The organism is Chryseobacterium sp. W4I1 (assembly GCF_030816115.1).
Taxonomy (GTDB): Bacteria; Bacteroidota; Bacteroidia; order Flavobacteriales; family Weeksellaceae; genus Chryseobacterium.
In genome coordinates this window covers 3,287,280-3,344,950 of record NZ_JAUSXQ010000001.1, presented here as the reverse complement: position 1 = coordinate 3,344,950, position 57,671 = coordinate 3,287,280, and the positions used below count along the sequence as shown (strand labels likewise).

At 37.1% G+C, this 57,671-nt stretch carries 46 protein-coding genes, 8 tRNA genes and 1 other RNA gene (1 of these 55 only partly in view); 43 read left to right on the top strand and 12 right to left on the bottom strand.

Annotated elements, in window-relative coordinates; genetic code table 11:
- From lpxB to QF044_RS15590, 12 genes are all read left to right on the top strand, one after another.
- A protein-coding gene (gene lpxB, locus QF044_RS15645; protein ID WP_307269201.1) for a lipid-A-disaccharide synthase crosses the window boundary here: on the top strand, positions 1–338 show its 3' portion. 766 nt of this gene lie to the left of the window's left edge; only the last 338 of its 1,104 coding nucleotides appear in the window; its start codon lies beyond the left edge, outside the window; it ends in the stop codon at positions 336–338.
- Positions 339–388: 50 nt separating this feature from the next.
- Entirely contained in the window at positions 389–1,477 is a 1,089-nt protein-coding gene (locus tag QF044_RS15640; protein WP_307269198.1) for a glycoside hydrolase family 99 protein, read from the top strand.
- A 286-nt stretch (positions 1,478–1,763) separates the two neighbouring features.
- The gene (locus QF044_RS15635; RefSeq protein WP_307269195.1) at positions 1,764–3,536 is read left to right on the top strand and encodes a ComEC/Rec2 family competence protein; all 1,773 of its coding nucleotides are present in this window, start codon (positions 1,764–1,766) and stop codon (positions 3,534–3,536) included.
- Between the two features lie 139 nt (positions 3,537–3,675).
- Entirely contained in the window at positions 3,676–4,338 is a 663-nt protein-coding gene (locus tag QF044_RS15630) for a succinate dehydrogenase cytochrome b subunit (RefSeq protein WP_307269193.1), read from the top strand.
- Positions 4,339–4,353: 15 nt separating this feature from the next.
- Entirely contained in the window at positions 4,354–6,366 is a 2,013-nt protein-coding gene (locus QF044_RS15625; protein WP_307269190.1) for a fumarate reductase/succinate dehydrogenase flavoprotein subunit, read from the top strand.
- A 24-nt stretch (positions 6,367–6,390) separates the two neighbouring features.
- Positions 6,391–7,158, top strand: coding sequence for a succinate dehydrogenase/fumarate reductase iron-sulfur subunit (locus QF044_RS15620; protein ID WP_307269189.1), 768 nt, complete (start codon positions 6,391–6,393; stop codon positions 7,156–7,158).
- 320 nt (positions 7,159–7,478) lie between these two features.
- Positions 7,479–9,008, top strand: coding sequence for a TlpA disulfide reductase family protein (locus QF044_RS15615; protein ID WP_307269186.1), 1,530 nt, complete (start codon positions 7,479–7,481; stop codon positions 9,006–9,008).
- Between the two features lie 167 nt (positions 9,009–9,175).
- Positions 9,176–10,582 carry a 23S rRNA (uracil(1939)-C(5))-methyltransferase RlmD gene (rlmD, locus tag QF044_RS15610; RefSeq protein ID WP_307269183.1) on the top strand — a complete coding sequence of 469 codons (1,407 nt, stop codon included), beginning with the start codon at positions 9,176–9,178 and terminating at the stop codon, positions 10,580–10,582.
- Positions 10,583–10,657: 75 nt separating this feature from the next.
- Complete coding sequence (locus QF044_RS15605) at positions 10,658–11,134, top strand: DUF6452 family protein (protein WP_307269182.1); 477 nt, start codon at positions 10,658–10,660, stop codon at positions 11,132–11,134.
- Positions 11,100–11,768, top strand: a complete 669-nt coding sequence (locus QF044_RS15600) for a DUF6048 family protein (RefSeq protein WP_307269180.1) — start codon at positions 11,100–11,102, stop codon at positions 11,766–11,768. Before QF044_RS15605 ends, QF044_RS15600 begins: the two co-directional genes overlap by 35 nt.
- A gap of 225 nt (positions 11,769–11,993) precedes the next feature.
- Positions 11,994–14,924: a reprolysin-like metallopeptidase gene (locus QF044_RS15595; RefSeq protein ID WP_307269177.1), complete on the top strand. Its 2,931-nt coding sequence runs from the start codon at positions 11,994–11,996 to the stop codon at positions 14,922–14,924.
- 168 nt (positions 14,925–15,092) lie between these two features.
- Positions 15,093–19,523, top strand: a complete 4,431-nt coding sequence (locus QF044_RS15590; protein ID WP_307269174.1) for a GEVED domain-containing protein — start codon at positions 15,093–15,095, stop codon at positions 19,521–19,523.
- 260 nt (positions 19,524–19,783) lie between these two features.
- Here QF044_RS15590 and coaE read toward each other — a convergent pair whose 3' ends face one another.
- From coaE to ruvB, 4 genes are read right to left on the bottom strand one after another with little or no spacing between them, the layout of a single operon-like run.
- Positions 19,784–20,416, bottom strand: coding sequence for a dephospho-CoA kinase (coaE, locus tag QF044_RS15585; RefSeq protein ID WP_307269171.1), 633 nt, complete (start codon positions 20,414–20,416; stop codon positions 19,784–19,786).
- A gap of 9 nt (positions 20,417–20,425) precedes the next feature.
- Positions 20,426–21,292 carry an MBL fold metallo-hydrolase gene (locus QF044_RS15580; RefSeq protein WP_307269168.1) on the bottom strand — a complete coding sequence of 289 codons (867 nt, stop codon included), beginning with the start codon at positions 21,290–21,292 and terminating at the stop codon, positions 20,426–20,428.
- Between the two features lie 12 nt (positions 21,293–21,304).
- A complete protein-coding gene (locus QF044_RS15575) occupies positions 21,305–21,916 on the bottom strand; it encodes an FMN-binding negative transcriptional regulator (RefSeq protein WP_307269165.1) in 612 nt (203 codons plus the stop codon).
- Positions 21,917–21,921: 5 nt separating this feature from the next.
- Positions 21,922–22,944, bottom strand: coding sequence for a Holliday junction branch migration DNA helicase RuvB (gene ruvB / locus QF044_RS15570; RefSeq protein WP_307269163.1), 1,023 nt, complete (start codon positions 22,942–22,944; stop codon positions 21,922–21,924).
- Between the two features lie 202 nt (positions 22,945–23,146).
- Between ruvB and hutI the strand changes: the two genes are divergently transcribed.
- From hutI to QF044_RS15545, 5 genes are all read left to right on the top strand, one after another.
- On the top strand, positions 23,147–24,373 hold the full coding sequence (gene hutI / locus QF044_RS15565; protein WP_307269160.1) for an imidazolonepropionase: 1,227 nt from the start codon (positions 23,147–23,149) through the stop codon (positions 24,371–24,373).
- Between the two features lie 2 nt (positions 24,374–24,375).
- A complete protein-coding gene (locus tag QF044_RS15560) occupies positions 24,376–25,470 on the top strand; it encodes a DUF695 domain-containing protein (protein ID WP_307269157.1) in 1,095 nt (364 codons plus the stop codon).
- A gap of 246 nt (positions 25,471–25,716) precedes the next feature.
- Entirely contained in the window at positions 25,717–27,729 is a 2,013-nt protein-coding gene (locus QF044_RS15555) for a BCCT family transporter (protein WP_307269155.1), read from the top strand.
- Between the two features lie 140 nt (positions 27,730–27,869).
- Positions 27,870–28,793 (top strand): formimidoylglutamase, encoded by a 924-nt coding sequence (gene hutG, locus QF044_RS15550; RefSeq protein ID WP_307269152.1) that lies wholly within the window; start codon positions 27,870–27,872, stop codon positions 28,791–28,793.
- A gap of 137 nt (positions 28,794–28,930) precedes the next feature.
- On the top strand, positions 28,931–30,223 hold the full coding sequence (locus QF044_RS15545; RefSeq protein ID WP_307269150.1) for an aldehyde dehydrogenase family protein: 1,293 nt from the start codon (positions 28,931–28,933) through the stop codon (positions 30,221–30,223).
- Positions 30,224–30,360: 137 nt separating this feature from the next.
- Here the strand turns inward: QF044_RS15545 and pyk are convergent, their stop codons facing one another.
- From pyk to QF044_RS15520, 5 genes are read right to left on the bottom strand one after another with little or no spacing between them, the layout of a single operon-like run.
- Positions 30,361–31,806 (bottom strand): pyruvate kinase, encoded by a 1,446-nt coding sequence (gene pyk, locus QF044_RS15540; protein ID WP_307269147.1) that lies wholly within the window; start codon positions 31,804–31,806, stop codon positions 30,361–30,363.
- Positions 31,799–32,272 carry an IPExxxVDY family protein gene (locus tag QF044_RS15535; protein ID WP_307269145.1) on the bottom strand — a complete coding sequence of 158 codons (474 nt, stop codon included), beginning with the start codon at positions 32,270–32,272 and terminating at the stop codon, positions 31,799–31,801. Before QF044_RS15535 ends, pyk begins: the two co-directional genes overlap by 8 nt.
- Positions 32,250–33,011: a ribonuclease III gene (gene rnc / locus QF044_RS15530; protein ID WP_307269144.1), complete on the bottom strand. Its 762-nt coding sequence runs from the start codon at positions 33,009–33,011 to the stop codon at positions 32,250–32,252. The genes QF044_RS15535 and rnc overlap by 23 nt, the downstream gene beginning before the upstream one ends.
- Before the next feature lie 9 nt (positions 33,012–33,020).
- Positions 33,021–34,265: a beta-ketoacyl-ACP synthase II gene (gene fabF, locus QF044_RS15525; RefSeq protein ID WP_307269141.1), complete on the bottom strand. Its 1,245-nt coding sequence runs from the start codon at positions 34,263–34,265 to the stop codon at positions 33,021–33,023.
- A 34-nt stretch (positions 34,266–34,299) separates the two neighbouring features.
- Positions 34,300–34,539 (bottom strand): acyl carrier protein, encoded by a 240-nt coding sequence (locus QF044_RS15520; RefSeq protein ID WP_002976354.1) that lies wholly within the window; start codon positions 34,537–34,539, stop codon positions 34,300–34,302.
- A 405-nt stretch (positions 34,540–34,944) separates the two neighbouring features.
- On the opposite strand from QF044_RS15520, the gene QF044_RS15515 reads away from it, so the two are divergent.
- Both QF044_RS15515 and QF044_RS15510 read left to right on the top strand, forming a co-directional pair.
- Entirely contained in the window at positions 34,945–36,360 is a 1,416-nt protein-coding gene (locus QF044_RS15515) for an aldehyde dehydrogenase family protein (RefSeq protein WP_307269139.1), read from the top strand.
- Positions 36,361–36,431: 71 nt separating this feature from the next.
- Positions 36,432–37,220, top strand: coding sequence for an AraC family transcriptional regulator (locus QF044_RS15510; protein WP_307269136.1), 789 nt, complete (start codon positions 36,432–36,434; stop codon positions 37,218–37,220).
- A gap of 59 nt (positions 37,221–37,279) precedes the next feature.
- Here QF044_RS15510 and QF044_RS15505 read toward each other — a convergent pair whose 3' ends face one another.
- A complete protein-coding gene (locus tag QF044_RS15505; RefSeq protein ID WP_307269134.1) occupies positions 37,280–38,392 on the bottom strand; it encodes a retropepsin-like aspartic protease in 1,113 nt (370 codons plus the stop codon).
- 160 nt (positions 38,393–38,552) lie between these two features.
- Positions 38,553–38,951, bottom strand: a transfer-messenger RNA (tmRNA) gene (ssrA, locus tag QF044_RS15500).
- A gap of 245 nt (positions 38,952–39,196) precedes the next feature.
- Here ssrA and rpsU point away from each other — a divergent pair.
- From rpsU to nusG, 19 genes are all read left to right on the top strand, one after another.
- A complete protein-coding gene (rpsU, locus tag QF044_RS15495; RefSeq protein ID WP_307269131.1) occupies positions 39,197–39,394 on the top strand; it encodes a 30S ribosomal protein S21 in 198 nt (65 codons plus the stop codon).
- A gap of 81 nt (positions 39,395–39,475) precedes the next feature.
- Entirely contained in the window at positions 39,476–40,363 is an 888-nt protein-coding gene (locus QF044_RS15490; RefSeq protein ID WP_307269129.1) for a tyrosine-type recombinase/integrase, read from the top strand.
- Positions 40,360–40,650, top strand: coding sequence for an HPF/RaiA family ribosome-associated protein (locus QF044_RS15485; RefSeq protein WP_307269123.1), 291 nt, complete (start codon positions 40,360–40,362; stop codon positions 40,648–40,650). The genes QF044_RS15490 and QF044_RS15485 overlap by 4 nt, the downstream gene beginning before the upstream one ends.
- Before the next feature lie 109 nt (positions 40,651–40,759).
- Positions 40,760–40,833 (top strand) — tRNA-Thr (locus tag QF044_RS15480).
- 19 nt (positions 40,834–40,852) lie between these two features.
- Positions 40,853–40,933 (top strand) — tRNA-Tyr (locus QF044_RS15475).
- Between the two features lie 86 nt (positions 40,934–41,019).
- A tRNA-Gly gene (locus QF044_RS15470) sits at positions 41,020–41,092 on the top strand.
- Between the two features lie 91 nt (positions 41,093–41,183).
- A tRNA-Thr gene (locus QF044_RS15465) sits at positions 41,184–41,257 on the top strand.
- Positions 41,258–41,277: 20 nt separating this feature from the next.
- Positions 41,278–41,358: transfer RNA gene (locus tag QF044_RS15460), tRNA-Tyr, on the top strand.
- 86 nt (positions 41,359–41,444) lie between these two features.
- A tRNA-Gly gene (locus QF044_RS15455) sits at positions 41,445–41,517 on the top strand.
- Between the two features lie 43 nt (positions 41,518–41,560).
- Positions 41,561–41,632, top strand: a tRNA-Thr gene (locus QF044_RS15450).
- A 253-nt stretch (positions 41,633–41,885) separates the two neighbouring features.
- A complete protein-coding gene (locus tag QF044_RS15445) occupies positions 41,886–42,566 on the top strand; it encodes a response regulator transcription factor (protein WP_307269120.1) in 681 nt (226 codons plus the stop codon).
- Positions 42,567–43,937, top strand: a complete 1,371-nt coding sequence (locus QF044_RS15440; RefSeq protein WP_307269116.1) for an ATP-binding protein — start codon at positions 42,567–42,569, stop codon at positions 43,935–43,937.
- A 194-nt stretch (positions 43,938–44,131) separates the two neighbouring features.
- On the top strand, positions 44,132–45,373 hold the full coding sequence (locus QF044_RS15435) for a TolC family protein (protein ID WP_307269113.1): 1,242 nt from the start codon (positions 44,132–44,134) through the stop codon (positions 45,371–45,373).
- Between the two features lie 3 nt (positions 45,374–45,376).
- On the top strand, positions 45,377–46,462 hold the full coding sequence (locus QF044_RS15430; protein WP_307269111.1) for an efflux RND transporter periplasmic adaptor subunit: 1,086 nt from the start codon (positions 45,377–45,379) through the stop codon (positions 46,460–46,462).
- A gap of 235 nt (positions 46,463–46,697) precedes the next feature.
- The gene (locus QF044_RS15425; RefSeq protein WP_307269109.1) at positions 46,698–49,796 is read left to right on the top strand and encodes an efflux RND transporter permease subunit; all 3,099 of its coding nucleotides are present in this window, start codon (positions 46,698–46,700) and stop codon (positions 49,794–49,796) included.
- Positions 49,797–50,423: 627 nt separating this feature from the next.
- The gene (tuf, locus tag QF044_RS15420) at positions 50,424–51,635 is read left to right on the top strand and encodes an elongation factor Tu (protein WP_034749673.1); all 1,212 of its coding nucleotides are present in this window, start codon (positions 50,424–50,426) and stop codon (positions 51,633–51,635) included.
- Positions 51,636–51,690: 55 nt separating this feature from the next.
- Positions 51,691–51,761, top strand: a tRNA-Trp gene (locus tag QF044_RS15415).
- Positions 51,762–51,773: 12 nt separating this feature from the next.
- Positions 51,774–51,980: a preprotein translocase subunit SecE gene (secE, locus tag QF044_RS15410; protein WP_034702507.1), complete on the top strand. Its 207-nt coding sequence runs from the start codon at positions 51,774–51,776 to the stop codon at positions 51,978–51,980.
- Between the two features lie 17 nt (positions 51,981–51,997).
- On the top strand, positions 51,998–52,540 hold the full coding sequence (gene nusG, locus QF044_RS15405; RefSeq protein ID WP_307269106.1) for a transcription termination/antitermination protein NusG: 543 nt from the start codon (positions 51,998–52,000) through the stop codon (positions 52,538–52,540).
- Between the two features lie 111 nt (positions 52,541–52,651).
- On the opposite strand, the gene QF044_RS15400 is transcribed toward nusG, so the two are convergent.
- Positions 52,652–54,493, bottom strand: coding sequence for a BspA family leucine-rich repeat surface protein (locus QF044_RS15400; protein ID WP_307269104.1), 1,842 nt, complete (start codon positions 54,491–54,493; stop codon positions 52,652–52,654).
- Positions 54,494–54,712: 219 nt separating this feature from the next.
- Between QF044_RS15400 and rplK the strand changes: the two genes are divergently transcribed.
- From rplK to QF044_RS15375, 5 genes are all read left to right on the top strand, one after another.
- On the top strand, positions 54,713–55,156 hold the full coding sequence (rplK, locus tag QF044_RS15395) for a 50S ribosomal protein L11 (RefSeq protein WP_307269101.1): 444 nt from the start codon (positions 54,713–54,715) through the stop codon (positions 55,154–55,156).
- Positions 55,157–55,167: 11 nt separating this feature from the next.
- Positions 55,168–55,860, top strand: coding sequence for a 50S ribosomal protein L1 (rplA, locus tag QF044_RS15390; RefSeq protein ID WP_307269099.1), 693 nt, complete (start codon positions 55,168–55,170; stop codon positions 55,858–55,860).
- A 17-nt stretch (positions 55,861–55,877) separates the two neighbouring features.
- Positions 55,878–56,471 (top strand): 50S ribosomal protein L10, encoded by a 594-nt coding sequence (rplJ, locus tag QF044_RS15385; RefSeq protein WP_307269096.1) that lies wholly within the window; start codon positions 55,878–55,880, stop codon positions 56,469–56,471.
- A 45-nt stretch (positions 56,472–56,516) separates the two neighbouring features.
- Positions 56,517–56,885: a 50S ribosomal protein L7/L12 gene (rplL, locus tag QF044_RS15380; protein ID WP_034723387.1), complete on the top strand. Its 369-nt coding sequence runs from the start codon at positions 56,517–56,519 to the stop codon at positions 56,883–56,885.
- 275 nt (positions 56,886–57,160) lie between these two features.
- The gene (locus tag QF044_RS15375; protein ID WP_307269093.1) at positions 57,161–57,607 is read left to right on the top strand and encodes a hypothetical protein; all 447 of its coding nucleotides are present in this window, start codon (positions 57,161–57,163) and stop codon (positions 57,605–57,607) included.
- Positions 57,608–57,671 lie beyond the last annotated feature (64 nt).

The following is a 57,671-nucleotide window of genomic DNA, read 5'->3' as shown; positions in this document are numbered from 1 at the left end:
CTGCTCTGGTGACTTCAGGAACCGCAACTTTAGAGACTGCACTTCTCAATATTCCTGAAGTGGTATGCTACCGTGGAAGTAAAATCTCTTATGCTATTGCAAAAAGACTTGTAAAAAATATCAATTATATCTCTTTGGTCAATCTTATCATGGACAGGGAAGTGGTAACAGAGCTGATCCAGACTGATCTGAATACCAAAAATCTGGTAGAAGAGCTTCATAAAATCATTGAAGGCGAAAAAAGAAATCAGATGCTGGAAGATTACAGGCTTTTAAGAGAAAAATTAGGAGGAAAAGGTGCCAGTGAAAAAGCAGCTGAAGTAATTCTCAGTATCTAAAAAAATTAATAGATTTATATTCAGTGATTTTTAGTTTTAAAAATGATTAAATGAATTTTTTTAAAAGTCTTCTGGTTCTCATTTTAGTAACATGCTTTTCGGGGAAAAGTTTTGCCCAAAACATCCAGTCGCGTGATAAGGTTCAGATCTTTTATTACGGCTGGTATGCGAATCCTACAGTAGATGGAAAATATGATCATTGGAACCATGATATTTTACCTCACTGGAACAATCCGAAGTGGGATAACCTCGGAAACCACAAAGGAGGAGATGACATCGGAGCCAATTTTTATCCTGCTTTGGGAAATTATAGCTCCAATGATCCTGAAATCATTACAAAACACATGAAAATGATCAAAGAATCCGGAGTTGGAGTCGTTGTTTTAAGCTGGCTCGGAAAAGATTCTTTTGTAGATAAAAGCATTATGAAATATCTGGATATTGCTGATCAGTTTGGTTTAAAGGTAGCGTTTCATATAGAGCCGTTTTACACAAATATTACCGAACTCCGGGAACAGCTTTCTTATCTTGTCAAAGCCTATTCTCATCACCCTGCTTTTTACAAGAAAGATGGAAAACCATTATACTATGTGTACGACAGTTATAAAATTTCTCCTTCAGAATGGTCAAAACTGCTCTCTAAAAATGGAGAAAACACAGTAAGGAATACTGATTTGGATGGACTTTACATTGGACTGTGGGTTGAAAAAGAACATTCTGAATTCTTTGAAACCTCAGGATTTGATGGTTTTTATACCTATTTTGCCAGTGAAGGCTTTGTTTTTGGAAGCACAACTTCCAATTGGAATTATCTTTCTCAGTATGCAAAAGATCATCACCTTGTTTTTATACCTTGTGTTGGGCCGGGATATTCAGATACCAGAATACGGCCTTGGAATGAAGCTAATTTTAAAAGTCGGGAAAACGGGAAATACTATGAAAGAATGTTTGATGCAGCCATAAAAGTTCATCCCCAGTTTATCGGGATTACCTCTTTTAATGAATGGCACGAAGGAACTCAGATAGAACCTGCCATTCCTAAAAAGTCAGGAAATTTCAAATATGAGGATTACGGAAAGGATTCAGCGTTTTATATTAAAGAAACGAAAAGGCTGACTGACCGCTTTTTTGAACAGTAAATAATTCAGACAAATTATATTTTGTACGTAGATTTTATTCAGCAAAAACAGGCCTTATTAAAAATTTTAATTAAAAAATATAAAATTGCTGATATAAGTAGTTTGCCCATGATAAGCTGTCTCATTTAGATTGCTTTTGTTTTTTCTTTATAAGGTGAAATATGTAGTAAATAATCAAGCCTTCTGTTGTTCTTTTGGGGGCAAAACCAGATGAAATTCAGTAAAAACTGTGCTATTTAAAGATCAAATAAATTAGTATTTTTTTGATTGTAAATAACAGCATCAGTTGAATAAACAACCTATTCTTATACTTGCCATTTGTTTTATCCTTGGGATTTTTTTTCAAGATCAGTTAGAGCTGGATAAAAATGGAATTTTTTATTTATCAGGAAGCTGTTTACTGCTCTTCTTCATGACTTTCTTTAATTCTTATCTTCTTCATAAAGTAAAAGCAATATTGCTGGGGCTGATGTTTTTTGAAGCCGGAATAGTCCTTCATTTTTTTAATACCTTCACTCCCCGTGATCTTCCGGTTTCTCAAAATGAGAAAATTATTTTTAAAATCTCAAAAAAATTAAATTCTACAGAGAAAAATAAAAAATATGAGGCACTTATTTATACCGAAAAAGAAAATTTTAATGCCGTCATTTATATTCCGAAGATTAGTAAAGAGCTGGATTTTAAACATTTCTATAAAGCAAAAGCTTATCTCTCAAAGCCCAAATCTCCTCAGCATAATTTTCAGTTTGATTACTCCCGTTATTTAAAGCGTAAAAATATTGAATATCAGTGTTATATAACAAAAAATATTTCATCTGCGGTAAGAAGTGATTTAAGCCTTTATGAACGTATTCAGCAGCAAAGACTTGAAATCCTGCAGGATATTGATCACTCAGAAATGTCAGCAAGAAGCCGGGAATTTTTAAAAGGTATTATCCTGGCAGACAGAACGGAAATGGACTCCGAAACCGTGCAGGATTTTAACAGATCCGGAATGGTTCATCTGCTGGCAATTTCAGGAACGCATATTGTCGTTATTTTTGGAATGTTTTATTTTTTACTAACTCGTTTCAGTCCGTTGCGGTTCAGAAAATATGCCATTATTTCCAGCATAATTTTTATCTGGTTCTTTGCTGGATTTATTGGTTTTGGAAACTCAGTTTTGCGTTCCTGCATTATGCTCACGGTGTATTTTATTTATGTTCTTCTTCAGAGGAAAACGGATCTGCTGCATTCTCTTGCACTGTCGGCCATGATTATTCTGGTAGGTGATACCCAGCAGATTTTTGATGTAGGATTTCAACTCAGTTTTCTGGCAGTTTTAGGGATCTTTTGGTTGAATCAGCCTTTACTGTCCTATTTTCCCAGACCGGATGGTTACTTCAAAAAAATACTATTCAATACGATTACCATTTCCCTCTCTGCACAATTAGCAACCCTTCCCATTGTTTTATTTTATTTTCATCAGTTTTCTTTAGTTTCTATCCCTGCCAATGTCCTGATTGTTCCTTTTTCAGAGCTGCTTATTGTGTTTTCATTTTTGATGACCATGCTTGTAGCAATACATTCAGATTTTACACTAATCAACATAGTTTATGATGTATCCATACAGGTCTTGTTGAAGCTTATCCACTGGTTTGCAGAAGCCGACATGCTGTTTTTTTCAAATATAGCGATGAATATCGTTGAGGTTTTGTCTCTATTTGTCATTGTTTGTATGATGAGACCATTGCTTTTACAGATGAATTTTAAAAATTCAATGCGACTTGCAATTGTTGTTTTAGCGTTCTTTATGTTAAGAACCGGATCTACGGTTTATGAAAACCAAAAAGAGGAGGTGCTTATTCATGATTATAATAAAACTAAAGTATTGTCTGTAAAAAGCGGGAGCAGGGTTTGTTTTTGGATGGAGGAAAATTCAGATCGTCAGAAATTGATAAGGTTTGTTATTGATCCTTACTGCTCTTCAAGACGTATTAATACCTTCGAAATTAAAATTCTTCCTCAAGCCGCCCAAAAAGTAGTTTATAATGGCAGAATTTATAATTTAAACAAATAAGTGCCTTTTTTGAGTTTTCCTTATCATTAGGCAGTAAATTATTATTTAGAAACATTACAAACTGTCTAATTGTGAGATTTCTCACTTTTTGATATAGTTAACATTTCTTAATTTTGTGGAAAATCAAATGTAAACTTATATGGCAGGTTTAACGAGTTCTACGATAGGTAGAAAATATGCTATGGCATTGTCGGCTCTATTTTTGCTGATATTTCTGGTGATGCACCTTTCTGTAAACCTTTTGTCGGTTTTTGGTGAGGATGCTTACAACAATGCTTCGCAATTCATGGGGTACAATCCTCTTATTCAATTTGTAATGCAGCCAATTTTGATATTTGCTGTCGTTTTCCATTTTGTAATGGGGTTTGTTTTGGAAATTAAAAACCAAAAAGCACGTCCTGTGAAATACAATTCAAACAATCCTTCTCACAATTCTACTTGGATGTCCAGAAATATGATTATTTCCGGTGCTGTGATTTTGGCTTTTGTTTTTCTTCATTTGTATGACTTTTGGCTTCATGAAATGAATTACAAATATATTGACGGACTTCCGATCGAAGAAACACGTTTCTGGGGAGACCTGCACGCAAAGTTTGAAGATCTTTGGAGAGTCGTTTTATATGTAGTTTCTTTTGTTTTGCTGGGACTGCACTTAGCCCACGGTTTCCAGTCTTCGTTCCAGTCTATTGGTGCAAGACATCCGAAATATACTCCGGTAATTAAAGCTTTTGGAAAATGGTATTCAATCCTTATTCCTGCAGGTTTTATTTTTATTGCAATTTTTCATTTCGTAACTCAATAATATCAATATACTAATATGAGTAAATTAGATTCAAGAATTCCGGCTGGTCCTTTAAAGGATAAATGGAAAAATCATAAAGACCATATGAACCTTGTTGCACCCAACAACAGAGATAAGATTGATATTATTGTTGTAGGTACAGGTTTAGCAGGAGGTTCTGCAGCAGCTACATTAGCTGAACAGGGATATAATGTGAAAGCATTCTGTTACCAGGATTCTCCAAGAAGAGCACACTCAATTGCTGCACAGGGAGGTATCAACGCTGCCAAAAACTATCAGGGTGACGGTGACTCTACTTACAGATTATTCTATGACACTATCAAAGGTGGTGACTATAGAGCAAGAGAGGCCAACGTTTACAGACTAGCTGAAGTTTCTGCCAATATTATCGACCAGTGTGTTTCACAGGGTGTTCCTTTCGGAAGAGATTACGGCGGCCAGTTAGATAACCGTTCATTTGGTGGAGTTCAGGTTAAAAGAACATTCTATGCAAAAGGACAGACAGGTCAGCAGTTATTATTAGGAGCTTACTCTTCATTAAGCCGTCAGATCGGAAAAGGAAGAGTAAAAATGTATAACCGTCACGAGATGCTGGATTTAGTAATCGTAGATGGAAAAGCAAGAGGAATTATCGCAAGAAACCTGGTGACAGGTGAGATCGAAAGACATTCTGCCCACGCAGTTGTTATTGCTTCAGGTGGTTACGGAAACGTATATTTCCTTTCAACCAATGCAATGGGATCCAACGTTTCTGCAGCTTGGAAAATTCACAAGAAGGGAGCCTATTTCGCAAATCCTTGTTATGTACAGATCCACCCAACTTGTATTCCTGTTCACGGAACACAGCAGTCTAAACTGACTTTGATGTCTGAATCGTTAAGAAACTCCGGAAGAATCTGGGTTCCTAAAAAAATTGAAGATTCCGTAGCCATCAGAGAAGGTAAATTAAGACCTGAAAATATTAAAGAAGAAGATAGAGATTATTATTTAGAAAGAAGATATCCTGCATTCGGAAACTTAGTGCCTAGAGACGTTGCTTCTAGAGCGGGTAAAGAAAGATGTGATGCTGGTTTCGGAATCGAGAATAATGATACTAAAGAAGGTGTTTACTTAGATTTCTCTACAGAAATTATCAAAAAAGGTAAAGAAGCCGCTATCGAAAAACATATTCAAAATCCTACAGATCAACAGATCTATGATTTAGGAAAAGCTTGGATTGAGGAGAAATACGGTAACTTATTCGTAATGTACGAAAAAATTACAGCCGATGATCCTTACAAAACTCCAATGAAGATCTATCCTGCCGTTCACTATACCATGGGAGGTGTTTGGGTTGATTATAACCTTCAGTCTACCATCCCTGGATGTTTCGTAATCGGTGAAGCTAACTTCTCAGACCACGGAGCTAACAGATTGGGAGCTTCTGCTTTGATGCAGGGGTTGGCAGACGGATATTTCGTTCTTCCTTACACGATTGCAGATTACCTTTCAGCGGACATCAGAACGGGAGCAATTCCTACAACTTCTGGTGAATTCGATCAGGCTGAAAAAGAAATTAAAGACAAAGTGAATTTCTTCTTAAATAATAAAGGAACTCATTCAGTAGATCATTTCCACAAAAAATTAGGACACATTATGTGGAATAAAGTAGGAATGGGAAGAACTCCTGAAGGTTTGAGAGAAGCTATTGCTGAAATTGCTCAGGTGAAAAAAGAATTCTGGAGCGATGTGAAAGTTCCTGGTGATGCAGATGGAATGAATACTGAGCTTGAAAAAGCTTTCAGAGTGGCAGATTTCATCGAATTAGGACAATTAATGGCAATCGATGCATTACACAGAAACGAATCTTGTGGAGGACATTTCAGAGAAGACCATGCTACTCCTGAAGGTGAAGCTGAAAGAGATGATGTTAACTTCAAATATGTAGCAGCTTGGGAATATCAAACAGATGATATCACAACGGAAGTTCTGCATAAAGAAGACCTGATCTATGAAAACATTGAAGTTAAAGCAAGAAGTTACAAATAATCTCCAACCTATAAATAAACAATTATGAGTGCAAAAAAAGGCCTTCATCTTACCCTAAAAATTTGGAGACAAAAAAATAGCAAAACTAAAGGTCAGTTTGAGACCTACAAAATATCAGATGTTTCTACAGATTCTTCTTTCTTGGAAATGTTAGATATTTTGAACGAGAATATTATTAACGAGGGAAAAGAACCTATCGCTTTTGACCACGATTGTCGTGAAGGAATCTGCGGTATGTGTTCTCTTTACATCAATGGTAGAGCTCACGGTCCGGATACTGGTATCACGACTTGTCAGCTTCACATGAGAATGTTCAAAGACGGTGAAACCATCGTTATTGAGCCTTGGAGAAGTGCTGCTTTCCCGGTTATTAAAGACTTAATGGTAGACAGAAGCGCATTCGACAGAGTAATGGCTGCAGGTGGTTTCATTTCGGTGAACACTTCTGGTAATACTTTGGATGCGAATGCAATTCCGGTTCCTAAAGAAGATGCAGATAAAGCAATGGATGCTGCAGCATGTATCGGATGTGGAGCTTGTGTGGCTACTTGTAAAAACGGATCTGCAATGCTATTTGTTGGAGCTAAAGTTTCTCAGTTTGCCCTACTTCCTCAAGGTAGAGTAGAAGCGAAGAGAAGAGTTCTGAACATGGTGAAAGCTATGGACGAAGAAGGATTCGGAAACTGTTCAAATACAGGAGCTTGTGAAGTTGAATGTCCGAAAGGAATTTCTCTTGAAAACATTGCCCGAATGAACAGAGAATATATGGCTGCTATGGTAGATAACGGATAGATATCTATTCAAATACATAAAAAAATCGTCTTCATTATGGAGACGATTTTTTTTGTACATACCCTATGGCTGTTAAAGTTTGTTAAGTTGTTGATTGAATATGATGTTCTTTATTTAATAAGTCTATATTTGGTGAACATTTTTTATGAATGAAAGAAGAATAAACATCTTGCAAATGTTTTTTTTGACAAAAAAATCTATGGTGGTAAAATGGCTGCAAACCCTCTTTTCATAGGTTTTCATAAAATTTTTAAAAAAAATAAATACTCTTAATCAACAAACCGTAAAAAACGGTATTTTTGTGTAATATTAAAATTGAAATGAAAAAATATCTTTTATTGTTTATCATCACGGTTTTTGTGATGTCTTGTTCAAAAAAAGTTGAAGTAAAAGGAAAAATTGCTGGAAGTTCACCACTCGAAAGAATTGAATTTGTTGAAGCTTCTGGTGTTGCTACACTTCCGCTTATTAATATAGGTTTAGATAAAAATGGAAACTTTACTGGAAGCTTCGATGCTCCTAAAGACGGGATGTATGTCATCAACTATGCAGGAAGACAGAATCTTATTTATCTTGAAGGCGGACAGAAGCTAAATATTTCTGGAAACGCAATGACCTTTCCAAACGAATTCGTCGTTACAGGAGACGCTAAAAAAAACAATGATTTTCTTCAGGCAAGCCAAAAGTTCTTAGGTGAATATGGAAGTAAGATCAATGTTCAGCAACTAATGGGCGGAGACGAAAAAACATTCTTAAAAGGAGCTCAGAAGATCGAAGCTGATATCAATAAAAATGTAGATGAGCTTGCTCAGAAAAATAACCCGGGTAAAGGAATCCTGGAATGGAAAAAGAATGACGTAAAAGTAACCATTCTGAACCTTCTTGCCAACTATGAAATGTCCCAGCGCCAGATGTCAGGGAACCCTTCATTTAAAGTTTCCAAAGCTTTCCAGGATTATGAAAATAAACTGGAAGAGAACAAAGACGTAATGGTGAAAACAATTCCGTTGTACAGACAGTATCTGCTTGTGAAAATGAGCCCTGACTTTCAGAAATTTGCTGAAGCAAAAGCTAAACGAAAAACAGACATTATCACTTCTGAAATTTTTGCACAATTCCTAAAAGACAGAAAAGAAGTTACACAGACTGCTAAAGATTATCTTTTAGCATTTGTAGTGGCTCAGGATATTCATCCGGGTGCTCCTGCGAAGAATACTGACAAAATCAAAAAAATTATTGATACCGATATTACTGATGCATCCATCAAAGCAGATCTTGTTAAAATGCAGGTAGCAATCAACGGACTTAAAGTAGGAGATGCTGCTCCTGAAGCAGCCTTGGTAAAAGCAGACGGTAAATCTTACCAGCTTTCTGAAAATAAAGGAAAACCATACATGCTGTTCTTCTATGCATCTTGGAATCCTTACATCAGTGAAGCTACAGTTCCTGTTTTAAAAGAAGTTGTGAATTTCTATAAATCTAAAATGAACTTTGTTTTTGTAAACGTTGATGATACAAAAGATCAGTTTGTAAAAACCAGCAGTGCATTATTAAAAGGAATTCCGGGAACGAATGTATACGGTGATAAAGGACTGGAATCAGATATTGCTAAAAAATATGGCGTTTACGGATTCAAGCTGCCTTGCTTTATAGTAGTAGACAAAGATGGCAAAATTGCCAGCAGATCTTTTGTGAACTTAGGTGAGCAGGAGGTTGTGACGATTTTAGATAAACTTACAGGACTTTCTGCTCCAAGAGTAGATCCTAATATCCAGATGCAGCAGCAACAGGCAATGCCGGTTGATCCGTCAGCACAGCCTGCAAATCCTCAGCCAGCCCCAACAAAATAATAAACTTTAATATAGATGGAAACCTTATCTTCGGATAAGGTTTTTTTTATTGTATTTTTGCAGATTGAAACCGGAAGTTCATTTCGGCAGATTAAAAAATAGTAATAGAGATTCAGGACTGAAACCCATAGGTTTTATCCGACCATTAAAAGAAATTGAGTTTACGGATGAGAAAGAAGAAAGATATAATTCTTGAAAATATTAAGCTGTTCGGTGCAGGAGCAAAAGGCGTTGCCATAGGAAGAACCGAAGAAGGAAAAACAGTATTGATTTCCGGAGCGGTTCCGGGAGACGTTGTGAATGCAAGAGTAAAAAAATCCAAGTCAAAATACTACGAAGCAGAAACCGTAGAAGTGGTGGAACGTTCCCCATTCAGAGTAGAGCCCAAATGTATTCATTTTGGGACATGCGGAGGATGCAAGTGGCAGAATATGAGCTACGAAAAGCAACTTGATTTCAAACAGGAAGAAGTGTATAATAATATAAAGAGAATCGGTGGAATTGAAGATTTTGAAACCGTTCCCATCTTAGGTGCTGAAGAGCAGTATTTTTACAGAAATAAAATGGAATTTTCTTTCTCCAATGCGAGATGGCTTACTCAATATGAAATAAGTTCTGAAGAAAACTTCGGAAGCAAAGATGCTTTAGGATTTCATATTCCGGGAATGTGGAGTAAAATTTTAGACCTTAAAGAATGTTTCCTTCAGGAAGATCCTTCCAACGCCATACGTCTGGCTGTGAGAAAATTTGGGGTAGACAATGGATTGGACTTCTTTGATGTAAAAAAACAGGAAGGGTTTTTAAGAACCTTAATGATGAGACAAAACTCTAAAGGCGAATGGATGATTTTATTCCAGCTTTACAGAGAAGAAAAACAAAACAGAGAAAATCTTTTCCAGTATCTTTTGGAGCAATTTCCACAGATCAAAACACTGGTGTATGCCATTAACCCAAAACAAAATGACTCTATCTACGATTTAAATGTCAATACTTATTTCGGAGAAGGCTTTTTGATGGAAGAAATGGATGGGCTGAAGTTTAAGATCGGGCCCAAATCCTTCTTTCAAACCAATTATAAACAAGCTTTAGAGCTTTACAGAAAAACATTGGAGTTTGCTGATTTAAAAGGTGATGAAGTAGTGTATGACCTTTATACAGGAACTGGGACTATTGCACAGTATGTTGCCAGAAATGCAAAACATGTGATCGGGATAGAATCTGTTCAGGAAGCCATAGATGCAGCTATAGAACATGCTGAATTAAACGGTCTTACCAATACCACATTCTATTGTGGAGATATGAAAAATGTTTTCAATGATGAATTCATGGAAAATCATCCGAAAGCAGACGTTCTGATTACCGATCCTCCAAGAGATGGAATGCACCAGAAAGTGGTAGAGCAAATCCTTAAACTCGCCCCGGAAAAAGTAGTCTATGTAAGCTGTAATTCTGCAACACAGGCGAGAGATCTTGCCTTGATGAAAGAACATTATACATTGGTGAAAATCCTGCCGGTAGATATGTTCCCGCAGACTCATCATGTGGAAAACATTGCATTGCTTATTAAAAAATAATTTTATTTAAATTTGACTTCAAATCTTAATATGAACGTCAGTTGCATCTGACCAAATAAAAAATAAAATATACAGATGAAATATTTTAAATTTCTCATCATGATCTGCTTCGTGGGAATGCTTTTTTCCTGTGGCGGAGAAGATGATATCTGTGAAAGCGGTGAAGGAACGCCAAGATTAAAAGTAGCTTTCAAATCTCTTGAAACAGGCAAAGAGAAAACAATGGATTCCTTACACGTTGCAGTAGATTACGGATCCGGAAAAGTGGATTTGGGATGGGATAAGACAGTAACCTCCAAGCTGGTTCCAATAAGGGTAGATGATTCTCCTTATACAGATATTTACTTCAAGGAAACTCTGAAAGGCCCCGAATCTCATGTAAGGATCAGTTACACCACAAAGACTACATATGTATCTCCGGGATGTGGAATCAAAAAAACATATGAGAATTTAAGTTCAGAATTATTACAATCAAATCCTGTACAGAAAATTGAAGCAGGACAAAATCAAATAGAAAATGAAGACAAGACTAATCTTTTCCTTCTTTTTTAGCATAATAGGAGTAATGGGTCTGGCCCAGGAAAAAAAAGAAGCTAAAGAAGCCAAAAAAGTTCAGGAGAAATACAAACCGAATTTTATGGTTGGTTTTGATGTTCTTAATGCCGGAGTTTCCTTTTTTTCAGACAGAATGCTTTATCAGGGTTTTATTTCCTCAAAAGTGAGGGGAAATGTACATGCTATTGCTGAAGCCGGTTTTGAGAAGAATGTATATCAAAAAAATGGGTACGATGCAAAAGCCAGTGGACCGTTTGTGAAATTAGGGGCTTTCTATATGCTTGCAAAAGATCTGGAAAATGAATTCAACGGTTTTTATGCAGGAGGTAAGATCGGTGCTGCTTTCTACAATCAGGAATATATGGCCGTTCCTGTGCGGGGATATGGTGGCAGTGGCTCCTCTGTGTCATTTCCCTCTTCGTCACAGACTTCCGGTTGGATAGAAGGAACAGTAGGAGGAAGAGTGCAACTGTTTGAGTCCAACTTCTATATCGATATCAATCTTCAGCCTAAATATTTAGTCTATACTTCCAAACAGGATGATATCACTCCAATGATTGTTCCCGGATTTGGAAAAAGTTCAGGCAAATTCAATATGGGCTTTGCATGGAATATTGCCTATAAGTTTTAAAAAACAAAACTGATTTTTCCATTGAGTGATAAGATCAGTCTTTATAAAAAATAACCAGATTCACCTTTACTATTGAATCCCCGGATCTCCATCTGGGGATTTTTGTTTTGTTATTGTTAAATCATAAATTATATTTGAGTGATTATTCTTTATTGTATTTTAATTTTTTGTGATTTTGTTTTACTTAAAATGTTATATTTGTGAAATTAACATAATATTAAAAATATGAAGAAGCTTTTTACTTCAGTATTTTCGTTCTGTCTATTTGCCGCTGCTACCGCACAGTGGACGCCGTCAACAGGCCGAGGCGGAGAATTGATACAGCGGTCAGATATCAAAGGATATTATAACTTAGATATTTCTTTACTTAGATCACAACTTGCAGGAGCCCAGGAAATGGGCCAGAACTCCAAGCCTATTGCTATTTCACTTCCTACATTGGATGGTAAGGTGGAAAGGTTCAATGTTTACAGTTTTCCTGTGATCGCAAAAGAGCTTGCAGATCAGTATGAGCTGGGATCTTATGTGGGAGTGGGAATTGATGATCCTTCAAAATATTTAAGATTTTCATTAGCTCCGAACGATTTTCAGTCCATGATTATTAAAGACGGTGTCTATCAGTTTATAGAACCTCAGAATGCGGCTAAAACGGTTTACGGTGTACATGCAAAAACAGTACCTACAGCAGGGTCTCAAGGTTTCCTTTGTTCAATGGATGAAGACATCCTTTCTAAAAAAGAAATTGCAAAACTATACAACAGCAAAAAGTCTTTCGCTAATAATTCGTCAGATTTTTCTAAATCTTCAGACAAAAAGTACAGGACACTAAGACTGGCACTTTCTGTAACAGGTGAATATACCACGTATTTCGGGGGAACCCAGGCGGGAGCACTGGTCGCAATGAATGCTACGCTTACAAGAGTGAATGGTGTTTTCGAAAAAGATATGGGATTGCACATGAATATGGTGAACTATCCTGCGCTTGTTTATATGGATGCAGCTACAGATCCTTATTCTCCGGCTGCTCAGATGGGCAACTGGAATGTTCAGCTTCAGCAAACCCTTACCAGTGTTGTCGGAAACGAGAACTATGATATCGGGCACTTATTCGGGAGAAGCGGAGGCGGAGGAAATGCCGGATGTATTGGATGTATATGTGTAAATCCTGCAACAGCAACAAGTAAGGCTAAAGGTTCTGGTTATACTTCACCAGCTAATGCTATTCCTCAGGGTGATACATTTGATATAGATTATGTGGCTCACGAAATGGGACACCAGTTAGGAGCTAACCATACTTTCTCTCATGCCCTTGAAGGTTCTGGGGTGAATATGGAACCTGGATCCGGATCCACTATTATGGGATATGCGGGTATTACAAATGCCGATGTTCAGACCAATTCTGATGATTATTTCCATGCGGTAAGTATTCTTCAGGTTCAGAATAATCTTGTTGCCAAAACATGTGATGTTGAAACTCCGGTTACCAACAATCCTCCTGTTATTTCTGCTTTGAATGATTTAGCAATTCCAAAAGGAACCGCATTCGTCCTTACAGGTAATGCAATAGATCCTGAAGGAAATCCTATGACCTATACTTGGGAACAGTTTGATAATGCTGCTATACCAGTTACGGCTATCATTGGAAATACAGGTGTAGGACCATTATTCAGATCTATAGCACCGTCTACTTCACCTACCAGATATTTTCCTAAACTGAATACTGTATTAGCAGGAAATCTTTCTTCTGCGGCAGACTGGGAAACGGTATCCACCGTAGCCAGATCTACAAATTTTGTGTTCACTGCCCGAGATAACAGTCCAATTGTAACGCAACAGCAGACTAATTCTTCACTTCAGAAAGTTGGTGTAGGAAATGAAGGACCTTTTAAAGTGACTTCCACTACAGTATATAACAACGCTGCCAGTGCTGTAACATGGAATGTTGTGAATACCAATGCAGGGATCTACAATGCTCAAAACGTTAAAATAGATTATACTGCAGATAACGGAACTTCATGGGTCGTACTTTCGCCATCTACACCTAATGACGGTGCGGAAGCTTTCACATTCTCTTCTCTTGCTACAGGCGCTAATATAAAAATTAGAGTAAGTGCTATTGGAAATGTTTTTTATGCAATAGGAAATGCTACAGTAGCTGCTTCAATGGGTACTTGTTCTACAACGGCTACTGCAGGTGTAGCTGTGTCTGGACTGACAATTTCTTCCGGAAACATCAGCTGGACGCCAGTTCAAGGTGCTACCTATTCTTTAAGATACAGAAAAGCAGGAACTTCAACATGGATTAATGTAACTGTTCCAACCAACTCTTACTACATCGCCGGACTTGAAGATACAACTCAATATGAGGTGCAGGTAGCTAATATTTGCGGAAGCACTACGGGTGATTATTCAGCAACTACAAACTTTACTACATTGCCTTATGCATACTGTACAAATGCTACAGGAAGCTTTGCAGACGAATATATTTCAAATGTCTCTGTAACTCCGGTTGGAATGAGTGTTATTTCCAATACCAGTACCGGTTCTTCTTATACAGATTACACTGCAGACCCTACTAAAGTAATTACCCTAAGACAGGGAAGTTCAGGCAACACCATCAGTGTTAGTAAAGCCTGGACTGCCGATCAGTACAATGAAGGAGTAACTGCCTGGATAGACTTCAACAGAGATGGTAACTTCTCAGATTCTGAGATAATCTACAGTAATGCGGCTAATACGGTGACGCCTGTGTCGGGAACGTTCTCTGTACCTGCCAACGCTTATTCAGATAAAAAAATCATTATGAGAGTGGTAATGGCTTACGAAGATCAGCCTGAAAACGGATGTAATGGTTTTGCATACGGCGAGATCGAAGATTATCCTGTTCAGATCCAGCTAGCTTTAGGAACAAGTGATGTAAATGCTCCTAATAATGGAATTCAGATCTATCCTAATCCTGCAAGTGATGTATTAAACATTACTAAAGTTTCAGACAAAGCATTATATAAAATTTACAATGCTGCCGGTCAGCTAGTAGGAGATGGAAATATTAAGGACGGAAAAATTAATGTTTCAGCTCTAATTAAAGGCGGATATGTAATCACAATTGATGAAAAAGGAAAAGATCAGTTCAGATCCAAGTTCATCAAAAAATAATAAGAATTAAAAACGATATAAGATCCTCAGGCTGCCCCTGGGGATTTTATGTTTTAATGTATAAAATGTATTATTATTGTGAAATTTTTACAAAAAAATATTTGAATGGATATATTAATAGTGAAAAAATTATTAGATTTGTATGATTAATATAATAATGAGAACATTATGAAGAAACTCTTTACTTCTTTAATACTCTTTCTGTGTTTAGTAAATATAGGCTTTGTTTCCAAAGTCTATGGTCAAACGGGGCAGATTGGGACGGGAACTACCTCCATGGTTCAACTTCCTATATATTCATATTATGGATATAACTATTCTCAGCAGATTTATACTGCTGCTGAAGTTTCGGCTGCTGTCGGAACGGCAAATTATATTACAGCTATAAAATTCTACGTTGATTCAGCTGTATTGCCACAAACCAATTATAGTGATTGGGTAGTATATATGGGACATACAACCCAAGCCAACTTTGCTACTACAACCAGTTGGGTGCCTGCAGCTTCATTGACACAAGTTTTTTCAGGAACATTACCTGCTATAACAAGTGGAAACTGGGTGACCCTTCAGTTATCAACTCCATTCCTGTGGAACGGAACCGATAATATTGTTGTAGGAGTTGATGAGAATACTCCAGGGTATTCAGGATCTCCGGGAACAGGCTGGGGGAACTATAATGCAGGAACAAACAGAGGGATTCTTTATTATAATGATACTACAGATCCTAGCCCTACAGCACCACCTACTGCATCAACAAGATATGATAACATCCCAAGATTACAGTTGGTAAGTGTAAGTTTACAGCCTTGTACAACTGCACCTCCTGCTGGTATTACAGTAGGAAGTATAACACCAACTTCAGCTAATGTTTCATGGACGCCATCTACCGGAGCTACCTATGTAGTGAGATACAGACCTGTATCTGGAGGTGCGTGGATCAGTATTCCTGTAAATACTCCATTAACAGGAAGTCAGCTTATTTCAGGATTAACAGAACAAACTCAGTATGAAGTCCAGGTAGCTACCATTTGTGGAGGTACACAGGGCGCATTTTCAGCGAGTTCAACTTTTACAACTCCAGCTATCAGCTATTGTTCCGCCGCTTCTACAAGTACAACAATAGATGGTTATATTGGTCAGGTTGCTGTTAATGCAACAGCAGCTCCTTCTATGGTAAGTAACTCTGGGTTCAGTAATTATACTGATTACAGTACAGATCCAACAAGATTAGTTACTTTAGTAAGAGGTAGTGCAAATAATACAGTTACGATTACGAAAAATTGGCCGGGTTATCAATATGGCTTTAGCACAGGAGTTTGGATCGATTTTAACAGAAATGGTATTTTCGAAGCAACTGAGCGTGTGTTAACTTCTCCAAGTAATACAACAACTCCGGTGTCTGCTACCTTTCCGGTACCTTCTGGTACAGCTGTTTATGGAGGGAATCTTACGACCCGTATGAGAGTAGGTTTAGCAGAAAGCTCTTCAGTTTCAGCTTGTGGAACATTTACATGGGGCGAAGTAGAAGATTATGCAGTAAAACTTATTGATCTGCAGACTTGTAGTGCTGCTCCACCAACCAACATTGGAGTAAATAACTTAACACCTACTTCAGCCAACGTTACATGGGCTGCAGCTACAGGAGCAAGTTATGTGGTAAGATACAGACAAGCACCTGCCGGTGCATGGGTCACTCTTCCTGCCACTGCTGTATTAGCAAGTAATCAGCTTATTTCAGGTTTATTAGAACAAACTCAATATGAGGTTCAGGTAGCTACCATTTGTGGTGGAACACAGGGAGCATTCTCAGCAGGAGTATTCTTTACGACACCGGCGATTACCTACTGTACATCATCATCAACCAGTACTACAATTGATGGGTTTATTAGTAATGTAACAGTGACGCCTACTAACTCAACCGTAATGGTTAGTACTTCAGATTTTAGCAACTATACAGATTACAGTACGGATCCTGCCAGATTAATTACGCTGGTAAGAGGATCTGCGGGGAATTCAATTTCTATTGCTAAAAGCTGGCCGGGCACTCAGTATTCTTTTGGAACTGGTGTTTGGATAGATTTTAACAGGAATGGTATATTTGAAACAAACGAACAAGTTTTAACTTCAGCAAGTAATACAACCACTCCGGTAACAGCTACATTTGCGGTGCCTTCCGGTACTGCCGTTTACGGAGGTACGCTTAATACCCGTATGCGTGTAGCCTTAAGAGAATCTGCTACTGCTGCTGCATGTGGAACTTTCACTTGGGGTGAGGTAGAAGATTATGCTGTGAAATTAATAGATCAGCCGGCATGTACTACAGCACCACCTGCGAGTCTTACACTTACCAATCTTACTTCTACAACAGTAAATGTATCTTGGATTGGTGCAGCAAATGCTACGTACACCATAAGATGGAGAGTTGCTCCTTCAGGAGCTTGGCAGACGCAAACTTTAGCTGCCGGTGCAAGTACGTATACGATTACCGGTCTTACAGAGCAAACTACCTATAATGTACAGGTCGCTACACAATGTGGAACCGGTCCATTAGGAGCATATGGTCCTTCATCAACATTTACGACACCACCATTGTCATACTGTACAATGACAGGAACAGGAACTAACGACCACATTTCTAATGTAACGGTTACTTCTTCTAACCTTGGTGTTCCACAAATGAGTAATACTTCTGTACAAACCAATTATACAAGTTATGTAACACCTGCAACATTAATTACTCTTGATGCAGGATCTGTAAACAATAAAATCTCTGTAGCAAAAGGATGGACTGGATCTACAAGTAATGATGCAGTTTCAGTATGGATAGATTTCGACAGAAACGGACAGTTTACAGCAAATGAACAGATTCTTGCTTCCGCAGCAAGTACTACTACTCCGGTTACAGCTGTTTTCGGTGTACCGACAGGAGCTTATACAGGACCACTTACCACTACAATGAGAGTTGTGCTTAAACGTACAAGTGCCCCGGTAATGTGTCAGAATGCAGTGAATGGTGAGGTTGAAGATTATGCAGTAAGAATAAGACCATGTAGTAATGTTACACCAAACCAGCCTGGTATTGTAACAACTCATAATTCTGCTACACTTACCCTTTCAGGTGGAGCGAATAACGTAAGTTATTTAGTAAGATACAGACTTCAGGGACCGCCTCCGGGACCATGGATAGAAACATATGCTTCTACACTATTGAACAACATGCCGCTTGTACTGACTGGTTTAACTCCAGCTACAAATTATGAAGTTCAGGTAGCTGCAGTATGTGGAGACGTTGTCGGTACATTTACCCCGATCAAGCCATTTGTAACAAGATGCGACCCTACGCCTCCAAATGTTACAATTAGTAATATCACCACAACCTCCGCCTTGATTACTTGGGCCCCTGTTGCTGCCAGCTCTACCTATACGGTAGAATGGAGAAAAGTAGGTTCAGGCTTACCTTGGACTCCAATCAGTAATATCGCGCCTCCTACCAATACTTATCTGTTGAGCGGTTTAGATCCGTATACAACATATGAAGTAAGAGTGGGAAACAAGTGTGTGGGAGAAACTACACTTAACCCGTATTCGAATCCAAAAGTGTTTACTACACTAAGGACTTGTGAGCTACCTCCTCCGGGATTAACAATACTACAGCTTACTCCAACATCAGCTGAAGTTACATGGGAAGGTTTCACTGGAGCAACCTATATCCTTAGATACAGAAAAGTAGGTATTCCGAGCTGGACAAACGTTCCATTGACTGTGAATACTTATACAATTACAGGATTATTGGAAGAAACGAAATATGAAATGCAGGTAGTGAACGTTTGTAACGGTACGCCGGGTGCATACACACCTCCATATTATTTCACTACCCCTACAGTGATCTATTGCCAGATGGCTTCTCAGAATGCTGTTAACGAACATATTTCCAAAGTTACGGTGACGCCTAGCGGAAGACCTAAAATGGAAAATGCTTCAGGGCCATCAAGCTATACAGATTACACAGGAGTACCGGATACATTTATAGAGATGGTTCAGGGATCTACAGGAAACCAGATCACCATCGAGAAAAAATGGAACGGAACCAATCATGATGAAGGTATTGCTGTATGGATCGATTTCAACAGAAACGGATATTTCGACATCGATGAAAGAGTACTTACATCACCACCGAACACGACAAGTCCTGTTACAGGAACATTCAGCGTACCGGTAGATGCTTATGTAAGTATGACCAACTACAAATACGTAGTAATGAGAATTGCGATGATGAGAGATGGTATTCCGGTTAACTGTACTAATTTTGCCAACGGAGAAGTAGAGGATTATTCAGTAAGAATCTCTAAACCTGGAATCGCAAATCCTGTTAACCAGACCGATATCCTGATCTATCCTAACCCGGTAAGCTCAGTATTGTATGTGAAAAATATTAGTAAAAAAGCTAAATATAAAATCTACAATTCTGCAGGACAAATTATCGGTGAAGGTATCCTGTTAAACAACCAGATCAATGTAAGTAAACTGATCAATGGAGTTTATGTTATAGATATCGATGACAATGGTAAAACAGTCCAAAAGAAATTTATTAAAGAATAATAATATTTAAATTTCAAAATAGATAAAGCCCTCAGAAATGAGGGCTTTTTTATTGGTAAAATTTGGTGAATTTTATCTTAATGTTAATACCAGATGTATATTAACTAAATAAATAATTAGTGATTTGTGTTTTGTTTATTCTAAAATCTCATCCGAGATTTCTTTCAGATCTTCTACATAATAACTGATGATAAGACAGACTTAGTCAAGTTTATTTAAACTTATAAAAAACCTCGTTAGAAATTCTAACGAGGTTTTTCTTATTCAATATCAAAGATGATCTGTTCGGTTTGTTCCTTAAGATCTTCCAGATTAGTGTTATTGTATATAACGCAGTCTGCCAGTTTAATCTTATCCTTTTCAGGCATTTGCTTTTCCATGACAGATTCTACTTCACGGTAGGTCTTTCCGTCCCTGTCCATTACCCTTTTGGTTCTGATATTATCTTCCGCAGTGACCAGAAGAGACTTGTAGCATTGTTTGTTCAGTTTTAGTTCAAACAATAATGCTGTTTCTTTGAAGACTAAATATTTGGTCTGTTTTTTAAGCCATTCTTCAAAATCAATCTTTACAGCGGGATGAATGATTTCGTTTAATTCATGAAGCAGATCTTTATTGTTAAAGACCTTTTCTGCTACATATTTTCTATTATAAAGGCCATTTGAATCATAAGCTTGTTCGCCCAGTAATTCCCTGATCTTGATCTTTAAATCCTCATTGTCATTTACAATGGTTTTTGCTCTGTCATCGGAATAATAGACCGGGAAGCCAAACTCCTCAATAAAGTGTGCTACTGTAGTCTTTCCTGAGCCAATACCTCCCGTAAGACCTATGATCTTGGGTGACGACGGTTCCGGTTCTGCCTTCTGTGTCTCTGAATGTAACTCTTCCATAATTAAAAATTAATATCCAAAAACATCATTAAAACTGTGAATCTCATCTAATCTTACTCCTTTTTCAGTCATTTTAAGACTAGCCAGTTCATTGTGAGCATCATGTTCAAAGAACAGTAAATATTCATTATCCACACACTGTTTCAGGAATTTTCCTTTCTCTTCCATTGTCAGTAGAGGTCTGGTATCATATCCCATGACATATACCTGGTTGATGTGTCCTGCAGTAGGAATAAGGTCAGCGGCAAAAACAATCGTTTTTTCCTGGTATTGAATTACCGGAAGCATCTGCTTTTCCGTATGTCCGTCTACAAAGATCACATCCATTTTAAGATCAGGGGCAAAACCATAATTTCCTGTAGCAGGAAGTGGTAAAAAGTTCAGCTGTCCGCTTTCCTGCATTGGCATGATATTCTCCTTCAGAAAACTTGCTTTTTCCCTTGGGTTCGGCTCTGTTGCCCATTTCCAGTGATTTTCATTCGTCCAGAACTGTGCATTTTTAAAAGAAGGTCTGTAACCCGTTTTATTATCATTCCATTCAATAGCACCACCGCAATGGTCAAAGTGAAGATGCGTAAGAAAAACATCTGTGATATCTTCTTTTACAAAACCGAATTTCTTTAAATTCTTATCAAGATTGTCATCTCCCCAAAGCGAATAATGTCCGAAGAATTTATCATCCTGTTTATTGCCAAGACCACAATCCACAAGGATGAGCTTCTTGCCGTCTTCTATCAGAAGGGAACGGGTTCCCAGTTCAATCAGGTTTCTTTCGTCTGCAGGGTTTGTTTTTTCCCACAGACTCTTTGGGACGACCCCAAACATAGCGCCGCCATCTAATTTAAATTTTCCACATTGTATTGGATATAATTTCATATATATTTTGATTTATTTCTGTATTAATTTCATTTTAGCAGCGATCTTTTTCCCGTTTTCGTCTGTATTGTCAAGTTCCGAAATGATATTCTGGAAATCATGGTCTTTTCTGTTCTGGGAAAGTTTCTGCTTGATGTATATTTCTGTTGGAATTATTTTCAGGCCGAAAGCACCTTTCATCTCCTTCTCTACAAACGCTCTACCCATATCTTTTACCATTACGGGACACTTTTGGAAATTCTCATACTTGAATGTTAATTTTTCCAAATGCTGATAAAGCTCCTCATTGTCCATCAGCTGTACATTTCCACGGATCTGTACCGCTTCATAATTCCAGGTTGAAACATTCATATGATCATACCAGCTGCTCGAAATATATGCATGAGCTCCCAGAAAATCACAGAGAACTTCATCTCCGTCTTTCAGTGTTTTTGCCTGAGGATTAGCCTTGGAAATATGAGTTTCCACATACATATGCTCTGGATCATCTTCATTAAGCATCATCATAGAATGGGTTGCCCTTATTTTTTCAGTAGAAGAAATAAGCAGGGCAAAGGCATTTTCACTGATGAGCTGCCTCATCAGATCGTAATCTTCACTTCTGTATAATTTTGGAATAAACATAGATTTTAAAATAATTCTCCCGGACTTTTCGGTCTGGTTATATTTAAATGCTGATAAGCTTTGTCGGTTACCTCCCTTCCTCTCGGTGTTCTGATAATGAATCCTTCCTGAATCAAAAAGGGTTCGTAAACTTCTTCTAATGTTTCAGGATTTTCAGCAATTGAAGTCGCCAGTGCAGAAATTCCTACCGGTTTTCCTTTGAAGTTTTCTATCATGACACGCATGATTTTGTTATCCATTTCATCCAGGCCAAATTCATCCACATTTAAAGAATTCAGCGCATATTTTGTAATGTTGATTTCAATTTCTCCGTTTCCTTTGATCTCCGCAAAATCACGAACCCTTCTCAATAAAGCATTGGCGATTCTCGGTGTTCCACGGCTTCTTCTTGCAATTTCTATCGCTGCATCCTCATAAATCTTGCTTCCCAAAACCCTTGAACTTCTCTGAATGATCATCGATAAAAGTTCAACTGAATAATATTCAAGCCTGCTTTGGATCCCAAATCTTGCCAGCATCGGCTTCGTCAGCATTCCGCTTCTTGTGGTAGCTCCTACTAAAGTAAAAGGATTCAGACCGATCTGAACACTTCTTGCATTGGGTCCCGTTTCCAGCATAATGTCTATTTTATAATCCTCCATGGCAGAATACAGATATTCTTCCACGATAGGAGACAGACGGTGGATCTCATCAATAAAAAGAACGTCATTTTCCTCCAGATTAGTAAGCAAGCCTGCTAAACTTCCCGGTTTGTCCAAAACAGGCCCGGAAGTGATTTTACAGCTTACTCCAAGTTCATTAGCAATAATATTGGCTAAAGTAGTTTTACCCAGACCCGGTGGACCATGCAGAAGAACATGGTCAAGAGCTCCGCCACGTCTTTTGGCAGCACTGACAAAAACTTCAAGGTTTTCGAGCGTTTTTCTCTGCCCCGCAAAGTCTTTAAAACTCTGGGGACGGATCTGCTCCTCCTGTATAAGCTCCTCGTGCGAGTAGTTTTCCTTATCTGGATGTAAAAAATCTGGCATTAATTCATTTCATTTACCTCAAAGATAGGAAATTTAGAACAAGATTGAAACGTAGACAGATAAAATCAGACATTGAAAAAACGTTAAGATTAAGGTACAGATGCAGGATAGGACAATTTAAGATAGAATAAATTGAGATATTTTAAGTATTTTTGAGAGGAAAAATTAATTATAAACAAGCAATAGCTTTAATCTTATATAAATGAAATTAATAGGACCTTTCAAACAGATCGTAACGCTGGCAGATCTTCCGTTAAGAGGAAAACTTTCTGATGAACAGATTAAAATCATTTCTGATGGTGGAATTATTGTGAATGATGGAGAAATCCGGGAACTTGGAAATTTTGAGACATTAAAATCTAAAAATCAAAATATAGAAATTGAAACCATTGAAGGAGAACAGATTGTTCTTCCAGGATTTGTAGATTCCCATACCCATATCTGCTTCGGAGGAAATCGTGCCAATGATTTTGCGATGCGTAATGCCGGAAAGACATACCTTGAAATAGCAGAAAGTGGAGGTGGGATCTGGAGTTCTGTGCAGCATACCAGAAAAGCTTCAGAAGAAGAATTGCTAAAAAGCTTACTGCAAAGGATTAATTTTCTGGTTTCACTTGGAATCACCACCATTGAAATAAAAAGCGGTTACGGATTGGATGTAGAAAACGAGTTAAAGATGCTCAGAATAATAAAAAGAGCGCAGGAACATACTCCAGCTAAACTTGTTCCTACCTGTCTTTCTGCACACCTAAAGCCAAGAGATTTTGAAGGAAGCAATACGGAATATTTAAACTATATCCTTGCCGAAATTTTACCCAAAGTAAAAGAAGAAGGGTTGGCCAAGCGTGTAGATATCTTTATTGAGAAATCGGCTTTCCAGCCTGAAGAAAGTAAAGATTTCCTGCTTAAAACTAAAGATTTAGGTTTTGATATTACCGTGCATGCAGACCAGTTTACACCCGGAAGTTCAAGAATAGCTGTGGAAGTGGGAGCGAAGTCTGCAGACCATTTGGAAGCTACCATTGATGAAGATATTGAGTTTCTTGCAAAATCAGATACTGTGGCAACTGCACTTCCGGGGGCAAGCTTAGGATTAGGAGAAAAATTTACACCAGCCAGAAAATTACTGGATGCCGGAGCAATTGTAGCCATCGCCAGTGACTGGAATCCGGGATCTGCCCCAATGGGAAATTTAATTACCCAAGCCTCCATTTTAGCAACATTTGAAAAGTTAACGACTGCTGAAGTACTTGCAGGAATGACTTTCCGTGCAGCTTATGCGTTGGGTCTTGATAATATAGGACAACTGGAAGTCGGTAAAAAAGCAGATTTTGTCACTTTTAAAACGGATAATTTCCAAAACATACTTTACAATCAGGGAAGCCTGAATGCAGAAAAAGTATATATTGATGGAAACCTAATTCAATAAATATGGGCATCTTTGATAAGATTTTAGGCAAAAAAGAGCCGGAAAAAGAAAGCAGGACATACAATGATTTCTGGGATTGGTTTTTAACAAAAGAGAAAACGTTTTTTGAAGTTGTTAAAAACAGAGAGCATATTGAAGACCAGTTTTTTGATGTTATGGCTCCGGAACTTTCTAAAATAAATGAGGGATATTATTTTCTTTCAGGCATGTCTGATGACCATACGGCAGAACTTATTATTACGGTAGAAGGCGATATTAAAAAAATAATTTTTGCTGAGGAGCTTGTGGCCGCTGCACCAAAGATGGACCGCTGGAAAATAACTGCCCTTAAGCCTGAAACTAATATTGAAAACGTAGGAATCCGGATGAATGACTGCGAGTTCACAAAAGACAATATCTATTTTTACTCCAATGAAATAGACGGATATCCGGACGAGATAGATCTGGCTTTTGTGTATAGTGATCTGAATGAGGCAAACAGGAGTTCCGCTACAACAGGAATCTGTATTTTTCTGGATAATTTCTTAGGTGAACTGAATTTTGCCACTCAGATTGATACTTTTAGTGTGATTGGTAAGAATGAAGCTGAAAAAGAACTTATTCCGATAGAAAAGTTAAAAGAATTCCTTCTCTGGAGAGAAAGAGAATTTACTGAGAAATATAAGGATATGAAGCTGGAAAGTGAAGATCAGTTTTCTCTTCTTGAAGCCACTTTGGAAAACGGAATGCCGCTTATGGCCACCGTGAATACTTCTTTATTGAAATACAATGCAAAAGCTTCTTATCCGTGGATCTCGGTGCTGAAGATTTCTTACGACGGAAGCAGGAATGATGGTTTCCCGGAAGAAAAAGATTACAATACCATGAATACCATCGAAGATTATGCAGCAGAAGTTTTGGCTCCTGAAAGTGGTCATCTGTACATCGGGAGAGAGACGGCAGACAGCTGCAAAAGTATCTATTTTGCCAGCAAAGATTTCAGACGGCCCTCAAAAGTCTTTGATCAGATTATAAAAGAGAATCCTCAGTATAAAATTTCACTCGAAATCTATAAGGATAAATACTGGCAAAGCTTTGAACACTATAACGTAAATTAAAGCAAATTTTTAGTGAGCCAAGGCAGACGAATGAGCCGCAATAGTAGCCTTGATTTTCATTTTTTATATAAGTTTCCTTATATTGTGCCCCCGTTACTGTTGAATCTTTAAAAAAAATAGTAACTTTCTATAGTTCTTAAGTACACTCCTTGATAAGGAAAATAAAGCAGTCATATTATTCTTTGAGTACTTCTACCAGGGCTATGCCAGGTGTCTGTCAATATTAAATTACAAAAAAATAAGGTGATGAAATTTAAAAATCTAAAGTCTACTTTTAACAAAGGTGTTACTGTTCCAAGTCTCATTTTTATTATCGGAACATGTTTTCTTTCGGCGCTCTATCCTAAACCGACGGAAAATATTTTAAATGAGATTAAACAGTTTATATTTGTTAATCTGAATTGGATATATGTCTGGGCAGTTACTTTATTTGTGATTTTTCTAGTTTACCTTCTTTTCAGTAAATATGCGAACATAAAACTTGGAGCTAACGATAGCAAGCCGGACTACTCCTTTTTCTCATGGATTTCGATGCTGTTTGCTGCAGGAATGGGAATCGGGCTTATTTATTTCAGTGTGGCAGAACCTATGCAACACTATTCCTCAGAAGTTTTTGCAGATAATCATTACGTCAGCAGAGCAAAGCAGGCACAATTATATACCTTTTTTCACTGGGGAATTCATGCCTGGGCTATTTATGGAGTGGTAGGGCTTTCCCTGTCTTACTTTGCTTACCGGTACAGGCTGCCCCTTTCATTGCGAAGCTGCTTTTATCCATTACTGAAAGATAAAATTAATGGCAAATGGGGAAATGCAATTGATGTGTTTGCATTATGCTGTACCTTCTTCGGTTTGACCACGACTTTGGGATTTGGAGTGGTGCAGATCAGTTCAGGATTGAATATACTTCATATTACTGCAGAAAACAGCTTTACCAATCAGGTGATTATTGTGATCAGTCTTATTTCTCTTTCTGTTTTTTCAGCAATTAGTGGAGTAGATAAAGGAGTAAAGATCTTAAGCAATATTAATGTAATGAGTGTCATTGTACTCTTACTTTTTGTACTCATATTAGGTCCGACTGTCTATTTAATAGGAAGTTTTACCGACGGATTAGGAAACTATGTCAATAATTTTTTCAATCTTACTTTCAATACCCATGTTTACGAAAAAAATGCATTGCCCTGGTTTTATGACTGGACAATTTTATACTGGGCATGGTGGATTTCATGGTCACCTTATGTAGGATTATTTATCGCAAGGATTTCTAAAGGACGAACCATCAGGGAATTTATTCTGGCCGTTTTAGTGCTTCCTACTTTATTCAATTTTATCTGGATGTCCGTATTCGGGAATAGTGCTATCTGGTTCGACCTGAATGTAGCGAATGGTAAATTAAGCCAGCTGGCATCTGATCCTGATGCATTAATGTTCCGTTTTTTAGAATATATGCCTTTGTCAACCCTGACCGGATTTTTTGTGATTTCCATCATTATTATTTTCTTTGTAACATCCGCTGATTCGGGAATATTTGTAATGAATAGTATCGCTACTAAAAATTCCAGTAAATCTCCGAAATGGCAGATTATATTCTGGGGTATTTTACTTGCCGTGCTTTCCCTTTTACTATTAAACGCAGGAGGATTAAAAGCACTTCAAAGCATGACCTTAATTACGGCATTGCCTTTTTCAATCATAGTCCTTTTATTTATAGTCAGTCTGATGAAGGGATTGATCATTGACCAGAAATATTATGACACCAATTTTTCTGCTTCAACCGTTCCCTGGTCAGGAGAATTTTGGAAAGAGCGTTTAAAAAACATCGTCTCCTTTAAAGATAATTCATCAGTAGATCATTTTATTCAGGTTAAAACAAAAGAAGCCTTTACAGATCTGCAGCAGGAGTTTGCAGCCAATGGAATTGAAGCGAAAATAAACCAGTATGAAAATCCTGTAAGGACAGAAATAGAAATTCACCAGGGAGTAGTCAATAATTTTGTTTACGGAGTTGAAAATAAGGTGAAAACCGTTTCTGAATACATGATTAATGAAGAAAATCTTCCCGATTTGGATGATAAGAAAACCCACTATCCAAGATCCTATTTTGGGGATGGAAGGGAAGGATACGATGTGCAGTACTTTACAAAAAATGAGCTGATTTCTGATGTTCTCAAGCATTATGAACGATTCCTGGAAATCGTTTCAGAAGAACGCAATGAAATGTTCATCAGCAGTAATGCCAACCAGGGAAAAAAATGACCTGAAAACAACCCTCTCCATTGAATGACTGATCTCATGGAATACTGTTGGAATTAAACAAAGGAGCGTTTTAATATCTAAACAATATTATTTAGATTTACGATATAAAACGATGTCATTAAAAATTTAATTTAAATTCTATGTTTCAGGACACTTGGCAAGGCAGATTGGATGGAGAAGAACTTCTTTTCCACAGAATATTTCAAAGAGTTAAAGAAGAAAATAATTATGACCATATTACAGCGGATGATTTCGTTCTGCACGGTTTTGCCGTAGATGAAGGGGTCAGAAGAAATAAAGGACGTCAGGGAGCGAAAGATGCTCCGGATGTGATCCGTAAAAATATGTCAAACTTCCCCGTTATCCGTCCTGATTTTTCCCTTTTAGACTTTGGAAATGTGAGCTGTGAAAACGGGGATCTCGAAAATACCCAGAATACTCTTGCTAAAAAAGTTTCAAAAGTATTATTAAAAGGAGGAAGATCACTTGTTTTAGGCGGTGGGCATGAAGTAACCTATGCCCATTATTTAGGAATTAAAACAGCCTTTCCGGAACAGAAGATTGGAATTATCAATATCGATGCCCACTTTGACAACAGACAACCGGAAAATGGAGTAGGAGCAAGCTCAGGAACAGGCTTTTGGCAGATCGCACAGGAAGGGCAGATCAATTCGCTTCATATCGGGATTCAGAGAAATTCTAATACCCTGAAACTCTTTGATACAGCCCATCAGTACGGAATGAAATACATCCTTGCCGATGAGCTGTTTTTTGAAAACCTTCCTTCTATTTATCAGCGGATAGATGAACTGGCAGACAGTGTAGACTTTCTTTACCTTACGATCTGTATGGATGTATTCAATGCTTCTATTGCCCCGGGAGTTTCTGCTTCTGCCTACAACGGCATCTTTGCAGATACGCCTTTTATGCATTTTTACAGACATATTTTGAAAAATGAGAAACTGATAGCGCTTGATGCAGCAGAAGTCAATCCTTCCCTTGATATTCAGGACAGGACGGCAAGACTAGCAGCATGTCTTGTGAATGAATGGTTTATGATATAGTACAAAATTATATTATTTCGATAGAGAAAAATCATTACTTTATTTAGTCTTAAGGAACAAAATTTGTTACTTTCACGATGCTTTTTAGAATAAAGGCATTAATAAATTCATTTTTGAATTTAAAACAGAGTTAAATTATGGAACAGTTAATTGAAAATAAGCTTATTAAAGCAGATAAGACGTTTTCAGAATGGAGAAAAGTACCGTTTGGAGAAAGGCAGAAGCTGATTGCAAAAGCGGCAGAAATTTTAAAGAATAATTCAGAAAAATTCGGCAGGATCATTACGACTGAAATGAATAAGCCCATTTCAGAATCAATTGCCGAGGTGGAAAAGTGTGCCTTAATGATGCATTATTATGCAGATGCTGACAATATTCTAAAACCTGAAAAAGTTGAATCTGAATTTTCTTATTCCGAAGTTCATTATGTTCCGAAAGGTGTGATTTTAGGAGTAATGCCTTGGAATTTTCCTTTCTGGCAGGTACTGAGATTTGCTGTTCCTGCGATTTTAGCTGGAAATACAGTCGTTCTTAAACATGCTTCAATCTGTTTCGGAAGCGGGAATGCAATTGTAGAAGTTCTGTTAGAGGCTGGTTTTCCGGAAGGTGTTTTCCAGAACCTGGAAGTGGGGCATAAAGCTGTAAAAGAAATCCTTGAGCACGATGCTGTGAAAGGGGTAAGCCTTACAGGCAGTGGAAAAGCAGGTGGAGAAGTAGCTTCAATTGCTGGTTTAAACATCAAAAAATCTTTACTGGAATTAGGAGGAAGTGATGCTTTCATTATTTTCGATGATGCAGATTTGGATGAAGCGGCAAAAGCAGGAGTGAAATCCAGACTTCAAAATTGCGGTCAAACCTGTACTGCAGCTAAAAGATTTATTATTGACGAAAAAATTGAAGACGAATTTTTACCGAAATTTATTGAAGAATATAAAACCTATGAAGTTGGAGATCCTTTCAATAAGGAAACTAAATTAGCGGGAATGGCAAGACCGGATCTGGCCGATGAATTGGAAGCTCAATTCAACCGGGCGCTGGAAAATGGTGCTGAAATTATTATTCCTCTGGAAAGAATCTCTGAAAATGAATTTAAACCCGGTTTAATTCGTGTTCAGGAAGGTAATCCTATTTTAAAAGAAGAACTTTTTGGTCCTCTGGGAATGATAATGATCGCTAAAAGTGATGAAGAAGCTTTACAAATGGCTAATGATATTCCTTTTGGGCTTTCCAATTCTGTTTGGACGAAAAAAGCAGACCGTCAGTTATTCTTTATTGAAAACCTTGAATCAGGAACCGTCAATATTAACAGAATGACGAGTTCTGATCCGCGTTTTCCATTTGGTGGGAGCAAAGCTTCGGGGTATGGAACGGAATTGTCTTTATTGGCTTTAAAAGAGTTTGTAACAGCAAGAACGATTGTGGGAAACTAGTTGTATGGTGTACAATGTAAAATGTACAAAGTATAATGTATTAATGTAATTTACAGTCATTAAATATAAAAAATCCCGGAAATATCTATTTCCGGGATTTTTTTGTATGCTTGTCAAAAAGTAATTTTGCTTATTGCTTATACTGTCGTCAGTCTCAGTGTATTGGTTTTTCCACCTTCGTAAGATGGTGTAGCATTGATGTTGATAACAAAGTCTCCGCTTTCAATATAACCGTGGTTATGGGTCAGCATATTTACCTGGATAATGGTTTCATCCGTTGGTTTCTTCATGTCATAATAATAAGCATGAACTCCCCAAAGAAGATTCAGCATTGTGATCACTCTTTTATTTCCACTGTAAACAATAATATGGGAATTCGGTCTGTGTGCAGCAAGCTGGAAAGCCGTATATCCTGAATGCGTCAATGTAACAATAGCAGAAACATTGGTGGTTTTTGCAATTCTTACTGCGGCAAGACATACCCTGTTGGTAATGAATCTTTCATCGATACAGTTATAATCTTTCTCAATAGGCTCATTCTTGTGCTGATAAAAACTAGTTTTCTCAATATTCTGAACAATCTTTGCCATGTTTTCAACCACCTGCACCGGATATCTTCCTACAGAAGTTTCTCCTGAAAGCATTACAGCATCTGCACCATCCAATACAGAGTTAGCAACGTCATTTACTTCTGCTCTTGTAGGTGTAAGGCTGTTGATCATGGTTTCCATCATCTGGGTAGCAATGATCACCGGTTTTGAATAGAATCTTGCCTTCTCTACCAGGTTCTTCTGAATAGCAGGAACTTCTTCCATCGGAACTTCCACACCAAGGTCACCACGGGCAACCATCAGTCCGTCACATTCCAATAAAATTTCGTCAATATTTTTAACGCCCTCAGGCTTTTCAATTTTAGCAATGATCGGTGTTTTGAATTTACCGTTAGGATGCGCATTGATAAGTTCTTTTAAGTCGATGATATCCTGAGCATGACGCACAAATGACAATGCAATCCAATCCACTTCCATGTCAAGCATGAAATTGGCATCCTGAATATCCTTTTCCGTCAGTGCAGGAAGAGAAACATTGGTATTAGGCAGGTTAACTCCTTTTTTAGAACTTAATGGTCCCCCCTGAATGGTTTTTGCTTTTACCGTATCTATTTGGTTGGTCTCAATAACTTCCAGCATTAGCTTTCCATCGTCGATAAGGATTCTTTCCCCAACTTTTACGTCCTGAGGAAACTGTTGGTAGGTCATGTAAACCTTGGTAGAGTCACCTTCTATTTTCTCATTGGTAAAGGTAAGAATGTCTCCAGGATTCAGGTAAGAACCTTCTTTTACAACGCCTACTCTCAGTTTCGGGCCTTGAAGGTCTCCTAAGATCCCTATAGAATAGCCGTATTCCTTATTAAGCTCTCTGATAATTTCAATATTATTTCGAACTAAGTCATAGTCTGCATGTGAAAAATTTATTCTGAAAATATCAACACCCGCTCTCATTAGGTCTAACATTACCTCCTTCGATGACGAAGCAGGTCCTAGTGTTGCAATAATTTTTGTCTTCTTTAAATACTTATTCATAATACTGGATAATTTGATAAAGTTCCTCTTCAGAACTCAGTGTATAATCTTGTATCGGAAACACAAGATTTTCAGGGAGCAAAATTACGGAAAAATCAGGGAATTGTTCCGAAGTATGCAAAATATATTCTACATCTACCTGATTATTTAATAAAAATTTAATGTTTTCTTCTTCTGTGAAGAGCTCGGTCTGCAATTTTTTTTGCTTACTTTCTGAAGACCGGTTTGAAATGAATGTAAAACATGTTTTTGTAAACTTGTGATAAGCCTCAAATCTCGGAAAATAATAATCATAATAAGCCCCGTGAAGAATAACGTCTTTCTTTCTGCAAAAGGTGAGGCCGTTGATCTGATTTATTTTGTAGAAAAACTCATGAGCAGGTATATCTTTCGCTAATCTTACCAATCCTATGGCAATATCTTCAAATTCTATATCGTCTAGATCATAAAGTTTTTGAATTTCCAAGTATGTTTTCTTTTTTATTTAAAATATAAAATGCTCTTTGCGCTGCTTTTTCTTCTGCCTTCTTTTTGGAAGTTTCCGTCGCATTGGCGATCTTTTCTTCTCCCAGCCAGACATGACATCTAAAAACCACTGCTTTATTAACCTGGATTTCCTCACAGGTCTCATACTTTATATTTACTTTTTTCTTCTGACTCCATTCAAGCAGAAGACCTTTGTAGCTTACAATTTTATTTTCAAGCTTGTTAATTTCAGTAGGCGTAAGCAATCTCTCCAGAATAATCCTTTTACAGGTATCATAATGAAAGTCCAGATAAACAGCGCCAATAAGTGCCTCAAATAAATTTCCGGAAATATTCTCGCCCAATGCCGCGGATCCCTGCTTTTGCAAAAGATCGGTAAGCTTGAGGTCTTCTCCCAATTTATTAAGATTTTTCCTATTAACAATTTTTGATTTCATCTGGGTCAGGTACCCCTCGTTAGCCTGAGGATACGTCTGAAACAGATGGCAGGAAATAATTGTACCCAAAACAGAATCCCCCAAAAATTCAAGTCGTTCGTAATTACTGTCTTGATTTTTAGAAGAACTTTTTAAAGAAAAAGCTTCCCGGTAAAGAGCAACGTTCTGAACCTCTGCACCCAGTATTTTTTTTATCTCGGTACTTAGGAAGAAGTCTCTCTCCGTTAATTTTCTTTTTCTTTGTTTGAGAAGGAATTTAGAAAAGTATTTCTGTAACTCCATTCATTGAATTTAGATTTTCTTAAATAGAACGCAAGCGTTGTGCCCACCAAATCCAAAAGTATTGCTCATGGCTACTTTTACATCTTTCTTAACTGCGTCGTTGAATGTGAAATTCAGTCTGCGGTCAATATTTTCATCATCAGTAAAATGATTGATGGTTGGAGGAACAATACCATGAATAATAGTTCCTAATGCAGCAATAGCTTCAATTACTCCAGCTGCACCCAAAAGGTGGCCGGTCATTGATTTTGTAGAATTAATCTGAATATCAAAAGCGTGCTCGCCTAATAATTTCGAAATTGCGTTGGATTCTGCAATATCTCCTAATGGAGTAGAGGTACCATGCATGTTGATATGGTCTACTTCATCAGCAGTTAAGCCTGCGTCTTCCAAACAGTTCTTCATTACCAGATAAGCTCCTAAGCCTTCAGGATGAGGGGCTGTCATATGATGTGCATCTGCACTCATACCGCCACCCAGTAATTCTGCGTAAATCGTAGCTCCACGTTTTACTGCGTGCTCATATTCTTCAAGGATAATAGTTCCTGCACCTTCACCTAATACAAAACCGTCTCTGTCTTTATCAAACGGTCTTGAAGCTGTGGTAGGATCATCATTTCTTGTAGAAAGTGCCATCATTGCATTGAATCCACCGACACCACTTGCTGTAACGGCTGCTTCAGAGCCCCCGCATACAATAACGTCAGCTTTTCCAAGCTGGATAATCATTTTGGAATCAATCAGAGCGTTGGCAGAAGATGCACAGGCAGATACCGTAGTATAATTCGGCCCGTGAAAGCCATACTCTATTGAGATGTGTCCAGGAGTGATATCCGCAATCATTTTAGGAATAAAGAAAGGGTTGAATCTTGGAATTTCCGTATTCGCCCATCCTAAAACTTCAGTTTCAAAAGTTTCCAAACCTCCGATCCCGGAACCCCAAATTACACCGACTCTGTTTTTATCAACATTGTCTTCCATAATTCTGGAGTGTGCTACCGCTTCCCGGGCAGCAACAAGTCCAAGCTGGGTATTTCGGTCCATTTTCTTTGCTTCTTTCTTGTCGAAATGCTGCAACGGATCAAAACCTTTTACTTCGCAAGCGAACTTGGTTTTAAAGTTTGTGGCATCAAAAAGAGTAATCGGAGCAGCACCGCTCTCACCTTTAAGAAGATTTTCCCAGTATTCTTTTGCATTATTTCCAATCGGTGTTATTGCGCCAAAACCGGTTACAACTACTCTTTTTAATTCCATAAACTTTTAAAATTTTCTTTTTTGTTGAAGAATATTATTTATTTACTACTTCTTCGATGTAAGCAATAGCGTGCCCTACAGTAGTAATTTTTTCAGCCTGATCATCAGGGATTTGAATATTGAATTCTTTTTCAAATTCCATGATTAACTCAACTGTATCCAATGAGTCAGCTCCTAAATCGTTTGTGAAGCTAGCTTCAGGAGTTACTTCTGTTTCTTCAACGTCAAGCTTATCAGCGATGATAGCTTTTACTCTTGATGCAATGTCTGACATAGTAAATTATTTTTTTAATTGTTAGATGGTGCAAATATATAAAATTCTTCACGATAAAACATTTTTTTAGTCTTTTTTGTGGGTAGACTATACTTATTTTATAGTGAGGTGTTTTAGTGTTTTCGTTTTCAGGTGTTTATGTTTGCTATGCAAATCATAAGTAAATTACATAATTATTCTTCATTTAGATTGTATCAAAACATTGTAAAATCAAAGATTATGTTCAGGTTGGTTGACCAATAATTACTTTGTTCTTTTTAAAATCATTTATTAAACAATAAACAGAGTCTTTTATAAAAGGATAGAACTTTAATGATGAGCTGTTTAACAAAGTTGAATTGAGCTGTATAACAAAACATTGTCTTTGAAATTGAAGGAACTTTGTCTTAATAAAATTTAGAACATATGAAACGTATAGACAAAGCTTACATTAATGGCCAGTTTACAGAATTACACGGTAAACAGATATTTGATCTTATCAATCCATCCAATCATGAGAAAATAGGGGAAGTGATCCTGGGTGATGAAATTGATACCAGAAATGCAATTGCAGCAGCAAAGAAAGCCTTTAAAACATTTTCAAAAACAAATGTGGTGGAGCGTATTGAAATTCTTAAAAACTTAAAAAAGGCTGTGGAAAAGAGAGAAAAGGAACTTATTGATACCATGATTCTGGAATATGGGGGAACAAGGCAGTTCTGTACAATCGCTTACCAAAATATGGTGGGTGCTTTTGATCATATGATTGAAACACTGCAACATTTTGAATTTGAAAGAAAAGTAGGAAGCGCACTTGTTGAAATGACATCACTGGGCGTTGTGGGGATTATTACACCCTGGAATTCCAGTAACAGTTTTATATGCAATAAATTTGCAACAGCGGTAGCAGCAGGTTGTACTGTAGTGGTGAAGCCAAGTGAAATGAGTGCGCTGCAAACCCAGCTTATCATAGAGTGCTTCCATGAAGCGGCGCTTCCTGAAGGAGTTTTCAATGTGGTAAACGGGTTGGGAAATGTTGTTGGTAATGAAATTGTAAACCATCCCGATATTGCGAAAATATCTTTCACTGGCTCTACCCAGACAGGGAAAATGATTGCGAAAGGGGCTGTAGACAGTATGAAAAGGGTAACTTTAGAGCTGGGTGGAAAATCGCCTAATATTATTCTGGATGACGCAGATTTTGAAAAAGCCATTCCCCAAGCTGTTTTTGGTGCTTATATGAACAGTGGGCAGGCCTGTATTGCTCCAACACGTTTGTTGGTGCCTCAGTCGAGATTAGAAGAGGTTAATCAGTTGGCGAAAGAGGCTGCTCTTCAGGTTGTTGTAGGTGATCCTGCCAACGAAAATACCAATGTAGGTCCTATGGTTTCTGAAAAACAATATGAGAGGGTGCAGCATTATATTCAGGTAGGATTAGATGAAAATGCAGAATTATTAGTCGGAGGAATGGGAAAGCCTGAAGGTCTTGAAAACGGAAACTTTGTTAAAGCTACAGTTTTCACCAATGTCCGAAACGATATGCGCATTGCTCAGAAAGAGATTTTCGGACCGGTATTGTCGATTATTTCTTATCAAAACGATGAGGATGCCATTGCTATTGCTAATGATACTTTATATGGATTAGCTGCTTATGTGACTTCTTCTGATGAAAATAGAGCTTTGAAAGTGGCCTCAAGGATTGAAGCCGGCAGAGTTTGTATTAATGGGTTCAAGCATGATCCGCTGGCGCCATTCGGTGGATTCAAACAATCTGGTATTGGAAGGGAATTCGGAGCATTTGGATTGGAAGAATATTTAGAACCTAAATCAATTTTAGTTTAAAACAACAATTAAAAATATTATATTGAACAGTCAAGTCAGAGCTTTTTTGACTTGACTTTAATACAAGGAAAATGTCTGAAAATATTGAGTATATCAATTATTCCTGCTACTTTACTGTTTTTCGTGAAGGAGAACAGTTTGTGCTTTACAATTCATTATGCATGGTGATTTCCGGAGAAATGGAACTTAATGATGGTGTACATCGGAAAATATTCCGAAGTGGTGATGTTTATCTTGTCCGGAAAAATCAATTATTGAAATTCCTGAAAAAACCTGGTGAAGAATCAGAATTTAAATCTTTATCCATCAGGTTTGATGATAAAATGCTGAAACAGATGAATGAGGATGAAAGTTTTGTGCTGCATGAAAAATTAAAGACCCCTGCTTTTATTGAAGTGTCTGATGTAAAACATCTGAAATATTTTATGGAGTCTCTGCTGCAGTATCAGGATTTGTTGGAAAATAAATCCCCCGAACTTGCTTTATTGAAACAGAAAGAAGCATTACTGCTTTTATTTGGACATGATCAATCTTTTAAAAATATCCTGTATGATATTTCAAATCCCTATAAAATCGATCTCGAAGGATTTATGATTAAAAACTATCATTTTAATGTGAAACTTGATCGTTTTGCCTATCTCACGGGAAGAAGCCTGGCAACTTTTAAAAGAGATTTCGAGAAAGTATTTGGAACCGCTCCAAGGAAGTGGTTGCTCGAAAAAAGACTTCAGGAAGCTCATTATCTTTTAGAAAAAGGAAAAAAAGCATCGGATATCTATCTCGATCTGGGTTTTGAAGATCTTTCTCACTTTTCATTTGCTTTTAAAAAACAATATGGCTTGCCGCCAAGCAGGTTGTAAAACTCCGTCTTATAGTTAAGATAGATTTAATAGTCTTTTTATTGATTGTATTTTAAATTTTAATTCAAATATTGTAAAATATTTTTCTTTTCCAACGTGAAGATTTTGTGAGATTCATTTTCGATAACAATGGTCTGACTATTGTCAAGTATTTTTTTTATTCCACAAAAAGCCTCTCCGCTCATTTTAGAAACATCAGTATTATTTATCTTAATAATTTTATCAGTTAATTGTAATCCTGATAATTGAGGGATTTCCAGCTTATTTACAATGACAAGGCTGTTGTTAATCGGGGCAAATGCAATCCCAAAACTTTGATATTCAAGAGATTTTCCTGTATTGGCAAGAGTAATTTTTTTATTAATGAAATCAAGATCAACCAAATAGTTTTCTATAAACCTGATGCCAATTAAATTGGGTGAATCAGAACTGCTATCTATTATTTGGTTACCCAGTTTTGTGTTATTGATTTCAATATCCATCACATCAACCTGCCGCTGCCCTTTAACAATGCTATTTAAAGACTGAGAAAGAAGCCCTTCAAAAACTAAAAAGTCTTTATCTTTTATTTGATCATATAATTCCTTATTAATAGTAAAACCCATTCCTGAACCAGTATCAAATATAAATTCTATATTTTGATTTCTTATTTTAGTCTTAAGTCTTGGAACATTGGTGAAATTTTCTTCAGAAAAAGGAATTGTTGCAAAATTATAGGCAAGTTTCTGTTGTTTATCAAACACGGTAATCATCTTGTCTTTAAAATCGATTCGCCATATTTTACCCTTCATCATATTAGCCCCGAAGATTCCACTGATTTTTTTACATGCACGTCCACTCATCCAACTTATATCTGCAAATGAAAAGTTTACATTTTTAATGTCCAAATCTGATATCTTTAAATGATCTGTCGAAAAAACTTCCATTTTTGATTTCGCATTATTTGCATCAGCTCCTTCAAAAATAATGGTACTTCTCTTTTCACTTAATTGGTCTTTTAGTTCAGACGAAATAATCGTAAAAGCTCCTGAATCAAAAATGAAATTGTGCGGATTGTTTTTAATATTTACACTCACAATTATCTTTCCGTCAATTAATTCGAATGGTATTGTTGTCGCATTGAAAAAGAAAGGAAACAATAATAATATAAATAAAAACAATACTTTTTTCATTTTCTGTTAATCTAAGATTTTAGACAAATATATCAATCCATCAAAATAGAAAAATGAAGTGGAACTACCAATAGAAACATAATTAAAATTTTCTTACTGTAGGATAATCAGTTAAAATTAAAAACCTCTGAATAGTTAAACAACTATTCAGGGGTTTGTTTTGTGGAGTTGGAGGGATTCGAACCCTCGTCCAAACAAGCAATACATAAGCTTTCTACATGCTTATTCTACTATTGGTTTTCGACTGGAGGCAGAGAGCAGACACCCAACTTCCAGCTTATCTTCTGAAATTTTCGAGTCTCAGCCGAAGCGTCTGAAACCTTATTTCTACATTACTATATCTCAGGATCAAACGCCGTAGAACGGAGCATTTGTGAGACATCTTGCTTCCTTACTATCTTCAGGAAAGCGCTTGAATCTTACTTTATTCGGATTAAGCTGCAAGAGCGAACTCTTCGTTGCCAGTTAAAATTGTGTAGCAAGGGATTAGAGAGATCGCGCTACGGTTCTCTGCATGCTTACTTACCCATTGACCTTGCTGTCGAAACCAGTCAACCCCATAAATAAAAGTGAATGCAAAGATAAGGATTTTGTTTAAAATATCGTTAATATGACGTATGCTTTTTTTTAAGAGGTGGTCTTATATAGAATAACGTGATTTATTGCAAAATATTCAGGCGTTATAAAGGTTGATTAATAAAGCTTTTGTAGAATATTGTAATTATTTTTTTAAGTTAAAAGCACTGTGATTTTGTAATTCAATAAAAAAGTCTTAGTTTTGCAATCCAAAATGAGATGTAATATATGTTAATAATTCCAGTAAAAGATGGTGAGTCCATCGACAGAGCATTAAAAAAATATAAAAGAAAATTTGATAAAACCGGTACAGTTCGTCAATTAAGATCTAGACAAGCGTTTATCAAGCCTTCTGTAACTTTAAGACAAGCTAGACTTAAAGCTGCTCACAAGCAGAGAGGTCTTAGTAAGGAAGAGCAGGCTTAAGATTTTTCTTAACCACATACTAAATTCACTATTCAAATACTTATATTTGGATAGTGAATTTTTGTTTTTATACCCTACGTAATGCTGCATAAATTTTTAGAATATTTACAGTTCGAAAAGAGGTATTCTCCTCATACCATTACAAGCTACAGGAAAGATCTTGAAGACTTTTCCAATTTCTACCTCAAAACAGAGGCTTCAGAAGATATTTCCAAAGCTGATAAAAAGATTATCCGGAATTTCATTGTTGAATTAAGTGAAAATAATATTTCAAAAAGAAGTATCAACAGGAAATTATCATCCCTCAGAAGTTTTTATTTATTTCTTTTAAAAATTGGAGAAGTTAAAGTTTCACCTATAGAAAGTATTTCTTCTCTTAAGTTTTATGCTGAGAAACAGATTCCTATGTCCAAAGAGGAAATGCAGACACTCAGTGACCATGTACTCACTGATGGACATGATATTCTTGAAAAATGCATTATTGAAGTATTATATCAAACAGGAATCCGTAAGGCAGAGCTTTGTGGCCTGATGTTTGAGTATGTTAATTTAAGCGGAAATGAGCTGAAAGTAATAGGGAAGGGAAATAAAGAACGTTTTATTCCGATCTCCCAGGACCTCTCGGACCTGCTTAAAAGTTATCTGGAAATAAGGAAACCTGAAACCGAATATAAATCATATTTTTTCGTCAATAAAAAGGGTAAAAAACTCTATGAAAAATTTGTTTATGTGGTAGTTAATAAGTACCTTAGTCTGGTAACAACAAAAGAAAAAAGAAGTCCTCACATCCTTCGGCATAGCTTTGCTACTCACGTTTTGGATAATGGGGCGGAGATCTCCAAAGTAAAAAAAATATTAGGGCATTCCAGTCTTGCCAGTACTCAAGTCTATACGAATGCCAATATTGAGCAATTGAAAAAAGTGTTTAATCAGGCTCACCCTAGAGCATCTAAAAAAGAAGAATTATGAAGATCACAGTTCAATCAATTGGTTTAACTCCACACGAACCATTAGAATCTCACATTGACAAAAAAGTAAGTAAATTGGAAACCTTCTATGATAAAATTCATGAGTGCAAGGTTTTCTTAAAAGTTGAAAATAATTCGGATAGAAATAATAAAACTACTGAACTTATTTTGGCTGTTCCAGGCGATGATATTGTCGTAAAAAAGACATCTGAAACTTTTGAAGAAAGTTTGGACCTTTGTGTTGATACAGCTAAAAAGCTATTAATCAAGAAAAAAGAAATGGCATAGAAAAAAAAGATAAAAAAAGTCATAAAAAAGTTTGAGAATTCAAAAGAAACGTTCTATATTTGCACTCGCAAAAAGGGAACAGCGTTCTTTTGAATTCTTTTTGATTTATGCCTCCATAGCTCAGTTGGCTAGAGCAGCTGATTTGTAATCAGCAGGTCGTGGGTTCGAGTCCCTCTGGAGGCTCTCTTTAATATAAACTTTTGGGAAGATTCCAGAGTGGCTAAATGGGACTGACTGTAACTCAGTTGCTTCGGCTTCGCAGGTTCGAATCCTGCTCTTCCCACAATTTATATTTAAAAAAAGTCTTGCGGGTTTCAAGAAGTTTTCTTAGATTTGCAGACCGTTACCAATGATTTTGGAAACAAAATTGCGGAAGTAGCTCAGTTGGTAGAGCGTCAGCCTTCCAAGCTGAATGTCGCGAGTTCGACCCTCGTCTTCCGCTCAATTTCACACCAGTTTTAGGCGTGATTTTTTTTAACTGCTGATGCAGCACAGAGTAGAGTCTCTCTGAAGCTTTCAGTTTTTATTAAATTGCCTCCATAGCTCAGTTGGCTAGAGCAGCTGATTTGTAATCAGCAGGTCGTGGGTTCGAGTCCCTCTGGAGGCTCAATTTAATATAATATGTCTGGGGAGATTCCAGAGTGGCTAAATGGGACTGACTGTAACTCAGTTGCTTCGGCTTCGCAGGTTCGAATCCTGCTCTCCCCACATTTTATATTAAAAAAAATATTGCAGATTTAAATGGATTTTCCTAAGTTTGCAAAGCGTTTACCAATAGTTTTGGAAACAAAATTGCGGAAGTAGCTCAGTTGGTAGAGCGTCAGCCTTCCAAGCTGAATGTCGCGAGTTCGACCCTCGTCTTCCGCTCAAAGAAAATCACGCTTATTTTAGTGTGATTTTTTTAGTTAGTGCCGACTTAGCTCAGCGGTAGAGTGCTTCCTTGGTAAGGAAGAGGTCACGGGTTCAAGTCCCGTAGTTGGCTCTCAAATTTCCCGAATTTATTTCGGGATTTTTTTTTGCCTGACGTGATGTAAGGAATTTTATAGGAACCTTCGCTGGCTGAATTGTATATTAATTTTATTCGTTCCTTTCTTAGTATCTAGTATAAAAAACTATCTTAATTCTCTTTTTCTGTACAAAATTTAGCTTAAAATTTAATTAAATCTATAGATCTGTTTTCAATGCATTGGGGCAGAAACATAAATTTTTGTTAAATTCGTATTAAATATATTTTGATGAATATTCTTTTATTGGAAGATGACCTTATTCTCTCAGCGGAACTCAGCAGATTTTTAGAGTCAAACAGCTTTACCTGTGATAAAATTTATGATGGTGAAACCTTTCTCCGTCAAATCAAGAATAACACATACGATCTGTATCTGCTGGATATTAATGTACCGAAGATAAACGGACTTGATGTCTGCCAGACGATCCGGTCTTTTGATAAAAGCACACCCATCATCATCATTTCGGCCTACGGAGATATTTCCGATAAAAAAGATGCGTTTACCAGACTTGCAGACGACTATCTGGTGAAACCTTTTCAGTTTGAAGAGCTTCTGCTGAGAATGAATTCACTCTTGAGAAGAAAGACGCCATCTGATACTACGGATCAGGATATTATCAGGATAGATGACCTTATTATCAATAAAACAGAGCAGAAAGTCTATAGAGCAGGCAATGAAATAGCACTTACCTTAAAAGAATTTCAATTGTTGGTTTATCTTGCCGAAGCCCAAGGAAGAACCGTTTCCAAGCAGCAGATTACAGAACACGTATGGGAGCATAATTTCAATACGAACACCAATACCGTAGAAGTCTACATCAATTTTTTGAGAAAAAAGATCGATAAAGATTTTAAACTTAAACTTATTCATACCCGCTCCGGTTTCGGATATTACCTCAGTACATTGTAGATGTCCTTAAAAAGAAAGATAGCATTAACGATAAGTATCGCTTTTTCCCTGCTTTTTGCAATGGTGATGGCGGTGATCTATATGTCTTTTAATGATTTTAGAAGAGATGAATTTAAAGAAAGATTCAGGCAGCGTCTCGAATTTACTTCTCACTTTATTTCAAAGTCTAAAGATTTCGAAGAAGAAGCCCCGGTATTTTTTAATGAAAACTCGGATAATATCCTTCTCGATGAAACGATCTTGATTTTTAACAGCGATAAAGAATTAATCTACAGCACGATCAAAGACCGCAATGTAACATGGGACAGTGCTCTTCTGAAAGAATTGGATGAAAAAAAGATCATTTATACGGAGAAAACGGTTCCTGAGATCTATGCCGCCCTCCGGAACATCAATGGCGAAAATTATTATATCCTTACCAGTGCTTTTGATACCAATGGTAAATCGAAACTTGAATACCTTAAATACCTTCTGATCACGGCCTATGTGATGAGTACGCTTTTGATTGGCTTTTTCAGTTATTACTTTATGGGACAGTTTCTCCGCCCTTTAGAAGATCTGAATACCGAAATTTCTGAAGTTACAGCCCATAAACTTACGAAGCAGATCCCTGTTCAGCAGTCGAATGATGAGATCAATGTTTTGGCAAAATCTTTTAATACGATGATCACAAGGCTGGATGATGTTTTTCAGTCACAGAAAGATTTTACGGCAAGTGCCTCACATGAGATCAGGACTCCCATTACAAGAATGGCATTTCAGTTGGAAAACCTGATTAATTTTGGGGTGCATTCCCCCGAGACATTGATCTCTCTGAAACAGATTCAGAAAGATGTCTATCAGCTTTCTGATCTTACCAATTCCCTTTTGCTGCTTACGAAATTTGACAAAGAGAATATTCAGACCATTTATGAAGAGGTAAGAATTGATGAAGTTATATTTGAAGCGTTCGAAGCGGTAGAAAAAAGTTATCCGGCTCTGAAGCTTGATTTTCTGATCTCTGAAGACACTTCGGAAAATGCTCTGCTAACGATCAATGGGATCCAGTCTTTGCTGGTGATTGTCTTTATTAACCTCTTTAAAAATGCAGCCGTATATTCTGATGATACGGAAGTAAATGTTTTAATAACAGAAACAAACGATCAGCTTAGAGTTGACGTGACGTCCCACGGAAATACGATCCCGGAAGAAGAGCAGTCCAAATTATTTGAAGCTTTTATGCGGGGGAATAATTCTCAAAATATTTCAGGGTCCGGTCTTGGTCTAAGGATTGTTAAAAGAATTCTGGAATATCATGGGGCACAAATCAGATATTCATCTCCTGCTGATCACACTAATAATTTCAGCATCATCTTTAATAAGCAACTTTAGTTAATTTATTTAGCGCTTGCTTGGGGCATAATTATTTTTTAATCTAATAATTTAAGAGCCGTAAAATTTCAATCAATTCTCTCATAAATATAGCATTTATCAATATTCCTGAACCAAATTTAATTTTTTTTTAAGGCTCATTTAAGGCCTTTTTAATCGTATAATGCCAATTTTGTCCTATAAATAAAGATAGAATGAACAGAATTGCAGGGCTGTTGATTGCCATTTCCTCATTCATGGCAGGACAGCAGCAAATGTCGCTTTCAGACTGTGAAGAGGCATTTCAAAAAAATAATCTTCAGTTGCTTGCAGAACAATACAACATCAATATGGCTGATGCAGATATTCTGCAGGCTAAGATTTGGGAGCTTCCACAACTGAGCGGGCAGATTAATGCCTATAATCCTGAAGCCAAAAAGGTCTTTGATATAGGCAGTGCTAAAGGAGCGCAGGTAACCCAGCTGATCTACATAGGTGGAAAAAAGAAAAATGAAATTGCTTTTGCGAAATCAAACAAGGAGCTGGCCCAGCTTCAGTTTTCACAACTTCTGGTAGATCTGAGAACCCAATTACATGCCGGTTACTTCAACTTATATTATGAAAAGCTGAAACTGGACAATACGAATAAACAGTTGGGATATATGAATGATCTCCTTAGTGCTTATCGTGTCCAGTCTGCGAAGGGAAACGTTTCCCTTAAAGACGAAGTCAGGCTCCAAAGTTTAGTGATTCAGCTCAATAATGATAAACTTGGGATCAATAAGAATATTCTTGAATTTGAACAGAATTTAAAAGTACTCACCGGAGTTTCTGATGATATAGAACCCCAACTTTCTGATGCTGAAGCTAAAGAAATTCTTGCCGCACAACCTTTCGGAGATGAGGATGAATTAAAGAAAAAGGCATTGGAAAATAATGCAGACTATCTTTATTTTCTAAAATTAATTGATAACAGTAAACTGTATTCCCAGTGGCAGAAATCCCTGAATGTTCCCGATCTGAATGTTGGAGCCGGATGGGATCAAAATGGAGGAACCTTCAAAAATGAGGTCAATCTAATGGTCGGAATACCAATTCCGCTATGGAAATCCAATCAGGGGAATGTGGAAAAAGCCAATTATGCGATCCAGCAAAACCAGAAAAATGCCGATTACCAGAAACTGAACCTTGAAACTAAAGTTCAGGCCGCCTATAAAACCTGGAAAAGTCAATATGATCAGCTTGCAGAAATCAAAACCACAGACCTTATTAATATGGAACTGGTTTACGACGGAATGCTGAAAAATTTCAGAAAAGGAAATATCAACCTTATAGAATTTACGGATTTTATGGACAGCTATAGGGAAACAGCACTTCAGATCTTCGATATGAAAAACGAGATTATGCAGTCTGCAGAACAACTTAATCAACTCATACAAACAAAAATCTTCTATTAAGCAATGAAAAAATATATAATACCTATACTGATAGCCTTGTCTCTGTTGTCATGTGCGAAAAAAGAAGAAGAAAAAACTCCTCAGGCAAAAAAAGGTTTTGAACTGAGTAATACGATGCTCAGCTCTATCTCTTTAGCAAAAGTGGAAAGAAAAAGCGTAGAAGATCAATATAGTTTTTACGGTAAAATTTCTGCAGATAAAAACAGTTATATCGATGTATACCCTTTGGTAGGCGGAAATGTTTTAAGCGTAAATGCAGAACTTGGAGATTACGTGAGAAAAGGACAGGTGCTGGCTACGATCAGAAGTACAGAGCTGGCCGAAGTTCAGAAAGATGTAAGCGATGCAAAGACAGACCTTGTGGTTGCCCAAAATAACCTCCGTGTTGCCAAAGAAATGTACGAAGGCAAACTGAATACAGAAAGAGAAGTCCTTGAAGCCAAAAGCGTCGTGCAGAAAGCCCAGGATCAGATGCAGAGAGCCACAGCCGTAAGTACAGTTTATAATGTGAAGAAAGGAAATATCTACAGTGTGGTAGCTCCTATCAGCGGATATATTGTTCAAAAGAATATCAACAAAGACATGCAACTGAGAAGTGACAGAAGTGAAAATATTTTTGATGTGGCCAATACAACAAACGTATGGGCGATCATGAACGTCAATGAAGCTGATATCGAAAAAATAAATCTGGGAATGAAAGCTCAGGTTTCCACACTCTCATATCCGGATAAAATTTTTGATGGAAGAATTGATAAAATATTCAAGATTATTGATCCTGAAACCAATTCCATGCAGGCAAGAGTAGTGCTGGATAACGCCAATGGTTTATTGATTCCGGAAAGTAAAGCAACCATCAAAGTTTCAAGTTCTGAAACCAATACAGCGCTTACAGTACCTTCAAAAGCTGTTATTTTTGATGATAACAGAAGTTTTGTGGTGGTTTTCAAATCCAGAACCGATATAAAAGTTAAAGAAATAAAAATATTAAAACAGGTAGGAGATGTTACTTATGTTGCCGGAGGATTGTCTGAAGGAGAAGAAGTAATCACTAACAATCAGCTGCTGATCTACCGCTCTCTGAATAGCTGATTTTATTTTGAATATAATTTGAAATATTAAAAACATTAATAACCTTAGAATAAGAAGTTAAGCTCTATTAAGAAAACATCTGAAGATATTTAAGCATTCTTTATTATTAAAATTTGCTTGAAAATCATTTCACTGTTCTTTACCCTTTCAATATTCTTAATGTTTAGACTATCAAAATAAATTTCTTCTACCTATTTCTTTCAACGGCTTTTTTAGGTCATCAATTTAATCTATCATGAATAAATTCATTAAAAATATAATTGCTTTCTCGCTAAAAAATAAAGCATTTACCTTTATCTGGGTAGCTATTTTGGCCATTGCAGGTTTTATAAGCTTCAAAAATATGCCTATTGAAGCATTCCCGGATGTTACCAATACCCAGATTGTCATTATAACCCAATGGAATGGACGGAGCGCAGAAGAAGTGGAACGTTTTGTCACTACGCCCATCGAGTTAGCCATGAGCCCGGTTCAGAAGAAAACCAGTGTGAGAAGTACCACCATGTTTGGTCTTTCCATTGTAAAAATTCTTTTTGACGATGGGGTGGATGATACTTTCGCCAGAAATCAGGTCAATAACCAATTAAGAACCGTAAGCCTTCCTGATGAGGTAGATCCGGAAGTTCAGCCACCCTATGGGCCTACCGGGGAAATTTTCAGATATACACTGGAGAGTAAAACAAAGGATTCCCGGGAACTGCTGACCCTGCAGAACTGGGTAATCGAGCGAGCACTGAGAGGTGTTCCGGGGGTAGCGGATATTAATGTTTTTGGAGGTCAGGATAAAATTTTTGAATTAAGTATTGATCCCAGAGCTTTGGATAAATACAATCTGACGCCGCTGCAGGTGTATGATGCTGTTACCAAAAGTAATTTAAATGTCGGTGGTGATGTTATTGAGAAAAACGGCCAGGCCTACGTAGTTAGAGGAATAGGTCTTGTAAAATCCGTAGCAGATATAGGAAATATAACCATCCAGAATGACAGTGGAAACCCGGTACTGGTAAGATATGTTGCAGATGTCCATGAAAGTTCTATGCCGAGAGTAGGGCAGGCCGGTCTGAATAAACATGAAGATACGGTAGAAGGAATCGTGGTAATGAGAAAAGGGGAGAACCCAAGGGAAGTTCTGGTTGGAGTAAAAGCTAAAATCAAAGAGCTTAATGAAAAAATACTTCCGAAAGATGTCAAAATGGTGACTTTCTATGACCGTGACAACCTGATGGATTTTACGACACACACCGTAATGCACAATCTGATCGAGGGAATTATTCTGGTTACCGTGATCGTCCTGATCTTTATGGCAGACTGGCGAACGACCTTTATTGTTTCCATTATTATTCCACTGTCGCTGCTGTTTGCATTTTTATGCCTGAAACTGGCCGGGATGAGCGCCAACCTGCTTTCATTGGGAGCCGTAGATTTCGGGATCATTATTGACGGAGCCGTCGTCATGGTGGAAGGACTTTTTGTAATGCTCGACCACAAAGCACTCAAATATGGAACAGAAAAATTTAATAAACTTTCAAAAGGAGGCTGGATCAAACAGACCGGAACAGGTTTGGGAAAAGCGATCTTCTTTTCTAAACTTATTATCATCACATCCCTGATCCCTATTTTCTCATTCCAGAAAGTAGAAGGAAAAATGTTCTCACCGTTAGCATTTACTTTAGGATTTGCTCTAATAGGCGCATTGATATTCACCTTGACTTTGGTTCCTGTCCTTTCGCATCTTCTGTTAAATAAAAATGTAAAAGAAAAAAACAACCCGTTTGTGAATTTCTGGGACAGAATTGTATTGAAAGGCTTCAACTATACCTTTAAACATAAGAAAATGAGCTTAATTGTTGCTGTTTCCTTTATGTTGGTAACTTTATTTTCAGGGAAATTTTTAGGAACAGAATTCCTGCCGCAACTGAATGAAGGTTCATTGTGGATCACTGCAGAAATGCCGATGAGCTCCTCATTAAAAGAATCTTTGAAAACAGCAGACCTCCTGAAAAAAGATATTATGAGCTTTCCGGAAGTTACAGATGTTCTTGCCCAGACAGGACGAAGCAATGACGGGACAGACCCGAACGGATTTGGATTTGTACAGTTTGCCGTCAATCTGAAGCCTAAAGAAGAATGGAAACGGAACATAAGCTATGAAGGATTAATTGAAGAAATAGATAAAAAGCTCCGAAGCTACCAGGGAATTACATTTAATTATTCCCAGCCGATTTCAGATAACGTGGCAGAAGCTGTAGCCGGCTTTAAAGCAGAAAACGGAATCAAGATTTATGGTGATAACCTCGAAACACTGGACAAATTAGCTGATGAGGTCTTAAAACAGATCAAAGATGTAGACGGAGTAAAAGACCCTGGAATCATTAAAAACATAGGCCAGCCGGAAGTAAGCGTGGTGCTGGACAGGGATAAGATGGCCGCTTACGGAGTGATGCCGGATGATGCACAATCTGTGCTGGAAATGGCTTTTGGAGGAAAAACAGCTTCAGAAATGTTTGACGGAGAAAGAAAATTCCCGATTCGCCTCCGATATTCCCAGGAATACAGAAAAGATGAGAATGATATCGCTTCATTAATGGTTCCTACACAGGATGGAGCAAAGATTCCACTGAAAGAGATCAGTACCATTGTAAAAGATAACGGAGCTGCATTCATTTACAGAGATGATATTAAAAGATATATCGGCGTTAAATTCTCGATTCGTGACCGGGATTTGGGAAGTACGATCGCTGATGCACAGAAAAAAGTGGCTAAGGTTGATCTTCCCGACGGTTATTCCATCGGATGGACAGGTCAGTTTGAAAACCAGCAGAGAGCTTCACACAGACTGGCGCAGGTAGTTCCCATCAGTATTCTGGGGATTTTCTTCTTACTCTTTATCCTTTTTGGAAACATGCGAGACTCATTACTGGTATTGGCGAATGTGCCTTTTGCACTCATAGGGGGAATTATTGCCCTGCACCTTACCGGAATGAACTTTGGAATTTCCGCCGGAGTTGGAATGATCGCTCTACTTGGGATCTGTATCCAGAACGGGGTGATCCTCATTACAGAGTTCCATCAGAATGTAAAAGATGGCCTTACTTTGGATAATGCGATCCTCAATGGAGTAAAATCCAGAACCCGTCCCGTTATTATGACCGCACTGATGGCTTCAATAGGATTAATGCCTGCAGCGCTGTCTACAGGAATTGGTTCAGAATCTCAAAAACCTTTGGCTATTGTGATCATCGGAGGGCTGATTACGGCAACTGTATTAACCTTATTGATCTTCCCGATTATATTCTGGATATTCAACAGGACGAAAAAGTCCCAGCAGATTTAACTTTTATTCTACTTTTATATTATGCGAAGGGCGGAAAAACTATGTTTTTCCGCCCTTCCTCTTATCGAAATAATAATTATGAGTCTTTTAAAATTATAGTTACACTGCAAAGCTTTCCCAAAATCATGACAATTGGGAATTGCTGTTGCAATCCATTATGGTTAGGTTGTAAGCCTTAAATCAAAGCTGCAATATACGTTTCTGGTATTATCATTTGATCATCATAAAGGTCGCACGAAAAAAAGATCATGTAATCATTACCAAAGTGATGTAGTAATGTCTCCATAATATTATTTATTGGTTTATATTGATATACGAGATAAATGAGACTATGGATTGTGATTAAGTTTTTTTTATCAGCATGAATTTTTATCTTGTTCATTATTAAAACTATACCATTGTAATAGAAGATTACCCTGACTATATTTTGAATAAAACACTTGTAAGGTTTTTTTCAATTAATAAATTTGTGTAAATTTGCACCTCAATACTTAGAAGTATAGGGTTTGCAATTCTTTGGATCAAGATGTTGAAATTTTTTTAAATAAAAAGGTTTTGATATTTAAAAATTCATTATATTTGCACACTGAAAATTTGAATAAAACAATAAATAAATAATTTCACATCATGGCAAAGGAAACGTTTAATCGTAACAAACCACACTTGAACATTGGTACTATTGGTCACGTTGACCATGGTAAAACTACTCTTACAGCTGCAATTTCTGCTGTATTAGCTAGCAAAGGTCTTGCTGAGAAAAAAGACTTCTCTGCAATTGACTCTGCTCCAGAAGAAAAAGAAAGAGGTATTACTATCAATACAGCTCACATCGAATACGAAACTGAAAAAAGACACTATGCTCACGTTGACTGTCCAGGTCACGCGGATTATGTAAAGAACATGGTAACTGGTGCTGCTCAAATGGACGGAGCTATCGTAGTATGTGCTGCAACTGATGGTCCTATGCCTCAGACTAGAGAACATATCCTACTTTGCCGTCAGGTAAACGTACCTAGAATCGTTGTTTTCATGAACAAAGTTGACATGGTAGATGATGCTGAGTTATTAGAGCTTGTTGAAATGGAGCTTAGAGACTTATTGTCTACTTACGATTTTGACGGAGATAACTCTCCAGTAATTCAAGGTTCTGCATTAGGTGCTCTTACAGCAGCTACAGCAGCTACTCCTGATACTGAAGATAAGTGGTTCAAGAGCGTTGAAGAATTAATGGATGCTGTTGATAACTGGATCGAGCAACCACCAAGAGATACTGATAAGCCATTCTTGATGCCAATTGAAGACGTTTTCTCTATTACAGGTAGAGGTACTGTAGCAACTGGTAGAATCGAAGCTGGTATTATCAATACAGGTGATCCTGTAGACATCATCGGTATGGGTGAAGAAAAATTAACTTCTACTATTACAGGAGTTGAGATGTTCAGAAAAATCCTAGATAGAGGTGAAGCTGGTGATAACGTAGGTCTATTGTTGAGAGGTATTGAAAAAACTGACATCAAGAGAGGTATGGTAATTGCTAAGAAAGATTCTGTGAAACCACACAAGAAATTCAAAGCATCAGTATATATCCTTTCTAAAGAAGAAGGTGGACGTCACACTCCATTCCACAACAAATACCGTCCTCAGTTCTATGTAAGAACTACTGACGTTACAGGTGAGATCTTCTTACCAGAAGGTGTAGAAATGGTAATGCCTGGTGATAACTTAGAGATCACTGTAGAATTGTTACAGCCAATCGCTCTTAACGTAGGTCTTAGATTTGCGATCAGAGAAGGAGGTAGAACAGTTGGTTCAGGTCAGGTTACTGAAATCTTAGACTAATCATCTTAAAATAAATAAAGCTTCCGGAAGGAAACTCTCCGGAAGCTTTTTATCTACGGGCATCGTCCAATGGTAGGATACCGGTCTCCAAAACCGTTGATCAGGGTTCGAATCCTTGTGCCCGTGCAAATATTAATTATGAGTTCATTTGTCGATTTTTTAAAAGGTTCTTATAACGAATTCAGACATAAAGTTGAATGGCCAAAATGGGCTGATCTTCAGTCTTCAACTATTGTAGTAACTATAGCTACAGTGATTTTGGCATTATTTACCTTTGGAGTTGATGAATTGTTTTCAAAGGCAATCAGCAACATAATTGGAATGCTAATTAACGTGTTCAACTAAAAAAGTATTTTCCCATAATGAGCGAATTGAAATGGTATGTGCTGAAAGCGATCAGCGGACAGGAAAATAAAGTGAAAAACTACATTGAGACAGAAATCAAACGCTTAGGGTTTGAGCAGTACGTTACTCAGGTGGTTATTCCTATGGAAAAGGTTATTCAGATTAGAAACGGTAAAAAAGTTCCTAAAGAAAAGCCTTACTATCCTGGATACCTGATGATCGAAGCTGATCTGATGGGTGAAATTCCTCACGCTATTAAGAACATTCCCGGAGTTATATCTTTCCTTAGTTTAACGAAAGGAGGAGATCCTGTTCCAATGAGAAAGTCTGAAGTAAACAGAATGCTTGGCAGAATGGATGAGCTTTCAGAGTTTGCAAGCGATATTGAGATCCCATACATTGTAGGTGAAAACGTTAAAGTAATAGACGGACCTTTCAATGGATTCAACGGAACTGTTGAGAGAATTCTTGAGGATAAAAAGAAAATTGAAGTTTCTGTACTGATCTTCGGTAGAAAAACTCCAATGGAACTTAGCTATATGCAGGTAGAAAAAGTATAATCATTACTTTTTAAAATATATAATGACCACTGAAAAGTGGTCATTTTTTTTGCTTGAAAAATATAATTGGAGTTGATGTTTCAGGAATAGATATTTCCTCTTTATTCTTTCTTAATCCTTAATTATTTTTTTAGATAATTCACTTCCTGACACTTCATGAGCTTTTAAAATATAGATTCCTCTAGGTAATTCTGAGATATCAATACTTTTTCCTTTTGAACTCCTTTTTAAAAGCCTTCCGTCTGCACTGTACATTTCAATATTCTGTAATTCTTTTGAGAAGAAAACAGTATTTTTTACCGGATTGGGGTATATTTTAAAATCATTTTTATGAACCTCGGAAGTAGCAAGAGCATTGCATTGTGCATCGTAGGTATCATCAGTGATCATCCAGCCCTTAAAACCTGTTAAATTAGTTCTTGCTGCTGCCGCCTGAGGAGTAGAATATACCAATCCTGATGAGCCCAGAGTTAAATTATTGGGAGTAAAAGGACTGCTTGCCCATCCTTGAAGGGTAGAATTATAATTATTGCAGGATAATCCTGAAAAATCCAGCATCATATTCATTTGAGTAACCGAGTATAAATTCCAGGTGCCCAGATCCTGATTGAAAGCGGTTGCATTTTTAAAAGCATGGCGCATATCTGTTACAGCAGACGTATCCCAGTTTCCAATTGGCTGATTAAAAATGGGATTATCCGTAAACATATACAGCATATTTGTTACGTTTGAAGTATTCCAGTTTCCGATAGGCTGGTTAAAAAGTTTGGCATCATAGAACATATAGCTCATATCAGTGACCTGTGAAGTGTTCCAGTTTCCTATAGGTTGATTGAATTTTTCAGATAAAGCAAACATTTGACTCATATCAGTCACCTGTGAAGTGTCCCAGTTTGCTATAGGAAGATTAAAAAGTTTGCTTTCTGCAAACATTCCTGACATATCTGTTACATTGGAAGTATTCAGGTTTTCTATCGGTTGGTTAAATTTAAACGTTTTATTAAACATATAATGCATATTGGTTACACTGGAAGTGTCCCAACCGGCAATAGGTTGGTTGAACATCTCCGTGCCTGAAAACAGATAGCTCATATCTGTTACATTGGAAGTATCCCAGTTCCCGATAGGCTGATTGAATGCTCCTGTGTCGAAAAACAAGCTCTGCATATTGGTAACTTTGGAAGTGTCCCAGTTAGCCAGGGGTTGATTGAATGCAAATGCAGCGGTAAAAGTAGATTGCATATTGGTAACATTGGAAGTGTCCCAGTTTCCTAGGGGCTGATTAAATAGATCACTATGCATAAACATGAGTGATATATCAGTAACATTAGAAATGTCCCAGTTTCCTATGGGCTGGTTGAATTTTTTAGCAAAATAAAAGGTACCGGATAAATTAGTAACATTCGACAGATTCCAATTGCCAAAAGTGGGATTTCCAACCAATTTGTAACACATAGAAAACATGGAAGCCATATTGGTGAGATCAGAAAGTATCGGAAGGTCTGTGGCGGTCACATCCATTTCTGTGCAAAAATTAAAGGCATATTCCATACTGGACCATCTAATGTTTCCCCATTGGGATACATCGATGATTTTATGACTATCTCTGTGGGTGGAAAAATTCGGAGCATAAAAACAGATCCGATGAAAATTGCCATTTTCATTACTTACTTTTAAGGTGTAGGTTGCATCGGCAGGCACAGGATTCAAAGGGGTTCCGAAATCAATTAAAAGAGGTGCGCTCAGTAATGTTGTTACGTTGTCTAATGTACTGTTGTGAGTAGGATAGCCAACTTCTTCCCAGTATATTTTATAATTTGTTCCAACTCCGGGAAAGTAAATTTGAGTCGGTGAGCTTAATGAAGGGAAAATACCGATATTACTGGGCTTCCATACGGTGATGAACTCATGCTGTGCTCTTATGACAGAGAAAAGCATTAAAAATATACTCAAAAATATAAATTTAAATTTCATGGTTTTCAGTTTCTTGTAAATATAATTAAAAACTTTTATTATTAATTCTTTCTAAAAATCAACACATTCCGTTTGCTATTTCAAAAATATTTCATAATTTTGCAGTCCGAAAAGTAGATTTACTGTATGTGAGTCGGTGATCTACTGAATAAATAATGCTTCCAAACTCATTAATTATTCAAACTAAAAAAATTAAAAATGGCTAAGAAAGTCTTTAAAATGGTAAAGCTTCAGGTGAAAGGTGGCGCAGCTAACCCTTCTCCACCAGTAGGTCCAGCATTGGGTTCTGCAGGTGTGAACATCATGGAGTTTTGTAAGCAATTTAACGGGAGAACCCAAGATAAGCCAGGGCAAGTTTTACCTGTAGTAATTACAGTATACGAAGACAAATCTTTTGAATTCGTTATTAAAACTCCACCTGCAGCGATCCAGTTGATGGATGCGGCTAAAATCAAAGGAGGTTCCGGTGAACCAAACAGAAACAAAGTAGGTTCTGTATCTTGGGATCAAGTGAAGAAAATCGCTGAAGATAAAATGTCAGATCTTAACTGCTTTACAATAGACTCTGCTCTTTCTATGGTAGCTGGTACTGCTAGATCTATGGGGTTAAGAGTAACAGGAACTAAACCAACTAACGCTTAAAACTAATTGAAATGGCAAAATTAACTAAAAAGCAAAAAGAAGCTTTAAGCAAAGTAGAAAAAGGAAGAATCTATAACCTAGAAGAAGGTTCAGCTCTTGTAAAAGAGGTGAGCACTACAAAGTTTGATGCTTCTGTAGATATCGCTGTAAGATTAGGGGTAGATCCAAGAAAAGCAAACCAAATGGTAAGAGGTGTAGTATCTCTTCCTCACGGAACTGGTAAAGATGTTAAAGTTTTAGCTTTAGTAACTCCAGATAAAGAAGCTGAAGCTAAAGAAGCTGGAGCTGATTATGTAGGTCTTGACGAATATTTACAAAAAATAAAAGAAGGTTGGACAGATGTTGACGTTATCGTTACTATGCCAGCTGTTATGGGTAAATTAGGCCCATTAGGTAGAGTGTTAGGACCAAGAGGTCTTATGCCTAACCCTAAATCAGGTACTGTAACTATGGAAATTGGTAAAGCAGTAACTGAAGTGAAAGCAGGTAAAATTGATTTCAAAGTAGATAAATACGGTATTATCCACGCAGGTATTGGTAAAGTATCTTTCGATGCTAATAAAATCAAAGAAAATGCTCAGGAATTAATCTCGACATTGATCAAAATGAAACCAACTGCTGCTAAAGGGACTTACGTGAAGAGTATTTACTTATCTTCTACAATGAGCCCGGGTATTGCAATTGATAGTAAATCTGTTAACTAATAATAATCCTTAAGACAATGACAAAAGACCAAAAAGTTGTAGCAATACAAGAGATCAAAGATTTGCTTCAGGATGCGAAAGTAGTTTATGTAGCAGATTTAGACGGTTTGAACGCTGCAAAATCTTCTGATTTCAGAAGACAGGCTTTCAAACAGAATATCAAAGTAAAAGTAGTGAAAAATACACTTTTACAAAAAGCAATGGAACAAATTGACGGAGTAGATTTCTCTGAAATGTTCCAAACTTTCAAAGGTAACTCTGCATTAATGATTGCTGAAACAGCTAACGCTCCAGCAAAATTAATCAAAGACTTTAGAAAAAAAGAAGAGAAGCCGGCATTGAAGTCTGCTTTTGTACAAGAAACTTTCTATGTTGGTGACGACAACCTTGATGCTTTAGTAAGCATTAAGTCTAGAGAAGAAATGATCGGTGAAATCATCGGATTACTTCAGTCTCCAATTCAAAGAGTTGTTTCTGCTCTTCAAAACAAATCTGAAACTGCAGAAGCTACTCCTGAAGAAGCTGCACCTGCTGTAGAAGAAACTCCTGCTGCTGAAGCTCCAGAAGCTCCAACTGCAGAAAGCACTGACGAAACGCCAGCTGCTGAATAATACTCTCAAAAAATTAAATAAATAATCAACAAAAACATTACAACAATGTCAGATTTAAAAAATTTAGCTGAAACGCTAGTAAACTTAACAGTAAAAGACGTAAATGAATTAGCTACTATCCTTAAGGATGAGTACGGAATTGAGCCAGCTGCTGCTGCTGTAGTAGTTGCTGCAGGTGGTGCAGGTGAAGCTGCTGAAGAAAAGACTGAATTCGACGTAATTCTTAAGTCTGCAGGTGCTTCTAAATTAGCTATCGTTAAATTGGTAAAAGATTTAACTGGTGCTGGTCTTAAAGAAGCTAAAGATATCGTAGACGGAGCTCCTGCTGCTATCAAGCAAGGAATTTCTAAAGACGAAGCTGAAGCTCTTAAGAAGCAATTAGAAGAAGCTGGTGCTGAAGTAGAATTGAAATAATTCAATTTATTATAGAATAAGAAGCCCGGACAGTAATGTCCGGGCTTTTTTTTGCTTTTATATCATTTGAAAGTACACAATATATAATATCAGTAATTAAATATACTTGCTTTATATTATTTTATATTTAATTATGATTGTTTATTTTATAATAATTGCTATTGTAAAATATTTATTATTCATGTAATTGTTTCTTTTTAGTTAAAATAAATTATTAAAACATTGTTTTAATTGTAAATTTGTTATATTTGCACTAAAAAAAACACACACATAATTTGAAAAAAAGTTACGATCTCTTCCGTAGCTCTGCTATGACATATTGTATAAGTATGTTGTTGGCAATGAGTCTGGGAAGTATAAGCAAGTCTTTAGCAGCACAGAAATATACTGTTGCATACTGCAGTTTTAATACTGACAGGATATTTAGCTTTGGGTATGATAATAATTCCTATTTTGGGAAAAAAGATACCAAAAATAAGACTGCTGATTTATATGGTCAAAACTTCAAAAATAATTATCCTGATGTAGGAAGTTATTTCTTCTACGAGAATTCCTCTCTTATAACACTTTACAAACCAAATACAAATTTTCAATACATAGGATCTCAGAATGATCAGATGGTAAGAATACAAAACCAAAAATCAAAACTTCCTTCTATAGAAAATTCTAAAGATTTAAAAGGCTTTAATTGTATAATTAAGGTTCCGGACAAATTATCCTAACAGCACTTCCTAACCACTAAAAAATTTTCCGAAAAAAAATACTGATTCCTTCTTTAGTTTGACT

Bases quoted from the DNA above. Each gene is read 5' to 3' on its own strand.
- QF044_RS15575 (WP_307269165.1), bottom strand. From the start codon at position 21,916: ATGTTTATTCCAAAATTATACAGAAGTGAAGATTACGATCTGATGAGG.
- QF044_RS15620 (WP_307269189.1), top strand. From the start codon at position 6,391: ATGAGTGCAAAAAAAGGCCTTCATCTTACCCTAAAAATTTGGAGACAA.
- ruvB (WP_307269163.1), bottom strand. From the start codon at position 22,944: ATGCCAGATTTTTTACATCCAGATAAGGAAAACTACTCGCACGAGGAG.
- QF044_RS15560 (WP_307269157.1), top strand. From the start codon at position 24,376: ATGGGCATCTTTGATAAGATTTTAGGCAAAAAAGAGCCGGAAAAAGAA.
- rplL (WP_034723387.1), top strand. From the start codon at position 56,517: ATGTCAGATTTAAAAAATTTAGCTGAAACGCTAGTAAACTTAACAGTA.
- QF044_RS15440 (WP_307269116.1), top strand. From the start codon at position 42,567: ATGTCCTTAAAAAGAAAGATAGCATTAACGATAAGTATCGCTTTTTCC.
- QF044_RS15595 (WP_307269177.1), top strand. From the start codon at position 11,994: ATGAAGAAGCTTTTTACTTCAGTATTTTCGTTCTGTCTATTTGCCGCT.
- rnc (WP_307269144.1), bottom strand. From the start codon at position 33,011: ATGGAGTTACAGAAATACTTTTCTAAATTCCTTCTCAAACAAAGAAAA.
- QF044_RS15430 (WP_307269111.1), top strand. From the start codon at position 45,377: ATGAAAAAATATATAATACCTATACTGATAGCCTTGTCTCTGTTGTCA.
- hutG (WP_307269152.1), top strand. From the start codon at position 27,870: ATGTTTCAGGACACTTGGCAAGGCAGATTGGATGGAGAAGAACTTCTT.
- pyk (WP_307269147.1), bottom strand. From the start codon at position 31,806: ATGAATAAGTATTTAAAGAAGACAAAAATTATTGCAACACTAGGACCT.
- QF044_RS15615 (WP_307269186.1), top strand. From the start codon at position 7,479: ATGAAAAAATATCTTTTATTGTTTATCATCACGGTTTTTGTGATGTCT.
- QF044_RS15630 (WP_307269193.1), top strand. From the start codon at position 3,676: ATGGCAGGTTTAACGAGTTCTACGATAGGTAGAAAATATGCTATGGCA.
- QF044_RS15485 (WP_307269123.1), top strand. From the start codon at position 40,360: ATGAAGATCACAGTTCAATCAATTGGTTTAACTCCACACGAACCATTA.
- secE (WP_034702507.1), top strand. From the start codon at position 51,774: ATGAGTTCATTTGTCGATTTTTTAAAAGGTTCTTATAACGAATTCAGA.
- QF044_RS15555 (WP_307269155.1), top strand. From the start codon at position 25,717: ATGAAATTTAAAAATCTAAAGTCTACTTTTAACAAAGGTGTTACTGTT.
- rplA (WP_307269099.1), top strand. From the start codon at position 55,168: ATGGCAAAATTAACTAAAAAGCAAAAAGAAGCTTTAAGCAAAGTAGAA.
- rplK (WP_307269101.1), top strand. From the start codon at position 54,713: ATGGCTAAGAAAGTCTTTAAAATGGTAAAGCTTCAGGTGAAAGGTGGC.
- QF044_RS15435 (WP_307269113.1), top strand. From the start codon at position 44,132: ATGAACAGAATTGCAGGGCTGTTGATTGCCATTTCCTCATTCATGGCA.
- rlmD (WP_307269183.1), top strand. From the start codon at position 9,176: ATGAGAAAGAAGAAAGATATAATTCTTGAAAATATTAAGCTGTTCGGT.
- rplJ (WP_307269096.1), top strand. From the start codon at position 55,878: ATGACAAAAGACCAAAAAGTTGTAGCAATACAAGAGATCAAAGATTTG.
- QF044_RS15490 (WP_307269129.1), top strand. From the start codon at position 39,476: ATGCTGCATAAATTTTTAGAATATTTACAGTTCGAAAAGAGGTATTCT.
- tuf (WP_034749673.1), top strand. From the start codon at position 50,424: ATGGCAAAGGAAACGTTTAATCGTAACAAACCACACTTGAACATTGGT.
- QF044_RS15505 (WP_307269134.1), bottom strand. From the start codon at position 38,392: ATGAAAAAAGTATTGTTTTTATTTATATTATTATTGTTTCCTTTCTTT.
- fabF (WP_307269141.1), bottom strand. From the start codon at position 34,265: ATGGAATTAAAAAGAGTAGTTGTAACCGGTTTTGGCGCAATAACACCG.
- nusG (WP_307269106.1), top strand. From the start codon at position 51,998: ATGAGCGAATTGAAATGGTATGTGCTGAAAGCGATCAGCGGACAGGAA.
- QF044_RS15515 (WP_307269139.1), top strand. From the start codon at position 34,945: ATGAAACGTATAGACAAAGCTTACATTAATGGCCAGTTTACAGAATTA.
- rpsU (WP_307269131.1), top strand. From the start codon at position 39,197: ATGTTAATAATTCCAGTAAAAGATGGTGAGTCCATCGACAGAGCATTA.
- QF044_RS15510 (WP_307269136.1), top strand. From the start codon at position 36,432: ATGTCTGAAAATATTGAGTATATCAATTATTCCTGCTACTTTACTGTT.
- hutI (WP_307269160.1), top strand. From the start codon at position 23,147: ATGAAATTAATAGGACCTTTCAAACAGATCGTAACGCTGGCAGATCTT.
- QF044_RS15605 (WP_307269182.1), top strand. From the start codon at position 10,658: ATGAAATATTTTAAATTTCTCATCATGATCTGCTTCGTGGGAATGCTT.
- QF044_RS15445 (WP_307269120.1), top strand. From the start codon at position 41,886: ATGAATATTCTTTTATTGGAAGATGACCTTATTCTCTCAGCGGAACTC.
- QF044_RS15600 (WP_307269180.1), top strand. From the start codon at position 11,100: ATGAAGACAAGACTAATCTTTTCCTTCTTTTTTAGCATAATAGGAGTA.
- QF044_RS15520 (WP_002976354.1), bottom strand. From the start codon at position 34,539: ATGTCAGACATTGCATCAAGAGTAAAAGCTATCATCGCTGATAAGCTT.
- QF044_RS15640 (WP_307269198.1), top strand. From the start codon at position 389: ATGAATTTTTTTAAAAGTCTTCTGGTTCTCATTTTAGTAACATGCTTT.
- QF044_RS15590 (WP_307269174.1), top strand. From the start codon at position 15,093: ATGAAGAAACTCTTTACTTCTTTAATACTCTTTCTGTGTTTAGTAAAT.
- QF044_RS15425 (WP_307269109.1), top strand. From the start codon at position 46,698: ATGAATAAATTCATTAAAAATATAATTGCTTTCTCGCTAAAAAATAAA.
- QF044_RS15625 (WP_307269190.1), top strand. From the start codon at position 4,354: ATGAGTAAATTAGATTCAAGAATTCCGGCTGGTCCTTTAAAGGATAAA.
- coaE (WP_307269171.1), bottom strand. From the start codon at position 20,416: ATGGAAGAGTTACATTCAGAGACACAGAAGGCAGAACCGGAACCGTCG.
- QF044_RS15580 (WP_307269168.1), bottom strand. From the start codon at position 21,292: ATGAAATTATATCCAATACAATGTGGAAAATTTAAATTAGATGGCGGC.
- QF044_RS15545 (WP_307269150.1), top strand. From the start codon at position 28,931: ATGGAACAGTTAATTGAAAATAAGCTTATTAAAGCAGATAAGACGTTT.